Source organism: Xanthomonas sp. LMG 12461, from assembly GCF_009192935.1.
GTDB lineage: Bacteria > Pseudomonadota > Gammaproteobacteria > Xanthomonadales > Xanthomonadaceae > Xanthomonas_A > Xanthomonas_A sontii.
Window position 1 is genome coordinate 1 of sequence record NZ_NQYT01000029.1, and the last position, 56,769, is coordinate 56,769.

Consider the following 56,769-nt stretch of genomic DNA (forward strand, 5'->3'; position numbering starts at 1 on the left):
TGCTCCGGCGACCCCTTACGTGTGGAAACACCACCAGCCTCTCCAATGACACCGCCTCCCCCCAGCCCGACGCCGTGCCGATGCGTGCATACATGAGCAGGAAGCACAGTGCCCTCGCGTCGCTCGGAGCGTCTTTCGCTTGCGCTGTTGGGCCCTCCCCTCGCCAGGTCTGCTCGCTCCGTACCCTCACCCCAACCCCTCTCCCGGCGGGAGAGGGGCTTTGGCCTCTCCCTTCTCCCCTCGGGACCATGGCCCCCTTCTTGGGGGGAAGGTGCCCCGCAGGGGCGGATGAGGGTACGACCGCCGCCGAAGCGAGAAGTCCGAGCTTCGGCTCTTGCGAATCCCCAATCCCAACTCGCCAATCTCGGTCGTCAAGCGAATCCCCACTCCCAACGCGCCAATGCCAGCCGTCAAGCCAATCCCCAATCCCGACTCCCCAATCCCAGCCTTCAAGCTACTATCGCCCCCCTCTCCGTTACCCCCATTTCCGCTGCGCATGACCGCAATTCCCGATCCCCAGCAGCGTGTCGCCGACTTGCGCCAGCGCATCGACGACGCCAATCACCGCTACTACGTGCTCGACGACAACGCCATTCCCGATGCCGAGTACGACGCGCTGATGCGCGAGTTGGAGGCCCTGGAAGCCGCGCACCCGGAGCTGGCCAGCGCGGACTCGCCGACGCGCAAGGTCGGTGCGCGGCCGGACGGCGGCTTTCCCGAAGTGCGCCACGCGATCCCGATGCTGTCGCTGGCCAATGCCTTCGAGACCCCCGGCGTGGCCGAGGACGCCGACGACCGCACACGCTTCGCCGAGGTCGCCGATTTCGAGCGCCGCATCGAGCGCGAACTCGAACTGGCCGCGCCGGTGTTCTCGGTGGAACCGAAGCTCGATGGCCTGGCGATCAGCCTGCGCTACGAGGACGGCGTGTTCGTGCAGGGCGCCACCCGTGGCGACGGCAGCACCGGCGAGGACGTCACCGCCAATCTGCGCCAGGTGCGTTCGGTGCCGCTGAAGCTGCGCGACCTCGGCGTGCCGCCGCCGGCGGTGCTGGAAGTGCGCGGCGAGATCTACATGCCGCGCGCCGCCTTCGCCGCGTGGAACGCGCAGGCGCTGGAGCGCAACGAAAAGCTGCTGGCCAACCCGCGCAATGGCGCCGCCGGCTCGCTGCGCCAGCTCGATCCGGCGGTGACCCGGCGCCGGCCGCTGGCGTTCTTCGCCTACTCGGTGGGCGAGGTCCGTGGCCTGGAACTGCCCGAAACCCATTCGCAGACGCTACAACTGCTGCGCGACTACGGCTTCCCCGTCGCCCCGGAGGCGGATACCGCTACCGGCTTCGATGGCCTGATCGCCTATTTCCGCCGCATCGGCGCCGCCCGCGATACCTTGCCGTACGACATCGACGGCGTGGTCTACAAGCTCGACGACTACGATCAGCAACAGGCGATGGGCTTCGTCTCGCGCGCGCCGCGCTGGGCGCTGGCGCACAAGTTCCCGGCGCAGGAACAGTCCACCGTGCTGCGCGCGATCGAGGTGCAGATCGGCCGCACCGGCGCGGTCACCCCGGTGGCGCGGCTGGAGCCGGTGCAGGTCGCTGGCGTCACCGTCACCAACGCCACCTTGCACAACGCCGACCAGATCGCGCGGCTGGACGTGCGCGAGGGCGATACCGTGATCGTGCGCCGCGCCGGCGACGTGATCCCGGAAGTGGTGCGGGTGATCGAGGAACGGCGTCCGCCCGGCACCGCGCCGTGGACGATGCCGGCGGCCTGCCCGGTGTGCGGTTCGGAACTGGTCAAGGAAGAGGACGCGGTGGCCTGGCGCTGCAGCGGCGGCCTGGCCTGCGCCGCGCAGCGCAAGGAAGCCGTGCGTCACTTCGCCTCGCGACGCGCCATGGACATCGAAGGTCTGGGCGAGCGCCAGGCCGATGCCCTGGTCGAATTCGGCTTCGTGCAGTCGCTGGCCGACCTGTACGCCTTGAGCGTGGAGGACCTGGTACGGATGAAGGCCGCGCTGGACGCGGCCACCGCCGTCGACCTGCTGCAGGCGGTGGAGGACAGCAAGGGCGCGCTGGCGCTGGACGCGGGCGGCCGCGCCGCGTTGGAGGACGAGGCCGCCCAGTGGCGGCGCGCCGACTTCCTGCGCGCACACCTGGCAGTGGACCTGGGGGGCAAGCTCGCGACCAAGTGGGCCGAGAATCTGGTCGCCGGCATCGACGCCAGCCGCGCCACCACGCTGCCACGTTTCCTGTTCGCGCTGGGCATTCCACACCTGGGCGAGACCACGGCCAAGGCGCTGGCCTACTGGCTGGGCTCGCTGGCGTTCGTGCGCAGCACCCCGGCGGTGCTGCTGCAGGCCTTGCCGGACATCGGCGGCGAGGTGGCGCGCTCGATCGCGACCTTCTTCGAGCAGCGCGGCAACGTTGCGGTGGTCGATGGCCTGATCAATGCCGGTATCGGCTTCTCCGACGAGGGCACGCCGCCGGCGGACTTGCGCGAGCGTTTGGACCTGGCGCATCTGCTTGGCACGCTGCCCGTGGACAAGCTCGGCGGCAAGAGTGCGCAGCGTCTGGCTGCTACCTACGGCAGCCTGGACGCGTTGCTGGGCGCCAACGAAAGCGGCTGGACCGGGGCCGGCCTGTCCACGGCCGGCGCCGCCAACCTGGCCGCTTACCTGGCCGATCCGGCACAGAAGCAGGCGCTGTTGGACGCCGAGGCGGCGATGCAACGCCTGCTCGATGCCGCGCCGGCGCAGACGCAGCGTCGCGCCGGCCCGCTGGATGGGCAGACCGTGGTGCTGACCGGCACCCTGACCGCGCTGACCCGCGACGAGGCCAAGGCGCAACTGGAGGCGCTGGGCGCCAAGGTCGCCGGCAGCGTGTCGAAGAAGACCGCGTTCGTGGTCGCCGGCGAGGCCGCCGGTTCCAAGCTCGACAAGGCGCAGGAGCTGGGCGTGGCGGTGTGGGACGAGGCGCAGTTGCTGGCGTTCCTGCAGTCGCAGGGGCAGGACGCATGAGCGGGCTCGGCATGAAGCAGGAAGAGTTGCGCTGGCGCACCGCCGGCGTGGCCGACCAGCCGGCCCTGCTGGCGATGCTACAGGCGTTCTACGCCGAGGACGGCATCGCCTTCGACGCCGAGCGGGTGACGCGCGGCCTGCAGGCGCTGCTGGCGCAGCCGGCGCTGGGCGAGGCGCTGCTGTGGCTGGCGCCGGACGACGCGGTCGTCGGGTATGCGCTGATCACCGCCTGCTTCAGCGTCGAACTGGGCGGGCGCTATCTGCTGCTCGACGAGTTGTATCTGGGCCCGGCTGCGCGCGGTCGCGGCTGGGGCCGGCAAGCGGTGGCGCTGGTCGAGGTGCGCGCCCGCGCGCTGGGCGTGGACGTGCTGCGGATGGAGGTCAATCACCACAACGCCGCCGCCAAGCGCCTGTACCTGGGCCTGGGCTATCGCGACGACGCGCGCGACCAGCTGAGCCGCCGGCTCGACACGGCGCCGTGATGGACCTGCTGTCCACCCTGCAATTGCGCGCCCGGCTCAATGCCGCCATCCGCGGCTTCTTCGCCGCGCGCGGCGTGCTGGAAGTGGAGACGCCGATGCTGTCGGCGGCCGGCAACACCGAGCCGAACATCGACAGCTTCCAGACCCGCTTCAGCGGCCACGTCGACGCAGGTCCGGCGCTGCGCTGGCTGCGCACCTCGCCCGAGTACCCGCTGAAGCGGCTGCTCGCCGCCGGCATCGGCGACTGCTACGAACTGGGGCGGGTGTTCCGCAACGGCGAGGCCGGCGGCCGCCACAATCCCGAGTTCACCATGCTCGAGTGGTACCGGGTCGGCTGGGATCACCGGCAACTGATCGAGGAAACCGTGGAGCTGGTCCGCACGGCGCTGGCGCTGGTCGGGCGCAGCGCCACGCTGCAGGTGCTCAGCTACCGCGAGCTGTTCCAGCAGGGGCTGGGCCTGGATCCATTCGCTGCGCCGTTGGAGGCGCTGCAGCAGCCGCTACGCGAGATCCGTATCGATGCCGACGGCCTGGGCCGCGACGACTGGCTGGACCTGCTGATGACCCATTGCCTGCAGCCGGCGTTCCCGGTCGACCGCCTCACCGTGGTCCACGACTGGCCGGCCAGCCAGTGCGCGCTGGCGCGCGTGCGCGAGGACGACCCGCCGGTGGCCGAGCGCTTCGAGCTGTACCTGGGCGGCTACGAAATGGCCAACGGCTACCACGAGCTCAACGATGCCGCCGAGCAGCGCCGGCGCTTCCTGCGCGACCATGCGCTGCGTCAGGCGCGCGGCGCGGTGCTGCCGCCGCTGGACGAGCGGCTGCTGCAGGCGCTGCCGGCCTTGCCCGACTGCGCCGGCGTCGCGGTCGGCGTGGACCGGCTGCTGATGGCGATGCGCGGCACCGCGCAGATCGGCGAGGTGCTCGCCTACGATTTCGCGCATGCCTGAACAGGCCGTCACGTGTTTTCGCGGCGCGTTGTTGCGTTGTCCACACCGATGATGGTTTGATCGGGCACGGCAAGCGCACGCTGCGCGCCAGCAGGTCTTCGTTGTTCAGGTTCTAGGCATAGGGGCAGAGCCAAGCATGAAGTGGGCGTACGGGCTCGGTGGCTGGTGTTGGCTGGGGTTGGCGGCAAGCGTGTGGCCGATGCCGTCGCCGGCGCAGGACACCGATGCGTACGATGCCGCGGTGGTCCGCTGCGAGTCGCGCGACATGACCTGGGTGCACTGTCCGATGTCCACCGACCAGGGGGTGCAACTGGTGCGGCAACTCTCCGACAACGACTGCATCCGTGGCAGCGAGTGGGGTTCCGACGCCACCGGCGTGTGGGTCACCCTCGGTTGTCGCGCCGAATTCCGTCCCAATCCGGTGGAAGCGCCGCGCAGCGCGATGCGCCGCGTGTTGCGCTGCGAGTCCGATGGTCGCCTTGAGAGTTGCCCGGTGATGCTGCGCGGGGCGCCGGTGCGGCTGATGCGGCAGTTGTCGTCGGTGCCATGCCGCGAGGAGCGCAACTGGGGCGTGCGCCGCAACGAGATCTGGGTCGCGCGCGGCTGCCGCGGCGAGTTCGAGATCGGCGCCGCCGACGGCTCCGGCTTCCCCGCCGGCCCGCGGCCGGTGCTGTGCGAATCCAAGGGCAAGGCGCGGCGCCGCTGCGGCGTCAGCGTGCAGGATCGTGTCGAACTGCGCCGGCAACTGTCCGGCGCGCCCTGCGTGCAGGACGACAGCTGGGGCTGGGATCGCGATGGTATCTGGGTGGACAAGGGCTGCCGCGCCGAGTTCAGCGTCAACTGAGCGCGCCGGTGCGGTGGCGCGGCGTCCTCAATCCGCAATCGCCGGCGTTTACAATGGCGCGATGAACGCCGCCCTCGATATCGATTACGCCCGCTACGACCATATCCGCCCGATCCTGTGGACCGGCGACGCGCTGGAGCTGCTGGACCAGCGCAAGCTGCCGTTCGCGGTCGAACACGTGCGCTGCACCGACAGCGACCAGGTCGCCGCGGCGATCCACGCCCTGGCCGTGCGCGGCGCGCCGGCGATAGGCATCGCTGCAGGCTGGGGCACGGTGCTGGCCGCGCGCGAGGTGCAGGCCGAGAACGGCGCCGAGGCGTTGCTGAAGCTGGAGCCGGCCCTGCAGCGGCTCAATGCCGCGCGCCCGACCGCGGTCAACCTGGCCTGGGCGCTGGCGCGCATGCGCGGCGCGCTGGGCGCGGCAGGCAGCGACTGGCCGTCCGTTCTGGAGCGCGAGGCGCAGGCGATCGCCGAAGAGGATCTGGCCGCCAACCGGCACATGGGCGCGCTCGGTGCCGGCCTGATCGTGCCGGGCAGCGGCGTGCTGACCCATTGCAACACCGGCTCGCTGGCCACCGCCGGCTTCGGTACCGCGCTGGGCGTGATCCGCGCCGGCGTCGCCCAGCAGCGCATCGCCAAGGTGTTCGCCGGCGAGACCCGGCCGTGGCTGCAGGGCGCGCGGCTGACCGTGTGGGAGCTGCAGCAGGACGGCATCGACGCGACCCTGATCGCCGATTCGGCGGCCTCGCACCTGATGAAGACCGGCGCGGTGCAGTGGGTGATCGTCGGCGCCGACCGCATCTGCGCCAATGGCGACACCGCCAACAAGATCGGCACCTACCAGCTGGCGATCGCCGCGCGCCACCATGGCGTCAAATTCATGGTGGTGGCGCCGTCTTCCACCGTGGACATGGACACCGCCGACGGCGCGCAGATCGAGATCGAGCAGCGCGATCCGGGCGAGCTGTTCGGCGTCGGCGGCACGCGCACCGTGGCCGACGGCATCGCCGCCTGGAACCCGGTGTTCGACGTGACTCCGGCGGACCTGATCGATGCCATCGTCACCGAGCGCGGGGTCATCGAGCAGCCGGACCCGGCGCGCATGCGCGCCGCGTTCGGCGGCTGAGTTCCAGGGAGCGCCGCCGCGCCCGGCAGAGGCGGCCGATGGCGCGCAAGTGCTTGTTCGCGCCGGCAAAAACCGGGCAATCGGGCGCCCGTCATGATAGAATCCGGCGGTTCGATCGACCGCCGTGCGCCCTAGGCGTGCGGCCGCGGCGGGCCCGCCTGTCGCGGGCCGGCGTGGTGGTCGATCCGCCACCAGACTTACGGAACCCGAATGGCAGAATCCGCCAAGGAAATCATCCAGGTCAACCTGGAAGACGAGATGCGCAAGAGCTACCTCGATTACGCCATGAGCGTGATCGTGGGGCGTGCCCTCCCGGATGCGCGCGACGGCCTCAAGCCGGTGCATCGCCGCGTGTTGTTCGCGATGAACGAGTTGGGCGCGCACAGCAACAAGCCCTACTACAAGTCGGCGCGTATCGTCGGCGACGTCATCGGTAAGTACCACCCGCACGGCGACCAGTCGGTGTACGACACCCTGGTGCGCATGGCGCAGCCGTTCTCGCTGCGCTACCTGATGGTGGACGGGCAGGGCAACTTCGGCTCGGTCGACGGCGATTCCGCGGCGGCGATGCGTTACACCGAGGCGCGCATGTCGCGGCTCGCGCACGAGATGATGGCCGACATCGACAAGGAAACCGTCGATTTCCAGCCCAACTACGACGAGAAGGAACAGGAACCGTCGGTGATGCCGACGCGCTTCCCGAGCCTGCTGGTCAACGGCTCGGCCGGCATCGCGGTGGGCATGGCCACCAACATCCCGCCGCACAACCTGACCGAGTCGATCAACGCTTGCCTCGCGCTGATCGACAATCCGCAGATCGACGTCGACGGGTTGATGGAGCACATCCCCGGCCCGGATTTCCCGACTGCCGGCATCATCAACGGCACCACCGGCATCGTCGCCGGCTATCGCACCGGCCGCGGCCGCGTGCGCATGCGCGCCAAGGCCGAGATCGAGATCCAGGACAACGGCCGCGAAGCGATCGTGGTCACCGAGATCCCGTACCAGGTCAACAAGGCGCGGCTGATCGAGAAGATCGCCGAACTGGTCAAGGAAAAGAAGCTCGAAGGCATCAGCGAGCTGCGCGACGAGTCCGACAAGGACGGCATGCGCATCTACATCGAGGTCAAGCGCGGCGAAGCCGCCGACGTGGTGCTGAACAACCTGTACCAGCAGACCCAGATGGAGTCGGTGTTCGGCATCAACATGGTGGCGCTGGTCGATGGCCGCCCGCAGCTGATGAACCTCAAGCAGATGCTGGAGGCCTTCGTCCGCCACCGCCGCGAAGTGGTCACCCGCCGCACCATCTTCGAACTGCGCAAGGCGCGCGCCCGCGCGCATATCCTCGAAGGTCTGACCGTCGCGCTCGCCAACATCGACGAGATGATCGAACTGATCAAGACCTCGGCGAACCCGAACGAAGCGCGCGAGCGCATGCTGGCAAAGACCTGGCAACCGGGCCTGGTCGGCGCGCTGCTCAACGCGGCCGGCGCCGAGGCCTCGCGCCCGGAAGACCTGCCCAGCGGCGTCGGCCTGGTCGGCGGCGGCTACCAGCTGACCGAAGTGCAGGCTACGCAGATCCTGGAAATGCGCCTGCACCGCCTGACCGGCCTGGAGCAGGAGCGCCTGACCGAGGAATACAAGCAGCTGCTGGACGCCATCGCCGGGCTGATCCGCATCCTGGAAAATCCGGACGTGCTGCTGCAGGTGATCCGCGAGGAACTGGTCAACATCCGCGAGGAATACGGCGACGCGCGCCGCACCGAGATCCGTCACAGCGAAGAGGACCTGGACATCCTCGACCTGATCGCGCCGGAAGACGTGGTCGTGACCCTGTCGCATGCCGGCTACGCCAAGCGCCAGCCGGTCAGCGCCTACCGCGCGCAGCGCCGCGGCGGTCGCGGCCGCAGCGCGGCGGCGACCAAGGAAGAGGATTTCATCGATCAGCTGTGGCTGGTCAACACCCACGACACGCTGCTGACCTTCACCAGCAGCGGCAAGGTGTTCTGGCTGCCCGTGCACCAGTTGCCCGAGGCCGGGCCGAACGCGCGCGGCCGCCCGATCGTCAACTGGATTCCGCTGGAGAACGGCGAGCGCGTGCAGGCGGTGCTGCCGGTACGCGAGTACGCCGAGGGCCGCTACGTGTTCTTCGCCACCCGCAACGGCATGGTCAAGAAGACCCCGCTGAGCGAGTTCGCGTTCCAGCGCAAGATCGGCAAGATCGCGATCAACCTGGACGAGGGCGATGCGCTGGTCGGCGTGGCGCTCACCGATGGCGATCGCGACGTGCTGCTGTTCGCCTCCAACGGCAAGACCGTGCGCTTCTCCGAACGGCCCAAGGACGACGAGGCCGATGATGCGGCCGTCGACGAGGCCGCTGCCGACGACGGCGCCGTGGCCGACGACGAGGCCGCGGGCGAGGAGGGCGACGACGTCCGTGGCGCGCGGCGCAAGAGCCGCGGCGGGGTCAAGCCGACTGGGCGCAGCAGCCGCGGCGTGCGCGGCATCCGCCTGGCCAAGAGCGAGTACGTGGTCAGCCTGATCGTGGCCGAGCCGGCCGTGGGCCAGGACGAGGACGCCGACGACGTCGACGCCGCAGCGGACACCGAGGTCGATGCCGAGGCGCGTAACGGCGACGAGGCCGATGCCTACATCCTCACCGCGACCGAGAACGGCTACGGCAAGCGCACCCCGCTGGGCGAGTATCCGCGCAAGGGCCGCGGCACCCAGGGCGTGATCGGCATCCAGACCAGCGAGCGCAACGGCAAGTTGGTCGGTGCGGTGCTGCTGAGCACCCGCGACGAAGTGCTGCTGATCTCCGACGGCGGCACCCTGGTGCGGACCCGTGCCTCGGAAATCTCCCGCGTCGGCCGCAACACCCAGGGCGTGACCTTGATCCGTCTGTCCAAGGGCGAGAAGCTGCAGGCGGTGGAACGCCTGGACGGCTCGCTGGTCGAGGAAGACGTGCTGCCGGGCGAGGACGGCGTCGCCGAAGGTACTGGCGAGGCTGCACCGCCGCAGGCGTGATCCGCTCCTGAGCGAACGACGACGCCGGCCTCGTGCCGGCGTCGTCGTTTTCGGGGCTTGCCACCGCGGCGAGGCGGATGATCTGCTGCGAGCGTATGCACGCGGCGCCAAGGCAGCCATTTGTACGGCCGCTGCGCCACACCGACTGCACATATCGTCGGGTCGTCGTCGCTCTCGACGACCCAGGCCGCGTGATGCCCAGGTCGATGCTGGATCACGAGGACGACAAGGTTGCGTGTCAGCGTGTGTCAGCAGGAAACGCGCGGCATTCACCGGCTGCCTGGGATAAGGATGCGCGGCGCGCATGCGCCGCTGCCACGGCGGATGTTCCGCGTGGCCGTGTCCTGCAAGGAGTGGCAATGAACGAATTCGAACGAACGCAGCGTCGCGGCGGCTGGCCGCTTCGGTTGCTCGGCGGCGTCTGCGTGCTGATCGGCGTGGTGCTGGCGATCGGTGGCGGCTGGCTGCTGGCGCTGGGCGGCTCCTGGTACTACCTGTTCGCCGGCCTCGGCCTGACGATCTCCGGCGTGCAACTGTGGCGCGCGCGGCGCAATGGTGCGCTGTGGTTTGCGGCGACCTTCCTGCTGTCGCTGCTGTGGGCGGCATGGGAGTCGGGCACCGATTACTGGCGCTGGGTGCCGCGCATGGGCCTGATGGTGTTCCTGGCGCTGCTGTTGGCGCTACTCCTGCCGCGGCTGGACCGGCCGTTCTCGCGCACGCTGTCGCGCACGCTCGCCGCGGTGCTGGCGCTGGTGTTCGTCGGCGCGTTCGCGCTGGCGTTCCTGCCGTACGGCGTGACCGAGGCCGACGGCACGCTGGCGCATGCGGCCGGCATGGCCGCGGCGCTGGCGACCCCGCGCACCGGCGCGCAGCCGGCCGACACGCCTGCCGATGCCGACTGGGCCGCCTACGGCCGCGACAACGCCGGCAGCCGCTACACGCCGCTGCGGCAGATCGCTCCGGACAACGTGGCGCAGTTGCGTACCGCCTGGACCTTCCGCACCGGCGACCTGCCGGACAAGCGCTGGGGCGCGGAGACCACGCCGCTGAAGATCGGCGACAGCCTGTACCTGTGCAGCGCACGCAATCAGCTGATCGCGCTGGATGCGCGCAGCGGCCGCGAGCGCTGGCGCTACGATCCCAAGGTGGCGGACAAGGCGATCCCGTATACCGCCGCCTGCCGCGGCGTCAGCTATTACGCGGTGCCCGACGCTCAGGCTACGGCGTCGACGGCCTGCCGCCAGCGCATCATCGAAGGCACCCTGGACGGACGCCTGATCGCGGTCGATGCGGCCGACGGCAAGCCCTGCGAGGACTTCGGCCAGCACGGCCAGGTCGACATCACCGTCGGCATGGGCTCCACGCCGCCGGGCTACGTCTCGATCAATTCGCCGCCGACCATCGTGCGCGGGGTCGTCGTCACCGGCCACCAGGTGCTGGACGGACAGAAGCGCTATGAACCGTCGGGCGTGATCCAGGGCTTCGATGCGGTGACCGGCGCGCTGCGCTGGGCCTGGGACATGACCCATCCGGACTGGACCGGCGCGCCGCCGCCGGGGCAGACCTGGACCCGTGGTACGCCCAACATGTGGACCAGCGCGGCCGGCGACGAGCAACTCGGCTACGTGTACCTGCCGATGGGCAATTCCTCGGCCGACTACTGGAGCAGTTCGCGCACCCCGCAGGAAGACCGCTATGCGACCTCGCTGGTCGCGCTGGACGTCACCACCGGCAAGCCGGTGTGGAATTTCCAGACCACCCACATCGACGTGTGGGACTACGACCTGGGTTCGCAGCCGACGTTGCTGGATTTCCCGCACGACGGCACCACCGTGCCGGCGGTGCTGCTGCCGAGCAAGCAGGGCGAGCTGTACGTGCTCGACCGGCGCACCGGCAAGCCGCTGGTCGGGGTCGAGGAACGCGCGGTGCCGGGCGGCGGTGTGGAGCCGCAGCGCCGCGCCAGGACCCAGCCGTTCTCGCTGTACCACTCGCTGCGCAAGCGCGACCTGACCGAGCGCGACATGTGGGGCATGACCCCGATCGACCAACTGGTGTGCCGCATCCAGTTCCGCAGCGCCAGCTACAAGGGCATCTACACGCCGCCGGAAGCCGATCGCCATTCGATCGAGTACCCCGGCTACAACGGCGGCTCGGACTGGGGCAGCGTGGCGGTGGATCCGCAGCGTGGGTTGATCGTCGCCAACTACAACGACATGCCCAACTACAACCTGCTGGTGCCGCGGGCCAAGGCCGACAAGCTGGGCTGGGCGCCGCGCGACCAGGTGCGCGGCGACAGCGGCGGCGCCGAGGGCGCCGGCGATCCGCAGGCCGGCACGCCGTACGCGGTCAACGTCAACGCCGGCTGGCGCCTGCCGTTCACCGGGCTGCTGTGCAAGCAGCCGCCGTACGGCGGCATCCGTGCGATCGACCTGGCCAGCGGCAAGACTCTGTGGGACCGTCCGTTCGGCAGCGCGCGCGGCAATGGCCCGTTCGGCATCCACTCCGGCTTGCCGATCGAGATCGGCACGCCCAACAACGGCGGCGCCGTGGTCAGCGCCAGCGGGCTGATCTTCATCGCTGCGGCGACCGACGGCCTGATCCGCGCGATCGACCTGGCCAGCGGCAAGACCCTGTGGCAGGCCAAGCTGCCGGCCGGTGGCCAGGCCACGCCGGTGGTGTATGCGGTCGACGGGCGCGAGTACCTGGTCATCGTCGCCGCCGGCCATCACTTCATGGAGACCAAGCGCGGCGACTACGTGATCGCCTATGCGCTACCGCCGGCAGGCTGATGCGGGCCGTCGCTGCGAGGTCGCGATGCGGCGTCGCGGCGGCGGGACGGGGGGATGCGGGAAGGGCGTGATTGGCCTCCTGCCGCCGACCACGCCGGTCGCCTCGCGGTGTGTCCAATCACGGGTATGCGATGCGTCGTAGCAGCGGCTGAAGCCGCCCCTACGAAAAAACATCGCGATACGCTCAGCTTACGCCGGCGTCTACTCCAACTGGTCGCGCGCAAACCCCGCGTCCAGCGCTTCCATCGCATCGCGCGGCTTGAGCTTGGCGGCCTTCTCGAACGCCGCGGCGGCGTCCTCTTCGCGCTTGTCGCCGTACAGCAACAGCAGCACGTTGGCGTGTTCGACGTGGGCGATCGGCGCATCCGGCACCAGTTTCAGCGCCTGCTGGATATGCTGTTCGGCGGTGGCCGCCTTCGCCCCGTAGGTCAGGCCGCCGATCATCGCGCCGACCTTGCCGATGATCTCGGCGTGGTACAGGGCCAGCGCCATGTGCGCCTCGGCATGCTTGGGCTCCAGCTCCAGGGCCGCTTCCAGCGAGGCGCGCACCTTGCTGGCGATGCCCTGCTTGAGCGCCTTGACGATGCTCAATCCCTGGCTGTAGCGGCCCAGCGCGAAGGCGTGGCGGTAGTGGCTGTTGGCCTCGTCCGGCAGCGCGGCGATCGCCGCCTCGGCCAGCGTCGCCGCCTGCTGCAGCCGCTGCAACTGCTCTTTTTCGTCCTCGACCAGATAGCCGGCGTGGATGCCGATCGCCTTGACCGCGACCGAGGCGCCGAACACGCCCAGCGCCTTGCCGGCCTCGTAGGCCTGCTGGAACTGCCCCTGGTGGAACGTCCGCCAGGCCTCGATCAGCGCGGCCGACAGGGTCTGCGCGTCGTGGCCCTTGCCGGCCTTGCCGGCTGCGTCGAGCAGGGCCTGCGCGCGTGCCGGGTCCGGATAGGGTTCGCGGTCGCCAGCGTGCAGCTTGGGCCACGCTTTCTTCAGCGCCTCGCCGGCGTAGGCGTAGGCCTTGGCGTCGTACGGAAACGGCGCCCACGCGCCCGATTTTGCTGCCATGTGGATCTCCCTGTGCGGCGCCGGGCCACGGCGTCCGCGCCGAGCATGGCGCCGCTGCCGGCGCGTGGCAAGGGTAGGGCGCCGATAGTGTGTTTGCTCAAGCGGCCGGCGCCAGCATGGTGCGCATCGGGGCCACTGCCGGCCTCTCTGGAGATCCTGCGATGGCGACCAAGAAGCGTTCCACTTCCGCGCTGCGGCCGGACCGGCTGAACCCGCGGCACCTGTGGCTGGCCGGGCTGGGCGTGGTCGCGCTGACCCGCAAGCGCGCGCTGGCCGCCGCCGCCGATGCCGCGCAGGGCGCGGCGACGCTCAAGGCGCTGGCCACGCAACTGGCCGACGAGGCCGAGAGTAGCGTGCGCGAGGGCGCGGCGGCGCTGCGTGGTCAGGTGCAGCCGTTGAGCGCCGAGGTCGAGGCGCGCCTGCAGCCGGTGCTGGTCAAGCTGGGGTTGCAGGCGCGTCCGCAGTCGCGCAAGCGCGCCGCGACGGGCAAGCGCGGCGCCAAGCCGGCGGCGGCCAAGCGCAGCCCGGCCAAGCGTGTGACTGGCCGTCGTCGCGCTGGCGCCTGACCCGGCGCCTCCGCACGCATGGCGGCCGGCCACGCTCGGGCATACTCGCCGGCCACGACCTGACGAGAGACGGCACCATGCAGATCCGGCCCGCCACGCTTGACGATGCCGAGGCGATGGTCGCGGTGCAGGACGCGATCTTCGCGGCCGGCCTGCGCAAGGCGCCGACCGATCTGGCAACGGTGCGCGCGACCTACCTGCAGCATCCCGATCGTCTCCAGTGCGTGCTGGCCGAGGACGCCGACGGGCGTGTCCTCGGCTTCCAGTCGCTGCGCATCGCGCGTCCCGGCAATGCCTACGACGTGGCCGAGGGCTGGGGCATCATCGGCACCCACGTCGACCCGCGCGCGGCGCGCCGTGGGGTCGGCAGCGCGCTGTTCCGGGCCACCTGTACGGCCGCGCGCAGCGCCGGGCTGGCGCAGATCGACGCCAGCATCGCCGCCGACAATGCGCTCGGGCAGGCGTACTACGAGGCCATCGGCTTTCGCACCTACCGCACCCCGCCGGGCCTGGTCTGCAAGGTCTACCGGCTCGACGGGCCAGCCGCGCAGGCCGCCGCCGACTGAGCGGCACCGCCCCGCCTGTGCTTGCGCGCAGGGCAGGGCGCTTCAATCCAGATAGGCGTCCATCAACGCGGCCAGGTGCGCGCGTTCGGCGTCGCGCAGGAACGGCGCGATCAGTTGCATCACCTGCACGATGCCGTGGCGGATCGCCACTCGCTCGTCCTTTTCGCCGCGCGCGGCCGCATAGTTGAGCCAGAACGTGGCCACCACCAGCACGTTGGTGGCCACGCCGCTTCTTTCCTGGGCGCTGGCGCGCATCGCGCCGGTCTGCGCCAGTCCCTCGAACACCGCCTGCACGCTGGCGTCGGCACGGCGCAGGATGCGCGCGAAGCGCAGGCGCAGGCGCCGGCTGCGGCTGAGGATCTCGACCAGGTCGCGGTACAGGAAGCGGTAGTCCCAGATGCACTCGAACACCAGGTGCAACTGCAGCCAGATATCCTCCAGCCCCGGCAGGCGCGCGCTCGGCAGCGCCAGCGCCGTGTCCATGCGCTCCTCGTAGCGCGCGAACAGGTGCTCGATGATGTCGTCCTTGTTGCGGAAGTGGTAGTACAGGTTGCCGGGGCTGATCTCCAGCTCGTCGGCGATGTGGTTGGTGGTGACGTGCGGCTCGCCCTGCGCGTTGAACATCGCCAGGGCGGTCTCGAGGATGCGCCGCCGGGTGTCGCGGGCCATCAGGCCAGCAGCTTCTTCACCAGGTCCACGTATTTCTTCTGCGCGTCCGCCTGCGGCACGCCCTTGAGCTTGGCCCAGGCCTCGTACTTGGCGGTGCCGACGAAGTCGAAGAAGCCCGGCTTGGCGCCGCTGACGTCGCCCTCCGAGCCTTGCTTGTACAGCGCGTACAGCCGCAACAGGGTGTCGTTGTCGGGGCGCTCGGCCCGCTGCTTGATGTCCTGGACCGCTTTCTCGAAGGCCGCCTTGCTGTCTGCCATGATCCCGCTCCGCCCTGACCGGCAGGCATCACAGCACGGGCGGGAGGCCGGGTCAACGCGGGCCGCGGCCGGTGGCCGGCGCGGACGTCGCGGTTACAGCATCGACAGTGCGTCGGCCTGGCGGCTGTCGGCGACGCGTTCGTGCGCATGCGCGGCCTCTTCGTGGGCGGCCTGCGCCTGCCGCGCCAGCGAGGCCTTGGCCGCGATGGAACGGATCGCATCGGTGACTTCGGCCAGCGGCACCTGCGTGCTGAGCCGCTGGAAGGTGTCGCGGCTGTTGTAGCCGGAACCGTCGCGCAGGTACTGCTCGTACATGGTCAGCAGTTCGGTGCAGGCGGCGGTGAGGGTTTCCATGTTGTTGCGTGCCAGCGCATGGCCGACCTGGTCCAGGTTGTGCAGGCAGTCGGAGAGCCAGTGCAGGTCGTAGCGCGCGCTGGCCGGCTCCGGGCCGTTGTGGCCGCGGCTGTAGGCGCTGTAGCGGCGAATGCTGCGCGCCACGCGGGCGACGTGGGCGAGCAGGGTGCCGACTTCGTCGGCGATGTCGATCTGCGCCAGGGCGATGGTCGATGGCGGCGCGGCCGGGGGAACCGCCGGTGCCGGCCCCGGCTTCGGGGGGGCGGGCGAAGGCGCCGCGGCCGGTGCGGCGTTGGCGGACGCCGCCGCTGCGGGCGCTGCCTCGTATTCGTAGGTCGCGCGCAGGCGCTCGTGGTCCTGGCGCAGCGTTTCCAGTTCCTGCGCGCTGGCGGCGGCCTGCGCCTTCAGTTGGCTCAGCGCCGCCTGATACCGCGCGATCGTCTCCTTCGCAGTCGCGTCGCGCCGATAGGCATGCCCCAGACGCTGGAACAAGCCATGCGCGAACGCTGTGGCAACGGCAGCCCACAGCGCCACGGCAGGAGTGAGGTAGATCAGGATGCCCATGCAGGCTCCTTGAAACGATGCATCCCTTGTCGGCGCGGCTCGGCCGAACTTGAGGCTGTATCGTGCGAGGGGTGACGCAGTTCCGCTTTGCCGCGTCGTGCGCCCGCCCGCCGCGCGCAGGCGGCGGACGGGCGCCGGCCTCAGCGCAGGATGCCGGGCAGGTCCAGGTGCTTGTCGCGGGCGCAGTCGAGGGCGATGGCATACCCCGCATCGGCATGACGCATGACGCCGGTCGCGGGGTCGTTCCACAGCACCCGGGCGATGCGCTTGGCCGCCGCCTCGGTGCCGTCGCAGACGATGACCATGCCGGCGTGTTGCGAGAAACCCATGCCGACGCCGCCGCCGTGATGCAGCGAGACCCAGGTGGCGCCGCTGGCAGTGTTGAGCAGGGCGTTGAGCAGCGGCCAGTCGGAGACGGCGTCGGAGCCGTCGGCCATGGCCTCGGTCTCGCGGTTCGGCGAGGCGACGCTGCCGCTGTCCAGGTGGTCGCGGCCGATCACCACCGGCGCCTTCAGTTCGCCGTTTGCGACCATCTCGTTGAACGCCAGCCCCAGGCGGTCGCGGTCGCCCAGGCCGACCCAGCAGATCCGCGCCGGCAGGCCCTGGAACCGGATCTTCTCGGCGGCCATGTCCAGCCAGCGGTGCAGGTGCGGGTTGTCGGGAATCAGTTCCTTGACCTTGGCGTCGGTCCTGGCGATGTCCTCCGGGTCGCCGCTCAGCGCGGCCCAGCGGAACGGGCCGACGCCGCGGCAGAACAGCGGGCGGATGTAGGCGGGGACGAAGCCCGGGAAGTCGAAGGCATTGGCCACGCCTTCCTCCAGCGCCATCTGCCGCAGGTTGTTGCCGTAGTCCACGGTCGGCACGCCCAGGGCGTGGAAACCGAGCATGGCGCGGATGTGGTTGGCCATCGAGGCACGCGCGGCCTGTTCCACCTCCTTCGGTGCGGAGACGCGCTTGGCGTCCCACTGCTCGACCGTCCAGCCCTGCGGCAGGTAGCCGTTGACCGGGTCGTGCGCGGAGGTCTGGTCGGTCAGCAGGTCCGGCTTGATCCCGCGCGCCAGCAGTTCGGACAGCACGTCGGCGACGTTGCCGAGCAGGCCGACCGAGCGCGGCGTCTTCGTCGCGCAGGCTTCGGCGATCAGGCGCAGCGCCTCGTCCAGCGAGTCGGTCCAGGTATCCAGGTAGCCGGTGCGCAGGCGCATGTCGATGCTGCTCTTGCGGCACTCCACCGCCAGGCACGAGGCGCCGGCCATCACCGCGGCCAGCGGCTGCGCGCCGCCCATGCCGCCGAGGCCGCCGGTGAACAGCCACTTGCCGGACAGGTCGCCGCCGTAGTGTTGCCGGCCCATTTCGACGAAGGTCTCGTAGGTGCCCTGGACGATGCCCTGCGCGCCGATGTAGATCCAGCTGCCGGCGGTCATCTGGCCGTACATGGCCAGGCCCTTCTTATCGAGTTCGTTGAAGTGGTCCCAGTTGGCCCAGCGCGGCACCAGGTTGGAGTTGGCGATCAGCACCCGCGGCGCGTCGGCATGGGTGCGGAACACGCCGACCGGCTTGCCCGACTGCACCAGCAGGGTCTGGTCGTCGTCCAGGCGCTTGAGCGTCTCGACGATGGCGTCGAAGCTCTCCCAGTCGCGCGCGGCGCGGCCGATGCCGCCGTACACCACCAGTTCCTGCGGGCGCTCGGCCACGTCCGGGTGCAGGTTGTTCATCAGCATCCGCAGCGGCGCTTCGGTCAGCCAGCTCTTGGCGGTGAGGGTGCTGCCGGTGGGCGCTTGGATGGTGCGGGTGGCGTCGAGGCGGGTCATGCGGGAATCCTCAGGTGGATGCGCGGAAGGCGGAACGCGGTGCGCGCGCGTCAGTTGGCGGCGCGGGCGGATGCGGCGGGGCTGCGGACGAAGTCGAGGCAGGCCTGCAGCACCTGCTGCAGCACCGCGCGCAGCGGCGCGGCGTATTCGGGTTGCCACGGCGAGGGCCAGTTGCCGGGGTCGACCGTGTCGGGCTCGTGCATGTAGCCGCGGCAGGCCAGTTCCATCTGGATCGCGTGCACGCCGTCGGCCGGCGCACCGTGGTGGCGGGTGCTCCAGCCGCCCTTGAAGCGACCGTTGCGCACGTGGCTGAAGCCGCTGCCGGCGCAGACGCGTTCGACCGCATCGGTCAGCGCTGCCGCGCAACTGCTGTCCACCGCGCCGGAGGCACCGGCGCTGCCAATGTTGAACTGCGGCAGTTCGCCGTCGAACAGGTGCGGAATGCGCGAGCGGATCGAATGCGCGTCGTACACCACGATGGCCGGGTGCAGGGCGCGCAGGCGCGCGATCTCCGCGTCCAGTGCGGCGTGGTAGGGCGTGAACCAGCGCGTGCGGCGCGCGTCGATCTCGTCCGCGTCGGGTTCGGCCCCGGGCCGGTACAGCGGCTGCGCATCGAAGGTGGTCAGCGGGCACAGCCCGGTGGTGTTCTGCCCGGGATACAGCGACACCCCGGCCGGGTCGCGGTTGACGTCGATCACCGAGCGCGAGATCGCGGTGCGCACGGTGGTCGCGCCCAGCGCGTTGGCGACGTCGTACAGCAGGTGCACCCACCAGTCGGCATCGCGCTGCGCCAGCCATGGCGAGACGAAACGGTCGGTCAGCGCCTCCGGCAGGTCGGTGCCGGTGTGCGGGAAGCTGAGGATCAGCGGCGCATCGCCGCGGTGCACAGTGAGCCAGTCGGGCAGGGATGTCATACGGCCTCGCGTTGTGCTGTTCTGTGGAAGCGGCTTCAGCCGCGAACGGGGCATTACCTGGTAAAGCCCGGTCGCGGCTGATCCCAAAAAGGGGCAGGGCTGCTCTACGACGGGTGCTTCAGATCAGACGCTAACCTCGGGCAGCCGCATCCCCACCGCCGCGGCCAGCGCGCCGTCGCGCACCAGCGCGGTGGCGGCCAGCATGTCCGGATGGAAATAGCGATCGTCCTGCAGCGCCGGGACGCGGACGCGCAGCAGCGCGCGCGCCGCTTCCAGGGCGGCGCTGGAGCGCAGCGGCGCGTGGAAGTCGCAGCCCTGCGCAGCCGCCAGCAGTTCGATGCCGACCACGTTGGCCGCGTTCTCGGCCATCGCCAGCAGGCGGCGCGCGCCGTGCGCGGCCATCGACACATGGTCTTCCTGGTTGGCCGAGGTCGGGATCGAATCGACGCTGGCCGGATACGCGCGCTGCTTGTTCTCCGACACCAGCGCCGCGGCGGTCACCTGCGGGATCATGAAGCCGGAGTTGAGGCCGGGCTTGGGCGTCAGGAACGCCGGCAATCCGGACAGCGCCGGATCCACCAGCATGGCGACGCGGCGCTCGCTGATCGAGCCGATCTCGCACACCGCCAGCGCCAGCATGTCGGCGGCGAAGGCCACCGGCTCGGCGTGGAAGTTGCCGCCGGACAGCGCTTCGCCGGTGTCGCTGAACACCAGCGGGTTGTCCGACACGCCGTTGGCTTCGGTGGCCAGGGTGGTGGCGGCCTGGCGCATCACGTCCAGCGCCGCGCCCATCACCTGCGGCTGGCAGCGCAGGCAGTACGGGTCCTGCACGCGCACGTCGTTGTCGCGGTGCGAATCGCGGATCGCCGAGGCGTGCATCAAATCGCGCAGCGCCGCGGCGGTGGCGATCTGCCCGGGCTGGCCGCGCAGCGCGTGGATGCGCGGATCGAACGGGGTGTCCGAGCCTTTCGCGGCCTCGGTGGACAGCGCGCCGGCGACCAGCGCGGCATGGAACACGCGCTCGATCTCGAACAGCCCGGCCAGCGCGTAGGCGGTGGAGAACTGGGTGCCGTTGAGCAGGGCCAGGCCCTCCTTGGCGCCCAGCGTCAGCGGCTGCAGCCCGGCCTGGGCCAGCGCCTGCGCCGCCGGCAGGCGTGCGTCGCCGACGAAGGCCTCGCCGACGCCGAGCATCACCGTGGCCAGGTGCGCCAGCGGCGCCAGGTCGCCGGAGGCGCCGACCGAGCCCTGGCACGGCACCACCGGGATCACCTCGTGGCGCAGCAGCGCTTCCAGCAGCGCCAGCGTCTGCGGCTGCACGCCGGAGGCGCCCTGGGCCAGGCTGGCCAGCTTCAACGCCATCATCAGCCGCACCACCGGCACCGGCATCGGCGCGCCGACCCCGGCCGCGTGCGACAGCACGATGTTGCGCTGCAGGGCCTCCAGGTCTTCGCGCTCGATGCGCACGCTGGCCAGCTTGCCGAAGCCGGTGTTGATGCCGTACACCGGCGCGCCGGTGGCGACGATCGCCTCCACGGTGCGCGCGCTGCGCAGCACCGCGTCGGCGCAGGCCGGGTCCAGGCGCACGCTGGCGCCGCGGTACACGGCGCGCCACTGCGCCAGGCTGACCGCGCCGGGGCGCAGCAGGATCTCGTCGTCGCTCATTGTCCTCTCCAGATACGCGCATGCAGCGGGTTGAAGCCCATGCGATAGACCAATTCGGCCGGTTCGGCGATGTCCCAGATCGCCAGGTCGCAGGCCAGCCCGGCGCGCAGCCGGCCGACCTGATCCTGGCGCCTGAGCGCGCGCGCCGCCTCGCGGGTGAAGCCGGCGATGCATTCGGCCACGGTCAGCCGGAACAGCGTCGCCGCCAGATTCATCGCCAGCAGCGGGCTGGTCAGCGGCGAGGTGCCGGGGTTGCAGTCGGTGGCCAGCGCACGCGGCACGCCGGCGGCGCGCAGTGCGGCGATCGGCGGCAGCTGGGTGTCGCGGGTGAAATAGAACGCGCCCGGCAGCAGCACCGCGACGGTGCCGGCCGCGGCCATGGCGGCGACACCGGCGTCGTCCAGGTATTCGACATGGTCGGCCGAGCGCGCGCCGTAACGCGCGGCCAGCGCCGCGCCGCCCTGGTTGGACAGCTGTTCGGCGTGGATCTTCAGCGCCAGGCCATGGCGTTGCGCGGCCTGGAACACCTGCTCGGTCTGCGCCGGGGTGAACGCCAGGTGCTCGCAGAACACGTCCACCGCCTCGGCCAGGCCCTGCGCGGCGACCGCCGGGATCATGCGCTCGCAGACCTCGTCGATATAGGCCTGGGCCTCGGCGCCGGGCGGCACCGCGTGCGCGCCGAGGAAGGTCGGCGACACGTCCACCGGGCGCAGCTCGCCCAGGCGCCGCGCCACGCGCAGCAGGCGCAGTTCGTCGTCCAGGGTCAGGCCGTAGCCGGACTTGATCTCCACCGTGGTCACGCCCTCGGCCAGCAGCGCGTCCAGTCGCGGCAGGCTGGCGGCGAGCAGGGCGTCCTCGTCGGCGGCGCGGGTGGCGCGCACCGTGGAGACGATACCGCCGCCGGCGCGGGCGATGTCGGCGTAGCTGGCGCCGAGCAGGCGCTGCTCGAACTCGCCGGCGCGGTTGCCGGCATAGACCAGGTGGGTGTGGCAATCGATCAGGCCGGGGCCGATCCAGCGCCCGCCGCAGTCGATGCTGCGCTGCGCCGACAGCGGGCCGGGCAACTGCGCGGCGGCGCCGGCGTAGACGATGCGGCCGTCGCGGCAGGCCACCACGCCGTCGTGGACCAGCCCCAGGCCGCCGTCCTCGGCGTCCAGCGTCATCAGGTGCGCGTTGTGCCAGAGCGTGTCGCAGGGCATGGTCACGGGCAGGCTCGTCGGTTATTTTGTATATACAATATTGTGGTCGATGGAGGGTGTCCAGTGCAGACCCAGGCGCAGCAGCAGGCTGACGGCAACGCGGGATCGGGCGAATTCTGGTGCGCGCACGCGCTGCTGCCGCAGGGCTGGGCGCGCGACGTGCGCATCGGCGTGCGCGGCGGCCGCATCGCCTCGGTGGAGCGCGACGTGGCCGCAGCCCTGGGCGATCAGCGCCTGGACATCGTGGTGCCCGGGCTGGGCAATCTGCACAGCCACGCCTTCCAGCGCGGCATGGCCGGGCTCACCGAGATCGGCGGGCGCAGCGGCGACAGCTTCTGGAGCTGGCGCGAGCTGATGTACCGCTTCCTGCAGCGGCTGAGCCCCGACGATCTGGAGGCCATCGCCGAGCAGGCCTACGTGGAAATGCTCGAGGCCGGCTTCACCCGGGTCGGCGAGTTCCATTACGTGCATCACGCCGCCGACGGCCGGCCCTACGCCGACCGCGCCGAGATGGCGCAGCGCCTGGCTGCCGCGGCACAGACCAGCGGTATCGGCATGACCCTGCTGCCGGTGTTCTACGCGCATGCCGACTTCGGCGGCGCCGCGCCGAACCCGGCGCAGCAGCGCCTGCTGCACGACGTCGACGGGTTCGCCGCACTGCTGGACGGCAGCCGCCGCGCCCTGCAGGGGCTGGACGACGCGGTGCTGGGCCTGGCCCCGCACAGCCTGCGCGCGGTCACCCCGGACGAACTGGCGGCGCTGCTGCCGCTGTGCGACGGCCCAGTGCACATCCATATCGCCGAGCAGACCCTCGAAGTCGACGCCTGCCTGGCCTGGAGCGGGCAGCGCCCGGTGCAATGGCTGCTGGCGCACGCGCCGGTGGATGCGCGCTGGTGCCTGGTGCACGCCACCCACGTCGACGCCGCGGAAGTGCAGGGCATCGCCGCCAGTGGCGCGGTGGTCGGGCTGTGCCCGATCACCGAGGCCAACCTCGGCGACGGCCTGTTCCCGATGCAGGACTTCCTGCGCGCCGGCGGCCGTTTCGGCGTGGGCTCCGACTCCAATGTGCTGATCGATGCGGCCGAGGAACTGCGCCTGCTCGAGTACGGCCAGCGCCTGAGCCTGCGCGGGCGCAACGTGCTCACCGGCGACACCGCGCTGTCCAGCGGCCGCCTGCTGTTTCAGTCCGCCGCACAGGGCGCGGCGCAGGCGCTCGGCGTCGCCCAGGGCCTGTGCGTGGGCGCCCCGGCCGATCTGGTCGAACTGGACGCCACGCATCCGGCCTTGCAGGCGCGCGACGGCGACGCCTGGCTCGACAGCTGGCTGTTCGCCGCGCGCGGCGGCGCGGTGCGTTCGGTCTGGCGCCATGGCCGCGAATTGGTGCGCGAGGGCCGCCACCTGCAGCGCGAGGGCGTCGCCGCCCGCTACGCGCGTGCGCTGACCCGGTTGCTGGACGCATGAGCCGCGACCCGCGCGCGCTGTGCGCTGCCTGCCGCTGCACGAACTGCCGATGACGCCGGCCGCGCCGACGCTGCCGCTCAGCCAGCGCATCCGCCGCGACATCGAGGCGCACATCCGCAGCGGCGCGTGGCCGCCCGGCCATCGCATTCCGTTCGAGCACGAACTGATGGCGCAGTACGGCTGCTCGCGGATGACCGTCAACAAGGTGCTGGCGCTGCTCGCCGACGCCGGCATGATCGAGCGCCGACGCCGCGCAGGTTCGTTCGTGGCGCGGCCGCATCCGCACATGGAGCAGGTGGCGCTGGAGATCCCGGACATCCCGGTCGAGGTCGCCGCGCGTGGCCATGCCTACCGTTTCGAATTGCTGGAGCGGCAGCAGCGCGCGCCGCGCGCGGCGTTGCCGCAGGAGGCCGAGGTCGCCGCGGGCGGCAGCCTGCTGGCGTTGCAATGCCTGCACTACGCCGACGGCCGTCCGTTCGCGCTGGAAGAGCGGGTGATCAATCCGGTGGCGGTGCCGGAGGCCTTGCAGATGGACTTCGCGGTCACCGTGCCCGGCAGTTGGCTGCTGCAGCACGTGCCGTGGACCCGCGCCGAGCACCGCATCAGTGCGGTCGGCGCCAGCGCCGCGCAGGCGGCGCGCCTGCAGGTGCCGGCCGGCACCGCGTGTCTACTGATCGACCGCCGCACCTGGCGCGGCGAGCAGGCGGTGACCTTCGTGCGCCAGGTGTTCCTCGGCGACACCTACGACCTGGTCGCGCGGTTCTCGCCCGGCGCGCGCTGAGCCTGGCGCGCGGCGACTGCAGGCAACTCACGTACGCCGGCGCGACGAAGGTGTCCTTGGAAGGCCGTCGCGGCTGACGCCGCTTTTCCAGAACGCGACACGACGCGCGACGAGCGCAGGTGATGAGGCACACAGTCGCCTCGCCGGTGCGCGATGCTGCGATGCCGCACGTTCGCCATACGCCGGCGTGCGTTTGTCCTGCCCGCCGCACTCTGGCAAGTTAGCGCCGGGGCCGGGCGAGGGGCCGTGGCCGCGGAACGAGGGATGGTTCGGCATGACGTATTTCGTGACAGGCGCCACCGGTTTCATCGGCCGCTACCTGATGGCCAAGCTGATGCGGCGCAAGGGCGTCGTGCATGTGCTGCTGCGCAAGGAGTCGCAGCGCAAGTTCGATGCGCTGGTGCGCGAGCAGGGCTGGGATCCCAAGCGCCTGGTGGTGCTGCACGGCGACGTCGGCGCCGAGTACTGCGGGCTGTCCGCGGCGCAACGCAAGGCGCTGCACGGCAAGGTCAAGCATTTCTTCCACCTGGCTGCGCTGTACGACCTCACCGCCAAGGCCGAGGACCAGCGCATCGCCAACCTCGACGGCACCCGCAATGCGCTGGAACTGGCCGCGCAGATCGGCGCCGGCATCTTCCACCACACCAGTTCGATCGCGGTGGCCGGGCTGTACCCGGGCATCTTCCGCGAAGACATGTTCGAGGAAGCCGAGGGCCTGGACGATCCCTACCTGCGCACCAAGCACGATGCCGAGGCGCTGGTGCGCGCCGAGACCCGGATCAAGTGGCGCATCTACCGCCCGGCGATGGTGGTCGGCGATTCGCGCACCGGCGCCATCGACAAGATCGACGGCCCGTACTACTTCTTCCCGCTGATCAAGAAGCTACGCCAGCTGCTGCCGCCATGGGCGCCGATGCTCGGCATCGAGGGCGGACGGATCAACCTGGTGCCGGTGGACTTCGTCGCCGACGCGATGGACCACATCGCGCACAAGCCCAAGCTCGACGGCCACACCTTCCACCTCACCGACCCCGAGCCGCTGCGCGTGGGCGAGGTGCTCAACGTGTTCTGCCGTGCCGGCCACGCCCCGGAGATGACCCTGCGGGTGGACGCGCGCATGTTCGCGTTCGTGCCCTCCAGCATCCGCGCCGCGGTCGGCAGCCTGCCGCCGATCCGCCGCTTCACCGGCATGCTGTTGCGCGACTTCCGCATCCCGCGCGAAGTGCTGAAGTTCATCACCTATCCCACGCGCTTCGACAGCCGCGAGACCGAGCGCGCGCTCAAGGGCAGCGGCATCGCCGTGCCGCGGCTGGAAGACTACGCCTGGCGCCTGTGGGACCACTGGGAACGGCACCTGGACCCGGACCTGTTCGTCGACCGTTCGCTCAAGGGCAAGGTCCGCGGCAAGGTGGTGCTGATCACCGGCGGTTCCTCGGGCATCGGCCTGGCCACCGCGCAGCGCGTTGCCGAGGCCGGCGCCATCACCGTTATCGTGGCCCGCGGCGAACAGGAACTGCATGCCGCACGCGATGCGATGAACGCAAACGGCGGCAAGGTCTTCGCCTACACCGCCGACCTGTCGGACCTGGCCGACTGCGACCGCCTGCTCAAGACCGTGCTGGACGCGCATGGCCATGTCGATGTGCTGATCAACAATGCCGGCCGCTCGATCCGCCGCTCGATCGAACTCAGCTACGACCGCTTCCACGATTTCGAGCGGACCATGCAGCTGAACTACTTCGGCAGCCTGCGCCTGATCATGGGCGTGCTGCCGGGCATGACCGCGCGGCGCAAGGGCCACATCATCAACGTCAGCTCGATCGGCGTGCTGGCCAACTCGCCGCGCTTCTCCGCCTACGTCGCCTCCAAGGCGGCGCTGGATGCCTGGAGTCGCTGCGCGCAGGGCGAGTTGTCGGGCAAGGGCATCAGCTTCACCACGGTCAACATGCCGCTGGTGAAGACCCCGATGATCGCCCCGACCAAGATGTACGACAGCGTGCCGACGCTGAGCGTGGACGAGGCCGCCGACCTGATGGTCAAGGCGATCATCGAACGCCCCAGCCGCGTGGCCACGCGTCTGGGCATCTTCGCCGCCCTGGTCAACGCCGTGGCGCCGAAGGCCTACGAGGTGGTGATGAACACCGCCTTCGAACTGTTCCCCGACTCGGCCGCGGCCAAGGGCGACCGCAAGGCGCTACGCGAGACCAAGCCCAGCCAGGAGCAGATCGCGTTTGCGGCGCTGATGCGGGGGGTGCATTGGTAGGAGCTGGGAATCGGGAATTGAGAATCGGGAATTGCAAAAGCGCTGGCTGCACGCAGGGCCGCTACTGTGCTATTCGGGCAGGAAAGTCGCTCGTGCATGCTCGTCGCGTGCCGATAGCCCGCTCTACCGATTCCCGATTCCCGATTCCCCAATCCCGGCTTATCAAAACGTCCTGCATTGCCGCCACCGCACCGGTTCCTCGTGGCCCGGGCGCGGGTTGAGCTGGATGCGGACGGTGCGCAGGGACGGGTAGCGCTCCACTTCGCGGCAGATGCGCGGCCACACCTGGGCGTCGTCGCCGCTGCGGTCGACCACCAGGGTCATCTGCGTCTGCCAGATGCCGCGGATCACGCCTGGGGTGCCGGCCAGGGCCTTGGAGAGTTCCTGGCGGTTGCGTTGTTCGGTGGCGGGATCGGGGTCGGCCAGGTCGCCGGCATCGTCCAGCGCCGGTTGGGGCGCGGCAGCGGTGGTGCTCGTTGGTGTGGTTGCGGCCGGCGTAGGCGCGGCTGCGGCAGCGGGCGTAGGCGATGACGCCGTTGCGGTCACGGCTGCCGGAGGCTCTGCGGGCTGCTGCAATGCCAACGCACCGACGCCGGTCACCACGCCCAGGGCGAGCGAGGCCAGGCCGGCGATGGCAATGTGGCGCTGCGCGCGGCGGCGGCTGGCGCCGATCACCCCGTCTTCCAGTTCGCTGGGCAGGTAGGGCTTGAGCATCGGCCAGATGCGCGGGCCGTCGAGGATTTCCACCGCCTGCTTCTCGGCCGCGGCGATGCCGTCGCGCTGCACCTTGCCCTCGGTGATCAGGATGCCGCCCTGCGCGCCCATCAGCCGTGCCGCCGCGCCCAGTTCGTTGACCGCGGCCGAGCCGATCCGGTAGGCCCGGCCGTGCTTGCACGACAGCAGCCAGCGCGCGTCGCCGCGGGTCATCACGAAGTCGCTTTGCGGTTCCTGGCTCGTGTGCTCGTCGACGGTGGCGTCCTGCAGGTCACGCTGTTCGCGCATCGCGCGCCGCACCATGTAGGAGAAATCGCGCCAGTGCAGGCCGGCCAGCGCGTGCAGTCCGGCGCTAGCCTCATTCTCGCGGCGCCGTACCAGCCACAGGTAGAGGCTGGCCGCCAGCCATGCCGCGACTGCCAAGATCGCTGCCGCTATCCAGGAAAACATGCTCGCACCCGCACACGCGCCGTAAGGAAGTCAGTGTATCGCCAGCGTGTCACGGCGCCGGCAAGGCGACAGCGGTGGACGGCGGACAAAAAAGACCCGCCAGTCCGAAGCCGAGAGGGGAGGGGAGCAAACGGTCTTCTGATGGACTGGCGGGTCCGTTTCGATTGTCTGGAAAAACGTGCTGCTTTGCAACAATCCGGTTACTCGGCCGTGGTCGGCGTCTCGCTGCGCTTGCGGCTGGCGCGCTTGGGCGCGGCCGCGCGCTTGGCTGGCGCGACCTTGGCGACCACCGGGCCGGCAGGTCGGCGCGCCGGTGCCGCGCGCTTGGCGGCGCCGGCGGGCGACGCCGTGGTCTTCCTGGCGGCCTTCTTCGCCGCCGGCGCCTTGCCCGCCGCCTGCGTGGCACGGCCACCGCGCAGATGGCGCAGTTCGCCATTGAGCGCGTCCACGCGCTCGATCAGCGCACCCAGGTCCTCGCGGCTGGGGACTTCCAGGCGGCGCAGCGCGCGCTGCACGCGGTCCTCGAACACCTTTTCCAGGCGGTCCCAGGTGTCGGCGGCGCGCTCGCGGGCCTGGCCGACCCGGTTCTCCACCGCATCGCGCACCGCATCGACCCCGCCGCCGGCCAGCTTGCGGGTGCTCTGCTCCAGGCTCAGGCCTTCCTTTACGAGGGTCTCGAACAGCTTGCCGCCCTCGGCCTGCGCACGGCCGAACGCGCCAACCCCGGCCAGCCAGACCTGCTGCGCCGATTCGCCCAGGCGCTTGGACAGCTTTTCCGCCTGCGCCTGCAGGGTGTCGTCGGCAGCGGCGGTGCTGCGCTTCTTGCGGGCGGACTTCTTCAGAGTGGCCATGACGGTGCGGTTCCTTCGGCGGGTGAGTGGCGGGGTTCGAGACTCGGGACTGTGACTAGAGTAATCACACCAGCGCGCGCAGGACGTGCGCGGGGAGCGATGGCGACGTCGGCCGGCGCTGCACGCTACGCCTCCGGCGAACGGCGGGTGCGGCGCTTGGCGCGGCGGTTGGCGATGACCTGGTCGACGTCGTCCAGCGCACGCCGCAGGCGCGCGGTGGTCTCGGTCATGCGCCGCGGCTGCACGTCCACGCCGTCGAGGAAGGTGCGCTTGCGGTCGTTGAGGATATCGTGGCGCAGCGCGATGCCGTGTGCGGCCAGCATCGGCTCCAGCGTCTGCGCGTTGCGGCGCAGGTCCGACAGGGTATTGCGGTAGGCGAGCTGGCACACGCGATGGGGCGCGGCGTAGCTGAAGAGATTGGTGAAGAACAGCTCGCCGTTGTCGGCGTTGGGCTCGAAGACCAACTGATCCACCTGCGGGTACTGTCGCGCGTACTTCTCCAGCCCCACCTGCATGCGCGATTGCAGCAGGGTGCGGAAGGTCTGCGACAGCACCGCCGGCAGGCCGCCGGCGAGCAGCCGCGCGCGGTCGATGTGGCCATTGCGGCGCGGCGCGTGGGTGGCGTCGTAGGGCACCAGCGGGTTGATCCCGATCATCAGGTCGATGCCGCGCTCCAGCAAGGTGGAGGCATGCATGGTGCGGCGCAGCGCGCCGTCCACGTAATGGTGGCCGTCGATCTGCACCGGCGGGTACAGCCCCGGCAGCGCCGCGCTGGCCTGGATCGCCAGCGAGATCGGCACGTGGTCCATGCCCGGCTCGCCGAAGCGCACCGCACGGCCGCTGTCCAGGTCCACCGCGACCACGAACAGATTGGCGTCGAGGTCGCGGAAATCGTTGCTGCGGCCGCGGCGGCTGAACACGTCCTGCAGGAAACGCTCGACCCCGGCGTTGTCGAACAGGCCGCTGGGCACCAGTCCGCCGAAGCGGGTGATCAGGTCCGACCAGCGGGTCTTGCGCGGTTCGGTGAGCAGGTCGTGCCACCAGCCGTAGGCCAGCCCCGGCAGGGTCGCGGCACGGCGCAGATACTCGTAGACGTTGGGCCGCAGGAAGTCTTCCGGGCGGAACCGCGCATCGTCGCTGTTGCCGGTGACGAAGATCCGGCAGATCTCGGCGCTGCTGATGCGGTTGGCCAGACCGGCGGTCAGGAAGGCGCCGGAGCTTACCCCGACGTAGCAATCCAGGCGGGTCAGGTCCAGTCCGTCCAGCGCCTCGTCCAGGGCACGCAGCGCACCGAGGCCGTACATGCCGCCGATCGGGCCGCCGCCGGCGATGGCCAGGCCGATGCGGCCGTTGGAATGGGGACGGGGCGAGGCGCTGTGGAGGGAAAGCATGCGCGGTCCGCAGGAGGCAGTGGCGCGAGTGTAGCCGAGCGCCGTGACGCTTGCGGTCGTGCCGGGCTGCGACCATCATCGGCGCCCATGGCGCGCAGCACTCCCGTCCTGGAACGACTCGGCCGCCGCCTGGCGTGGCACCAGGCGCTGCACGACCCCGCGCGCGAACCGCGCAATGCGCTGCGCTGGCTGCAGGAACTGCGGCGCTGGCAATCGGAGCGGCTGGAGCACAGCTTCGAGCATTTCCTGGAGGATCCGCAGCGGCGTCCGGCGGCGATGTTCTTTCTCACCGACGTCTATGGCGACCGCGACTTCAGCCGTCGCGACGCCGACATCGTCAAGGTGTTGCCGATGATGCAGCGGCTGATGCCGGCGTCGTTGCTGGACACGGTCGCCGACGGCATCGAGCTGGGTGCGCTGACCCACGCTCTGGACCTGCGCATGGCCGAGGCGCTGCAGGCCCTGGCGCCGCGGCGCAAGCGCCTGGACGAAGCGTTGTATGCCGAAGCCTATCGGCAGACCGGGCTACCCCGGCTGCGCCAGCGCCAGATCGACCTGATCGCCCGCGTCGGCCTGGGCCTGGCCAAGGCGGTGCACACACCCGGCGTGCGCATGCTGCTGCGCTTCGCCCGCGGCCCGGCCAAGGCAGCGGGGTTGTCGGAACTGCAGGGATTCCTGGAGCGGGGTTTCGACGCGTTCTCCAAGCTGGGCGATGCCGAGGGGTTCATCGGCGATATCGAGACCACCGAGCGCGCCGTGTCGGAACGATTGTTCGCGGGCGATCCGGATCCGTTTGCGTTGGAGTGAGTGAGCGGCCGGACCCTCACCCCAACCCCTCTCCCGACGGGAGAGGGGCTTTGGCTGCTCCCTTCTCCCGCCGGGACCATGGCCCCCTTTTGCGGGGGAAGGTGCCCCGAAGGGGCGGATGAGGGTACGTGCGAAGCCTCGTGCAGCTTGATTGCGTCGGCGCTTGATGCCGCACCCTCACCCCAACCCCTCTCCCGAGGGGAGAGGGGCTCAATTCCTGATCAGCCCAGCTTTTCCGCCAGCACGCGACGAATCTCGCTTTCCACCGTGCCCTTCATCGCCGACAGCAGGAAGCCCAGTTCGGCAGTCACGTGCACCTGCTTGGGCAGCAGTTCGATGCGTCCGTCCACGCCCGAGCGCGAGAACAGCAGGGAATCGCCATCCCAGTGCGATTCCAGGTCGAAGCGCTCGGACAGTTTCTTGGCGGCGGTTTCGATGGCCTTGCGCGCCTGCGCGGGGGTCTTGTCGTGGTCGTGGCGGATGTCGATGCTGGACATGCTGGCTCCTGTGCGGGCGGGTGCCCGCGTGAACGATCAGGCATTGTGCGTATGCGCGGTGCATTGTCCAGCACGCGCGCTTCTGCGCGCGCAGGCAACCTGCTAGGCTGCCCGCCGTGCACGATCTGCTAGTCCATTTCAGCAACCGCCAACATCCCGACCGGCCCCTGCGCGCGGGCGTGCATCGCATCGTGCGGCTGGCCACCGGCCAGGTCAGCGTGGTCGACGACACTCAGGGCGCGTTGCTGCTGGCGCAGTTCTGCCTGGACCGGCGCGGCCTGTGGCTGCAGGTCGCCAACGGCAGCCGCGGCATCCACGTCAACGGCCGCCCGGTGCGGCGCATGGCCTTGCTGCGCGCCGGCGACGCGGTCTACGCCGATGGCGTCGAAATGGTGGTGCAGGGCAAGTGCGAGCCGCTGCAGCGCCTGCCTGAGGTCAGCGAGGCCGAGCACGACGATCCGCGCCTGGTGCTGCGCGGCGTCGGCGGTCCGCACCATGGCCGCAGTTTCACCGTGGACCGGGTGCGCAGCATCGGCCGTCTGCGCGAGTGCGACATCCGCATCGACGATCCGGCCTGCGCCGAGCAGCACGCGCGCCTGGAACGGCATGGCGAGCGGGTGCTGCTGCGCGGCTTCGGTGAGGCGCAGACCCAGGTCAATGGCGTCGCCGTGCGCAGCTGCTGGCTGCAGCCCGGCGACCAGGTGGTATTCGATGCCCAGCACCGCTTCGTGCTGGAAGTCCCGCAGGTCGTCGGTGCCGAGCCGCTGCGCGACGACCCGGCCTTGGCTGCGTTGGCGCTGACCCCGGCGGTGGCGCCACGTCCGGCCACCGCGCGGCGCTGGCCGTGGCTGTTGCTCAGTGCCTTGCTGCTGGCCGCCGCGCTCAGCGGGCTGCTGTGGTTCGGCGCGCGCTGAGCGCCCGCCAGCCGCGCCAGCCCAGCAGCACCGCCAGGATCGCCGCGTACAGCAGCGGTTCGCGGATGTCCGATTTCACCAGCCACCAGAAGTGCAGCACGGCGAGTACGCCGATCGCATAGATCGCCTTGTGCAACTTGCCCCAGTTGCGCTTGAGCCGGCGCATCCAGCCCTGGGTGGAGGTGATCGCCAACGGCACCAGCAGCAACCAGGCCAGGAAGCCGACGGTGATGTACGGGCGTTTGACGATCTCCTCGAAGATCTGCGTCCAATAGCCGCGCAGGTCCAACCCCAGATAGGCCGCCAGATGTACGGTCGCGTAGAAGAACGCGTACAGCCCGAGCATGCGCCGGAAGCGCAACAGCACCGATTGCCCGGTCAGTTGCCGCAGCGGGGTGATCGCCAGGGTCAACAGCAGCAGCCGCAGCGCCCACAACCCGGTGCGGTGCTCGACCTCGGCCACCGGATCGGCACCGAGCGCATCGCTGCCGGTCTGCCACACCTGCCAGAACTGCCAGCCCAGGTACGCCATCGGCGCCAGCGCCAGCGCGTGCACCACCGCCTTGGCGGCGATCAACGAAGCGGAGGTCTTAGCCATGCGCCGTCATCGCGCCGTGTCGGCACAGGTGCCACGCGGCACGCCGACTGCGACTCCAGCCGTCGCGCGAGGCAACCACCAGGCGCCGCGCTTTTCCCATTCCCGATTCCCAGTTCCCCATTCCCATCCTCTCCTCAATACCATTTCTTCAGATCCATCCCCGCATACAGCGACGCCACCTGATCGGCATAGCCGTTGAACGGGCGGGTGGGAATGCGCTCGGCGAACAGCTTGCTGGCGTTGCCGGCGATACGGCGCTCGGTCTTCTGGCTCCAGCGCGGATGGTCCACCGCCGGATTGACGTTGGAGAAGAACCCGTACTCGGAGGGTTGCAGCTCGTGCCAGGCGGTTTCCGGCATGCGCTCGACGAAGCGGATCTCGACGATCGACTTGATGCTCTTGAAGCCGTACTTCCACGGCACCACCAGCCGCAGCGGCGCGCCGTTCTGCTGCGGCAGCGGCTTGCCGTACAGGCCGGTGGCCAGCAGGGTCAGCGGGTGCATGGCCTCGTCGATGCGCAGGCCTTCCTTGTATGGCCAGTCGATCGAGCTGTAGCGGATGCCGGGCATCTGCTTGGGATCGGCCAGGGTGGTGAAGGCGACATACTTGGCCTTGGAGGTCGGCGCGAAGCGCTTGAGCACGTCGCCCAGCGGCACGCCCAGCCACGGGATCACCATCGACCAGCCTTCCACGCAGCGCAGCCGGTAGACGCGCTCCTCGGGCGTATGGCCCTTGAGCAGGTCGTCCAGGGACAGCGTGCCGGGCTTCTCGCATTCGCCGGACACCTTCACCGACCATGGCGAGGTGCGCAAGGTCTTGGCCGCCTTCGACGGATCGGTCTTGTCGGTGCCGAATTCGTAGAAGTTGTTGTAGCTGGTCACGTCCTCGTAGCGGGTCAGCTCCTCGTTGGTGCGGAACCCGCTGCGCGCCTGCTCCGGCGTCACCACGGTCTTGGGTGGGGCCGGCGGCTCGGCGTCGGCGCAGCCGACCAGGCCAGCCACCGGGGTCAGCGCCAGGGCCTGCAGCAGGCGCCGCCGGTCGCGGTAGACCGCCTCGTCGGTGATCTCGCGGCTGGGAACGGTGAGGGCATCGCGCAACGACATGGCGGACTCCTGGAGCGAAGGGGGCGAGCAGTGGCGGGGACTTCACCACAGACTACGCATGCGCAGGGCGAATGGATGCAAATGCAACCTAAATTGCCCGGGCCGCAAGCTGTTGCGCTGCGGCATACTAGGGGTTCTGTCCGATAGGTGCCCCATGACGCGCGCGTTCAATTTCAGTGCCGGCCCCGCTGCCTTGCCGGAATCGGTCCTGCGCCAGGCGCAGGCGGAGATGTTGGAGTGGAATGGCGTGGGCGCCTCGATCGTGGAGCTGAGCCACCGCGGCGCCGAGTTCATGGAGGTGGCGGCACAGGCCGACGCCGACCTGCGCCGGCTGATCGGCATTCCCGACGACTATGCCGTGCTGTTCCTGGCCGGTGGCGCCACCACCCAGCAGGCGCTGCTGGCGCTGAACTTCGCCGCGCCCGGGCAGACCGTGGACTACGTGGTGACTGGGCATTGGGGCAAGACCGCGATCAAGCAGGTCGGGCCGTACGTCGACGTGCACGTGGCCGCCAGCAGCGAGGCCGAGGGCTTTCGCGACATCCCGCCTCGCGCCGCCTGGCAGTTGCGCGACGATGCCGCCTACGTGCACATCACCGCCAACGAGACCATCCACGGCGTGGAGTTCCGCGACACGCCCGACGTCGGCGACGTGCCGCTGTTCGCCGACTTCAGCTCCAGCATCGCCTCCGAGCCGATCGACGTGTCCAGGTACGCGCTGATCTACGCCGGTGCGCAGAAGAACCTCGGCCCGGTCGGCGTCACCGTGGTGATCATCCGCCGCGACCTGCTCGAACGCACCGGCCAGCCACGCGCGGACATCTTCGACTACCGCTCGCACGTGGCGCGCGACTCCATGCTCAACACCCCGCCGACCTGGAACTGGTATCTGGCCGGGCTGGTGTTCAAGTGGATGCTGGCCGAGGGCGGCGTGGAGGCGTTCGCCGCGCGCAACCAAGCCAAGTCGGCGCTGGTGTACGCGGCGATCGATGCCTCCGGTGGCTTCTATCGCAACGAGGTCGCGGCGGCGGTGCGCTCGCGGATGAACATCCCGTTCTTCCTGCCGGACGAAACCCTCACCGCGCGCTTCGTCGCCGAGTCCAAGGCGGCCGGCCTGCTGGCGCTGAAGGGCCACAAGGCGGTCGGCGGCATCCGCGCGTCGCTGTACAACGCCATGCCCCTGGCTGGCGCGCAGGCGCTGGTCGCGTTCATGCACGACTTCCAGCAGCGCCACGGCTGAGTCGCCGATTTTTGTAGGAGCGGCTTCAGCCGCGACCGGATCGCGCCGGCGATCCGGACCACCGAGGAACCCCCGATCCATGGCCGCAAAGCCGAAGAAATCTCCCGCCGCCGACGCCAAGCCGGCCAAGCCTGCGAAACCCGCCGCCACGCCGGCCCTGGCCGACGTGCGCGCCAAGATCGACGAGATCGACCGCACCATCCAGGCGCTGATCGCCGAGCGCGCGCAGTTCGCGCACCAGGTCGGCAAGGCCAAGGGCAAGCTTGCCGCGGCGGTGGACTACTACCGGCCCGAGCGCGAGGCGCAGGTGCTGCGCATGGTGGTGGACCGCAACCAGGGCCCGCTCAGCGACGAAGTGCTGGTGCACGTGTTCCGCGAGATCATGTCCGCGTGCCTGGCGCAGCAGGAGCCGCTGAAGATCGGCTACCTGGGGCCGGAGGGCACCTTCAGCCAGCAGGCGGTGCTCAAGCACTTCGGTCGCTCGGCGGTGGGCCTGCCGATGGCCACCATCGAGGAAGTGTTCCAGGAAGTGGAAAGCGGCAACGCCGACTTCGGCGTGGTGCCGGTGGAGAACTCGGGGCAGGGCACGATCCAGGTCACCCTGGACATGTTCCTCACGTCCAACCTGAAGATCTGCGGCGAAACCGAGCTGCGCGTGCACCAGTTCCTGCTCTCGCGCAGCGGGCGGCTGGACGCGATCGAGCGGATCTACGCGCATCCGCAGTCGTTCGCGCAGACCGCCGGCTGGTTGCGCGCGAACCTGCCCAAGGTGGAGAAGATTCCGGTCTCCAGCAACGCCGAGGGCGCGCGTCGGGCGCGCAATGCCGACGATGCGGCGGCGATCGGCGGGGAGAGCGCGGCGCATGTGTATGCGCTGAAGAAGGTGATCATGAAGTCGATCGAGGACGACGCGGACAACACCACGCGCTTCCTGGTGATCGGGCGGCAGATCTTCCCGCCGTCGGGGCACGATCGCACGTCGGTGCTGGTGTTCATCCACGACAAGCCGGGTGCGTTGTTCGATGTGCTCAGTCCGTTCGCGCGGCATGGGATCAGCATGAATCGGATCGAGTCGCGGCCGTCGCATCAGGCGAAGTGGGAGTACGGGTTCTTCATCGATCTGGCGGGGCATGTGGAGGATGAGGCGATGAAGTTGGCGTTGGCGGAGTTGAAGGCGCATTCGGCGCAGATCAAGGTGTTGGGGTCGTATCCGGTGGCGGTGCCTTGATCGAGCCGTCCTTTCGTCGCGGCGCGACGGCCAAAACCAAAGGCCATTTGATTAACAGTCAAGTGCTCTAACGTTGTTGGCTGGAGAAAAGCGGGAAGGCAACAGCAGAAGCAACAGCAACAGCTTTCGCGCTGAAGCGCGAGTCACTTTTCTTTGCTTGTGCAAAGAAAAGTAACCAAAAGAAACACACCCCCGGGCGGGCTGCCCCGTGCTGCGCGCGGGGTCCGCGGACACGACGGGAATTTTCGGAAGGCACATCCATGTGCCTGCCGAAAACGACGCGCATCCTGCGCGTCGCCCCTCACGGGGTTTTACCCGCCGTGTCCGCCAGCCCTCACGGGGGATTGAGAGCAACAGCGAAAGCAAGAACAACGGCAACAGCAAGAACAACGGCAACAGCAGGAACAACAGCAACGGCACCGGCAACGGCGGTGGCTGACTTGGTGTAGGCGTCGTGGCAGCAGCGCAAGCGCGCTGTAGCGGCGCCGATGTCGCCGGGTGATGGTGGATCTTCGGGTGGTTGGACTTTCAGGAACGATGATGAGCAACGAGCAAGGCTGGATCGCAACGCGCGGCACTGCGCTGCAGGGTACGCTGACGGTGCCGGGGGACAAGTCGGTGTCGCACCGGGCGGTGATGTTCGCGGCGTTGGCCGATGGCACGTCGCGGATCGAGGGGTTTCTCGAGGGCGAGGACACGCGTTCGACGGCGGCGATCTTCGCGCGGCTCGGGGTACGGATCGAGACGCCGTCACCGTCACAGCGCATCGTGCATGGGGTGGGCGTGGATGGGTTGCAGGCGCCGCAGGGCGAGCTGGATTGCGGGAACGCCGGCACCGGCATGCGTCTGCTCGCCGGGCTGCTCGCGGCGCAGCCGTTCGACAGCGTGCTGGTCGGCGATGCGTCGCTGTCCAAGCGGCCGATGCGCCGGGTCACCGAGCCGCTGGCGCTGATGGGCGCGCGCATCGACACCGAGGCCAATGGCGTGCCGCCGCTGCGCATCCATGGCGGCCAGCCGCTGCGCGGCATCGACTTCGTCTCGCCGGTGGCCAGCGCCCAGGTCAAGTCAGCGGTGCTGCTGGCCGGTCTGTATGCCGATGGTGTCACCACGGTGCAGGAGCCGCATCCCACCCGCGACTACACCGAGCGCATGCTGTCCGCGTTCGGCGTGGACATCGAGTTCGCGCCCGGCCAGGCGCGGCTGCGCGGCGGCCAGCGTCTGCGCGCCACCGATATCGCGGTGCCGGCGGACTTCTCCTCGGCGGCGTTCTTCATCGTCGCCGCCAGCATCATTCCCGGCTCGGACATCACCCTGAAGGCGGTCGGGCTCAATCCGCGCCGAACGGGTCTGCTGGCCGCGCTGCGCTTGATGGGCGCGGACATCGTCGAGCACAACCACAGCGAGCACGGCGGCGAGCCGGTGGCCGATCTGCGCGTGCGCTATGCGGCGCTGCGCGGTGCGCGGATTCCGGAGGACGTGGTGCCGGACATGATCGACGAATTCCCGGCATTGTTCGTCGCCGCGGCCGCCGCCGACGGCCAGACCGTGGTCAGCGGCGCGGCGGAGCTGCGGGTCAAGGAGTCGGACCGCCTGGCGGCGATGGCCACCGGGCTGCGCAGCCTCGGCATCGTCGTCGATGAGACCCCGGACGGCGCCACCATCCACGGCGGCACGCTGGGTGCCGGGACCATCGAGAGCCACGGCGACCATCGCATCGCCATGGCCTTCGCCATCGCCGGGCAACTGGCGCAAGGCGAGGTGCGGATCCAGGATGTGGCGAACGTGGCGACGTCGTTCCCGGGTTTCGACACGCTGGCGCGCGGCGCCGGCTTCGCGTTGCGCGCCGCCTGATCGCCTGCGCAACACCGGCCGCGTGCAAGCGCGGCCGGGGGAAGAGGCAAGTCTGGTTTCGGAACGTCAGTGCGTCGGCTGCGGACGCGGCGGATCGTTGGCGGGTGTCGATGGTGTCGACTGGGTAGCGCGGTAGCCGCTGCCGTCGTCGTCGCGGTCCACCGCCAGCCACCAGCCGGCCACCGCCAGAGCCAGTGCAATCACGATCATCCAGGCCCAGGGCGACCCGCGATCGGCCCGCGCATGCGTTTCCCCGCGCGCAGACGACGGGCGGGCGGGGCGCTTCCACGCGTCCAGCGGCTGTGTCGACTTGTACGGGGTGGGCATGGCGGCAACTCCGGTGCCGTGGGACGGATCCAGTGTCACCCAGGTCCCGCCTCAGGGGTGTCACCCCCATGTGAACGCCGCCCGCGCGTCCGGGCGGCGGTTCAGTTACGGACCCGGCTTGAAGTCGAACGGAATCTCGATGCTGGCCGGCACTGCACGGCCGTTCTGCTGCGCCGGGCGGAATTTCCAGCGGCGCACGGTTTCCATCGCCGCGCGGTCCAGATCGCGCGAGCCGCTGCGCCGGAGCAGGGCCACGCCGGCGGGCGCACCGCTGGCATCGACCTCGACCCGCACCACCACCGTGCCGGCATCGCCACGGCGCAGCGCCGCCGGGGGATAGCGCGGCGGCGGGGTCTGCCCTTCCAGCGGTACCGGGCGGTTGCCCGGTGCCAGCGCGGTGGCCGTATTGCCGGCGGCATCGGGACCGGCGGCCGGTGCCGGCGCTTCCGTGGTCGGCGGCGGCGCCGGTGCGGTCTCCACCAGCTTCGGCGCGTCGCCGGCGGGCGTGGGCTTGGCCTGCGGCATGCTGCTGGCGGCGCTGCCGGCGGGCAGCGGCTCGGGCAGCGGCTTCACCTGTTCGGTGTCCTGCTGCACCTGCTGCGCCGGCTGCGGCTTGTAGAAATCGTTGTCCTTGCGTCCGACCAGCCACACCACCAGGAACAGCAGCAGGCCGGCGGCGAAGGCGATGCCGACGATCGCGAGCAGGCGCCGCGGCAGATGCAGCACGATGCCGGACTTGGAGGACGAGGGCGACGTGGACATGGGACTCACCGTAGGGAACCGTTCGATTCTGGCATAGCCGCAGTGAATCGCGCGCCGCGGCGGACGCGAGTCGGCAAAACCGCGACGGACAGGCGATAATCCCGGGTTCGTTCCCCTGGCACCCCGCGCCCATGCTCGATCCCGCTCTGCTTCGCCAACAGCCCGCCGACCTCGCCGAGCGCCTGCGCACCAGTCGCGGCTATGCGCTGGACGTGGCCGCCCTGGAGGCCCTGGAGGCCGACCGCAAGCGCATCCAGGTGCGGACCCAGGAACTGCAGAGCCTGCGCAACAGCCGTTCCAAGGCGATCGGCCAGGCCAAAGCCAAGGGCGAGGACGCGAGTGCGCTGATGGCCGAAGTGGCCGGCTTCGGCGACGAACTGAAGGCCTCCGAGCAGCGTCTGGACGAGATCCGCGCGCAGCTGGAGACGCTGGCGCTGGAGATTCCCAACCTGCCGCAGGCCGACGTGCCGGTGGGCAAGGACGAAGCCGACAACGTCGAACTGCAGCGCTGGGGCAGCCCGCGCAGCTTCGATTTCGAGGTCAAGGACCACGTCGAACTCGGCGCGCGCCACGGTTGGCTGGACGGCGAGGCGGCGGCCAAGCTGTCGGGCGCGCGCTTCACCGTGCTGCGTGGGCCGATCGCGCGTCTGCACCGCGCCCTGGCGCAGTTCATGCTGGACCTGCACACCGGCCCGCACGCCTACCAGGAAACCAACGTGCCGGTGATCGTCAACGCCGACAGCCTGTACGGCACCGGCCAGTTGCCGAAGTTCGAGGAAGACATGTTCGCCACCGCGCTGGGCGAACAGAAGCGCTACCTGATCTCCACCTCGGAAATCTCGCTGACCAACCTGGTGCGCGACGAGATCGTCGAGGCCGAGCGCCTGCCGTTGCGCATGACCGCGCACTCGCTGTGCTTCCGCTCCGAGGCCGGCAGCGGCGGCCGCGACACCCGCGGCATGATCCGCCAGCACCAGTTCGAGAAGGTGGAACTGGTCAGCGTGTGCCGCCCGGAAGACAGCGCCGCCGAACACGAGCGCATGACCCGTTGCGCCGAAGTGGTGCTGGAGACGCTGGGCCTGCCGTACCGCAAGATGCTGCTGTGCACCGGCGACATGGGCTTCTCGGCCAGCAAGACCTACGACCTGGAAGTCTGGCTGCCGTCGCAGCAGACCTATCGCGAGATCTCCTCCTGCTCCAACTGCGGCGACTTCCAGGCGCGGCGCATGCAGGCGCGCTGGCGCAACCCCGCTACCGGCAAGCCCGAGCTGCTGCACACGCTCAACGGCTCCGGTACCGCGGTCGGCCGCGCCATGATCGCGGTGATGGAGAACTACCAGAACGCCGACGGCTCGATCACCGTGCCCGACGCGCTGCGCCCGTACATGGGCGGGGCCGAGCGGATCGGCTGATCGCTCGGGCCCGGGGCGCCGGCCCCGGGCGCGCCTCGCGTCGCCGTTGCTGCGGCGCCGCCCTCCTGTCCGTCCCTGCGCTCAGGCAGCGTGTCCTGATGCGGGCAGCGCCCCGCCTTGAGCCACGGTGGGGCTTCGACCCGGACGGGGCAGGGCGTTCGCATGCAGTGCCCACTGCAGCACTCGCCGCAGCGGCGTTCCGCATGCGCCGAGCTCCCGTCCCCGTCACTTCGCGCTAGCCCGGCCGGGGTTACCCTGCGACCGCCTCCATCCGTGCCTGAGCCACCGCGCGAGCGCGACCGGCGTCCCCTGCAGCGCAAATCGTTGTAGGAGTAGAATGAACCGGATCCGATTGTCCCCATCGTTCTAAATATCGAAAGAACATGCACGACCTCAACGATCTGTACTACTTCGCCATGGTGGTCGACCACGGCGGGTTCGCCGCCGCCGAGCGCGCCCTGGGCATCCCCAAGTCGCGCCTGAGCCGCCGCATCAGCCAGTTGGAGAGCGACCTGGGCGTGCGCCTGCTGCAGCGCTCCACGCGCCGTTTCGCCGTCACCGACCTGGGCATGAGCGTGCACCGCCACGCCCAGACCATGCTGGCCGAGGCGCAGGCCGCACGGGAAGTGGTCGACCGGCTCAGCGCCGAACCGCGCGGGCTGGTGCGGGTCAGCGTGCCGGTGTCGCTGGCGCAGATGCAGCTGCCCAAGCTGCTGCCGATGTTCCTGGACCAGTACCCCAAGGTGCGGCTGCAACTGAACATCAGCAACCGCCGCGTCGACATCATCAACGAAGGCTACGACGTCGCCCTGCGCGTGCGTTCGCGCCTGGACGACGACGGCAGCCTGGTGATGCGCAGCTTCGGCCAGGTGCAGGAACTGCTGGTCGCCAGCCCCAAGTACCTGGACCGCGCCGGCCGCCCCAAGGATCCCGAGGAGCTGACCTCGCACGTCACCCTCAGCATCAGCGAGGACGAAGCCCGGCAGCGCTGGGAACTGCACGGCCCGGCCGGCGAAGTGCGCCGCGTCGACCTGCAGCCGCGCGTGGCCGGCTTCGACTTCCCGCTGCTGCAGTCCATGGTCAAGGACGGCTTCGGCATCACCCTGCTGCCCGAGACCGTCTGCGCCGAAGCCGTGCGCAACGGCGAACTGGAAGTGGTGCTGCCGGAATGGTCGCTGCCGCAGGGCATCTGCCACGCCGTGTTCGCCTCGCGCCGCGGCCTGCTGCCGGCGGTGCGCGTGTTCATCGACTTCCTCGCCGAACACCTGCCTCGTCAGATCGAAGCCTCGCGCCTGGACTGCGGCGGCAACTGCCCCGAACGCACCAAGGCCCGTCACTCGACCCTGGGCGCGATGGCGGTCGAGGCGGGTTGATCGCGACGCCGGCCGAACACGTCGGTCGAGCAAAACCGCCGCGGGCGTGCGAAAATGCGCGCCCGTACCGGTGGTTCTTGGTTACCGCCGTGTTCGTAAACGGAGAGATGGCCGAGCGGTTTAAGGCACCGGTCTTGAAAACCGGCGAAGGGTCAAACCTTCCGTGGGTTCGAATCCCACTCTCTCCGCCACACTGGCGGTCAAGGCGTGATGGCGTTTGCGGAGTCCAAGGGTGGGACGCCTGCGTTGATCTAGGGCGGTGGGACCTAAGCAGTGTTTGCGTCCTTAAGACACCCACAGCGTCAGAACTTGGCCGCTATTGATTGCGCGCGGTATTGGCTGGGCGATGCATCGAAGTTGCGTTTGAATGCAACCGCGAACGCACTTTCAGACGAGTAACCGACAGACATGCCGATCGCACCGACCGACAGCGTCGACGTCAGCAGACGATGAGACGCCAGGGCCATGCGCCACCGGGTCAGATAATCCATCGGCGTCTCGCCGGTGACGCGCTCGAAATGGGCGGCGAAGCTGGAGCGCGACATCCGTGCGGCGGCGGCCAATTCTGCGACCGTCCACCGATGGCTGACGTTCGCGTGCATGGCCGTCAGGGCACGATGCAGTGCGGGCACGCCGAGCGCGGCCAGCCATCCCATCTGCTGCTGGCCTGTCTCCAGATGGGCGCGCAAGGCCTCGATCAAGAGCGCCTGCGCAAGGTGTCCAGCGAGCAGATCGCTGCCTGGCCGAGGTTCGCGCAGTTCGACGATGAGGCGCCGTACGCTGGCTTGAAGCGCCGCCTTGTGATCTTGAGACCGGATGTGGACCACCGGCGGTACCGCTGAAAGGATGGCCGCAGCATGTTGGCCGCGCAACGAAAAGAATCCCCCGATGCCTCGACACACCCCGCCGCCATTGAGTTCAGCGACGTGGCCAGGCGGCACCTGTGTCAGGAACGAGATGGCGTCCTGCCACGTTACGGGGGCGCCTGCATACAGCTGCATGGCGGCTCCTCCTTGCACAAGAATCACATCACCCGGTTCCAAGGCGATATGAGTGCGGGCGTTCTGCAGCACGATCCTGCATTCCCCCGAATCGATGGCAAAGCATCGGATGCCGTCGGCTGGTGGGAAACGCAGTCCCCAGTCGCTTCCAGCGTCCAACCCGCGAAATCCATATGAGTCGAGCTGAACGAGGGTGAGGATGTCGGAAAGCGGGTCGGTCATGTCTGGACGATAGCGACAGATGTTTCGACGATCGAACATGGGCTCGGCTGCCCGGCACCGATAGTGTTGCACTTGAAGGACGTGGCGGACATGCCGCGGCTTGAAGTCCGGCCCATGGCCGCATTTGTCACTCCAGGGGGCAGCATGATGCATTCGGCGTATCGGTCGCAGGCAAGCACGACAGCGAAATCCAGACGGTCGGGCTATGCATGGGGCGTGCTCGCTGTATTGAGCGGCACGGTCGCCCTGCTGTCCTATCGCTATCTGTTTGATCGAGGTCCGGTGCCACCTGGGGTCGCAGCCAACCGGCACGTGCATCCCTGGTTGATCGTGCACGCGACCAGCGCCGCGACGGCGCTGCTCTGTGGGCCCCTCCAGTTCGTTCGCCGGCTTCGTCTGCGTCACCCAGGGTGGCATCGGGCGACCGGACGCGTGTATGTCGCGGGTTGCATGGTCGGAGGCCTTTCCGCCGTGTTTCTTGCTGCCGGGATATCCACCGGGCCTGTCGCTGGCGCGGGATTCGGTGCGCTTGGAATCGCGTGGATGGCGACAACGGCCATCGCGCTGCGCAAGGTTCTGACAGGTCGGCTGGCTGAGCATCGGCGCTGGATGATGCGCTCGTTCGCCTTGACCCTGTCTGCGGTAACGCTGCGTCTTTACCTGCCTTTCTCGACGTTTGTCTTGGGCATCGAATTTGTCGTGGCCTATCGGGCGATTGCCTGGTTATGCTGGCTACCGAATCTTCTGGTGGCCGAGTGGCTGATGAAAGCGCACCCATCGGCCCTCGGGCGAGATGACGTTAGCCCCGATTTCAAGCGCTCAGAACAGGCACCCGCGTCGCGGGATCCGCGATAAGCGCCTTGTCTCTCGCTTGGAGCATTTGCTAGGTGGTCTGGAAGTAGGATCCACAGTGCGGACGGATACTGTTTCTCTTCATTCAGTTGCGGGTTGCACGTCTTCGCAACCCGGTGCTACCGTCCGGCCGAGCTTCCAAAAGGGTCACCCGGTTTGGTGAGCAAAGCGTCTCTAGGACAGTGGCGGACACGGATGCTGGCCGGGGTCGGTGGCATTGCCGCGATCGTGGTGGGGTGGGGCATCGGCTTGTTTGAGGCCAAGGAGGTGCCGGTGCCGCCCGCACTGCAGGCCGGGAAGGACGTTGCCGCAGGTGAGTGGTCGCTGCGCTTCGACCACGTAGAGACCAGCGACCGGTTACCGGATGGCGAGGTGGTGTCGCGCGACGGTCGCAAGGCGATCGTGCTGTATCTGCAGGCCACCAATCGCACCGCGCAGACCAGTGGCTCTCTGGTGCAGGCGGTTGCGTTGAAGACGCCGCCGCGCGGGGCCGATGCGCGGCCGACGGCCTATCTGTTGCGCGATCGCGCGGCGACTACCGAGTTGCAACCTGGCCTGCCGGAACAGGTCGCCCTGGTCTGGACCTATCCGGCGACGGAACAGGTGGCTGGGCGCGTGCGCTTCGACATCACCGCCAGAACCTTCAAGGCCTTCGACAATCTCTACGCGCAGCCGCTTTGGACCGATCCGCATCCGGTCGGGGTCGTGGAGCTGCCGCTTGGCGCAGCGCGTGCCGGCGCACAGGCGGGTGAACCGTGAAGCGGCTCTCCGCCATCGCGATCCTGCTGCTCGGCTTCGTGCTGCTTGCCGGGATGCGCTGGACGATGCCGCGCTACGAGCGCATTACTGGCCCGATCGCGGTGTCCGGAGCGCCGGACGGTTGGGTGCAGACCGACAATCTGGCCGTCGACGCCGGCACCCCGCAGCTCGCACGCACCATCCGCTTCAAGGCAGCGGGCGCGGTGCAGCAGCGCGACAGTGGCGGCGTGTGGCTGGTGGTGCCGGTGCGGTCGAAGGTCGCGCGCGCGACCGCGCGCGTGTATGGCCGGATCTGGGCAACGCCCGACGGCCGTCGTTATCGCGCCAGCGGCCGCGCGGAGATGGGCGATGCAGTGCTGTCGTCGATCAAGACGCTGCAGCCCGGGTTGGAGCGCAAGGACGTGCTGGTGTTCGAACTGCCGACCGCGCTCGCCAGGGCCGGCGGCACGCTGCTGCTGTCGGAGGACCGCGACCCGCAGCTGACGGCCGAGGCGCAGGTGCGCTATCCGCCGCTCCCGCCCGCAGCGGCGGTCACCGATGTGCTCGATCTGGATGCGCTGCATGCACGCCTCTGACCGCGACGTGACCCCGGCCGTTTCCGAGCGGCGCATGCGCTGGCTCGCACTGGCGGCATTGGTGGTGCTGGTGCCGTGCACGATGGCCGCGACTGGCTGGCGCGACGTGCGTGAACTGCTGCATGCGCGCGAATGGCGGCCGGTGGATGTGGCAATGGCGCAGACCGTGGACTACGACGGTGCCGCCGTTCGCCTCGCGTCGGTCGACGTGCTGCCCTTCGCGGCAGGACTGCCCGCCGATCGTACGTTTGTGCGCACACGCCTGTCGCTGGTGCCGGGCGCCGCCGGCGCGCAGTGGAGCGATTGCACGCTCAAGCTGGTCGACAGCACTGGCCGATCCTGGTCCGCGATCGATACCGTGCCGGACCTGTTGCAGCGTGCCCTGGCCAAGCCTGGCGAGTCGCCCGGCGTGGCCTGCGATGGACTGGCCGTGTCCGCGGCCAAGCCGGGCGTGCCGTTGGCGATCGACGGCTACTACCTGGTGCCGCGTGCGGTGGCTGCGCAGCTGCAACTCACCGTGAGCACGCGCGGCGGTCGCCCGCATTACCTCCGTTTCGCGCGGGGGCAAGCCCATGACTGAGTTGGCGCTGCGCGGCGGGCCGCTGGGACTGATCGGCGACACGCTGCGGCTGTGGTGCCGCTACCTGTCGCAACTGCTGGCCGTGGCGCTGGCCGGCGTGTTGCTCAACGAACTGTTGCTGCAGGCTGCGGTGTGGATCGGCTACCAGAATCGGCTCGCCGGTCTGTTGTCGCTGACGCTGGTGGTACTGGTCAAGCTGGTGATCTTCGTGCTGCTGTTCGAGACGCTGCGCCCGGCCCTGCCGGGGATCGCCAGCGCGGCGTTGGCCGAGCAGGCCGACGCGTCGGCAGCAGACGATGCGGGTAGGGCGCGCTGGCGCCGCCTGTCGGCGATCGTCTCGCAGGCGCTGGTGCCGTTCTTCGCCTACTACGCCGCCTGGGGCTTCCTCGGCGAGACGATCCGTGCCTACGGGCGCGAGGGCTTGGGACAGTTCAATCCGTTCGATCCGACCTATCGCGGGTCGCTGTTCGAGGTGTCCGGCGGCTGGTGGCTGGCGGCGTCGGTGGGGTTGCTGTGGCTGATCCGGCGCGGCGCGAAAAAACAGAAGCAGCGCAGCGCGCATCCGGCGTGGAACGTGCTGATCGTGCTGTGCGAGGCCGGCTGGACCTTCGTCGGCATGTACGTGCTCACCGAATGGAAGGGCGGCGTGTTCCGCTGGCTGGCGCATCTGCGCATCGCCGATCTCGGCCAGCAACTCTGGCAGGGCATCACCCATCCCATCGGCGTCGCGCATGCCGCGTTGCCGGGCGCGGTGGAGCAGGCGTCGCCGGGCGTGGCGGACACGCTGGTGGTGATCTTCTTCTCGGCCTTGTTGCCGGTGGTCTGGCTGGCGTTGGCCGCGCTGATCTACCGCTACGACGTGCACAACGCCGAATGGAGTGCGCCCGGCAAGTGGTCTAGCAAGGTCGACGGCACGCTGGGGCTGTGGCGCAAGCTGCCGACGTGGTTGCGCGACTTCATCGGCCATTTCTGGGCGGGGACCGTTTCGCGCTATCGCGCTGCGGCCAACAGCGTGCAGTTGGCCGGCGCCACCGGGCTGGCGGCCCTGGTCACCTTGATCGTGCTGTATCGCGCCCTGGACTGGTCCTCGGCCTGGGCCTGGATGGGACTGACCCGGTTGATCGGCCCGCACCCGCAGGTGGTGTGGCAGGCGATCGCCAATCAGCTGTCGGTGGTGCTGGGCACGCCCAGCGACCCGGGCGACGGCATCCTGCCGCAGACGCTGAAGATCTGCCTGCTCGCGGCGACCCTCGAGCGCGCCTTCCGTGCCGGTCGGAGCTGGCGGGCGTTGAAGTAGTTCGCGCCGCCCGAGCCGTCCGCATCGGGCGGTGACGCGTCAGCCGGCGGCGGTCGGCACCGATGGACTCAGGGCTGCGACGCCGGCAGGGCGAACTCGTCGAACAGCGCCTGCAGGACCGGCGTCCTGGGCATCCGGTCCAGCGGGATCTCGGCCTGTTCGAACCAGCTCCGGTCTGCCTCGGGATGCGGACCGCTGAGCACGACGGTGCCGCGGCCGAAGCTGTAGCGCGCCGCGGCCACATCGCCATTGGCGTAGGTGGCGAGCGCGCGGAAGCCACCCTGGGTGCTCTTCGGGAAGTAGGGGCCGTCCTGGAAGAACACGCTGTCGGGGCGGCCCTTCCAGCGAACCGCGACGGCCTCCTCATCGATGGTGGTGACGGGGAAGCCGGGTCGGCCGACCTCGCCATCGAGATCGTCGCCGATCAGGCCCATGTTGGTGTCGTCGGCAAGATAGCCGCCCATGCACAGGCCCAGATAGCCGCCGCCCTGCGCGACGAAGTCGCGGATGGCGGCGATTCGGCGCTCGCCCATCGCCTGCAGCGCGGCCGGAATGTCCTGCCCGCCGCCCGGTTGCACATAGATCGCATAGCCGCGCAGGGTGGCTGGCGTGACGTCTTGCGCCTCCTTCGGGCCGATGATGTCGACCTTGTACTGCGGACTCAGTGCCTCGATCGCTTCCTTGGCGGTTTCTGAGCAATCGTCGCAGCCGGCTGCGCCGCGATAGACCGCGACACGGATCGTGGGTTGCGCATTCGCCGCGGACACGCAGGCGAACGCGAGGCAGCACAGCGCCGCCAGTCGCAATGGAAGTTTCATGGTCGGCGCTCCTGGCGAAAGTCGGAGATTCAGTGTTTGTGCGAATGCGGCAATGCGACCAGTCGGTAGTCGCCGTCGCCGATCGACGGCCCGATCTTGCAATCGATGAGGCGAACCGCCTCCTTGCCGGCCACCTTGCGCGGCAGGCAACTGCCGCCATGCGTGCAGAACGCGCCGCCCGACGGCGTGTCGCGCGCGATGTCCACCGGCAAGGTCTGGCCCTTGTTCCAGGTGTTGTGCATGTCGTCCTTCACCGCGGCAAACATCATCGCGTGACAGTCCGGCGCCGGCGTGCGTGCGCTCGCCAGTGCGGGTACTGCGGCCAGCGCGATGATCGTGGCCAGAAGGGTGTTGCGCATGGGTGCTTTCTGTTTGTTGTGTGGCGGCACGGCAAGGACGCAAGGAGCGACGCGGCTGTCGCTGGAGGCGTACATTCGGTCGATCGGCCTGCAACCAGGTATGAACAGGCCAGTGCCTCGCTGCGCAGGCAACTGGTCGGAGGGTGGATCGCGCCGCGGCAAGCGCGGACGCGCGCGCATGAAAAACGCCGCGACGGGTCACCGTCGCGGCGCTTGGAACAGGACTGGGATGCTTCCAAAAGCGACGCTGGGCGTCGGCATCAGGACAGGCGCGCTCAGCCGGCAGCCGGCGCCTTTGTATCGCCGGCCTTGATATCGCCCGGCTGGCACTCGCCCAGGCGCTTGCCGTCCATCTTCATGTGCGTCTTCATCGACATGCCGCCCGGCAGGCCGGTGATCTCGGAATGCGATTCGGAGGCCATCTCGGTGGCGCTGAAGGTGCCTGTGCTGGTGCCGGCGACCTTGATGTCGCCCATCGTGCAATGCATCTTCGCGTCGATCTTTCCGTCCTTCATGCTGAAGGAGTCGTACACGCAGTTCTTCTGCATCGGCGAGGCGCTGCCGAAGAGGCTGGTGGGATCGTTGATCTGCTCGGCGGTGAGGCAGATCTTGGCGGTGCTCGGCGGCACCTTCGGCATCTGCGGCATGTTGCCGGAGCCGCCGCTGGTCTCGCTGCTCACTTGTTCGATCCGCATCTCCCATTGGCCGGGCTGCAGCTTCGCGGCCTGGACCTTGGCCACGTCGGCGACCGAGGCGTTGGACATCGCGACGTTGTCGCCGTTCTTGTCGCCACCCTTGCCGCAGGCAGCGAGCAGCACACATACAGCAACCGTTGCCGGCATGGTCAGACGCATGAACTTCTCCCTAAGTTATGTGAGGTGCGCGGAGCATAGCCGGGGGCGTAATTAAGATGACGTCGACGCCGGGCGCTGCCGTTGGCGCGTGCCTGGTCACGCGGGAGGCGGCGGAGAGGCTGGATCCGACCGCCGCAGGCACGCGCGTCGGCGGCAGAACAAGCAGCAAACCCTGCGTAATCGCACGCCGCCACCGCGCCTGCATGCGGTGCGTGGCCGCGCGATCCCCGCGATCACTGCGTATGTTGCCCAGGTGCCTGCCGTGCACGGACCACTCCGTTCGGCTCTGCTAGCGTCTGCGCCGCCGCGCGTGACCCCCACGCCATCCGCTCCAGGTCCGACCTTCGATGCCCAGCCTCGCCGAACGCCCCGTCATCCTCGAACGCAAACGCACGTTGAAGATGGCCCGCTCCGCCCACGCCTATGTCCGCGGCAACACGCTCAAGTTCTACGAATGGCTGGCAGCGTCGCCGGCGGCGCGGCGCGTGCCGATGGGACCGGCGATCTGGATCTGCGGCGACTGCCATCTCGGCAACCTGGGCCCGGTCGCCGACGGCGAGGGGCGCGTCGAGATCCAGATCCGCGACCTCGACCAGGGCGTGATCGGCAATCCCGCGCACGATCTGATCCGCCTGGGCCTGTCGCTGGCCACCGCGGCACGCGGCTCGGACCTGCCCGGCGTCACCACGGCGCGGATGATGGAGGCGATGATCGACGGCTATGGCGCCGCCATCGAGGATCCGACCCGCGATCACCCCGGTGCCGAACCCGAGACCGTGCGCAGCATTCGCCGCGAGGCCTTCGGCCGGCGCTGGCGGCATCTGGCCAAGGAGCGACTGCAGGCGGTGGAGCCGCGTATCCCGCTTGGCGAGAAGTTCTGGGCATTGGCGCCGGAAGAGCGCGAGGCGCTGGAGCGTCTGTTCGCCGATCCGGCGGTCGCGCAGATGGTGCTGTCGCTGAAGGGAAAGCCCAAGGATCGCGAGGTTCGCCTGGTCGATGCGGCGTACTGGATGAAGGGCTGCAGTTCGCTCGGCCTGCTGCGCTACGCGGCGATCGTCGGCCTGAAGACCGGCAAGGGCCACTGGTCCTATGCATTGGTCGATCTGAAGGAGGCGATCGCACCGATCGCGCCAGCGGCGCCCGGTGCACGGATGCCGGCGGACAACGCCGAACGCGTCACCGCCGCGGCGCGGGCGCTGTCGCCCTACCTGGGCAGCAGGATGATGCCGGTGCACATGCTGGGCCGCTCGTTGTTCATTCGCGAACTCTCGCCGCGCGACCTGAAACTGGAAGTCGACCAATTCAATCACGTCGAGGCGGTGCGCTCGGCGCGCTACCTCGCCTTCGTCGTCGGCAAGGCGCATGCGCGGCAGATGAAGCCCGGGACGCGGGCCGCGTGGCTGCAACAGTTGGACGCCGACCGGCGCAAGGCCATCGACACGCCGTCGTGGTTGTGGGAGAGCGTGGTCGCGCTCGCCGGGCATCACGAAGCCGGTTATCTGGAGCACTGCCGCCGCTACGCGTTGGCCGCCTGACGGCGACTTCTTGAGGCGCGATCCGGTTCAGTCGCGCGTGCGGTCCAGGTCCAGCGCCATGTCCCAACGGTCGAGCCCCGCGCCGTAGCCGTTCGCGACCACGTGCTTGACCGTGAAGCCGAAGCGCGCATAGAACGCCTGGGTGTGCTGGCTGGTGTCCAGTTCGATCCGCGTGACGCCGGCACTGCGGCAGGCGTCGAGCCGGGCCTCGGTCAGTGCGCGGCCCAGGCCCTGGCGGTGCAGGCGGCGGTCGACCATGCCCCAGCCGAAGCTGGCGACGCGGCCGTCGAGGCGCAGCGCGTGGCCGCCGCAAGCCACCACCGCGCCCGCGCGGACGATGACCAGGTAGTGCCAGGCGCCGACGTCATGTTCAAGGAAGCGCTCGAAGGCGGCGCGTTCGCTACGGTCGAAGAACTGCGGGGCGTTGCTGTCGAACAGCGCCAGGCAGGCCGCGCGGTCCTGCATGACGTAGGGACGGATCGTGTTCACTCGGGCAGTGTGCCGCAGGCGGCCAGGCATGTCGTGGCTGCGCCGGGTATGGAGGTCGCATCGGCCATTTCCGACGCGAGTGTCGGAAAATTTCGCCGGGCCTGTCCGGGATCCGCAGCGGGATGGTGTCCGGAAGCGGGAAGGGGGAGGGTCAGATAATTCTGACGTGAGATCAGGATTGTCCTGATAACGCTTTTCCCGCCGCATCAGCATACTGGCCTCGGCCTGACGCAGGGACCGTCGCGCGCCTTACGGGGAGAGCGCTGGCAGGTCACTCGACCCTGCGTGCCGAGCCTTGAGTAAGCTCGGCAGGGTTTTGATGACGACACGATGACGTTTTGCGAAGTGCAGATGAGCACTCCGTGAAGCGTCGTCGTTTGTCTACGAATTCGTATTGCCCTGAATAATTCACGCAGATAGTCTGGATGGTGCGGTATCCGCTGCGTTGGGGTTATACGAGATGGCCATCAGGGTTTTTCTGGTCGATGATCACGCTCTTGTCCGTACGGGCATGAAGCTGATCCTGTCGAATCAAACGGATATCGAGATCGTCGGCGAGGCCGACAGTGGCGAAAATGCACTTCCGCAGATCCGGCAGCTGAAGCCGGACATCGTCCTGTGCGATCTGCACATGCCCGGCGTCAGCGGGCTGGAAGTCACCGAGCGCATCGTCAAGGGCGACCACGGCACCAAGGTCATCATCGTCTCGGTGCTGGAAGACGGCCCGCTGCCCAAGCGCCTGCTGGAAGCCGGCGCGTCCGGCTACGTTGGCAAGGCCGGCGACGCGCAGGAGCTGCTGCGCGCGGTCCGCGACGTGGCGATGGGCAAGCGCTACCTCGGCGCCAACATCGCGCAGAACCTGGCGCTGGCCAATCTGGAAGGTGGCGGTTCCCCATTCGATGCACTGTCGCCGCGCGAGCTGGAAGTGGCCCTGCTGCTGACCCGCGGCCTGCGCCAGGAAGACATCGCCAAGCGCCTGAGCCTCAGCGCCAAGACCGTCAACACGCACAAGGCGCGGCTGTTCGAAAAGGTCGGCATCCAGGACAACATCGCCCTGGCGCGCCTGGCCACGCAGTACGGCTTGCTGGATCCGACGCATCCGCTGTAGTCGGCGGTGCCTGCCGAGCTGACACGAGAGCGGCCTTCGGGCCGCTTTTGCGTTGTGCTTGCGCCAACGTGCGGACCTGTTCGCAGTGGATCGATTGCGAACCAGCGTCCGCGGCTATCGCCGACGCCCCCGGCACTGGCGCGTGCCGCGGTCGGAATGGCTGGGTTTGGCGAAAGCGGTGGAGTAGGGAGTGCGTGCTCTGCGCGAATGCATCGCTCGCGACTGCAGCGAGCGCGCAACGACGCGGACGTGCATGTGGTGGTGGATCTTCAAGACACTTCGGTAGCCTTCCGCGCAGCACGTACTCCACGCATCGCGTGTTTTCGCAGGCGCGGCTTCAGCCGCGACCGGCGCATCGGGAAAGCCCCGTCGCGGCTGAAGCCGCTTCTGCGGAGGTGATGGTGTGTCTCGTCGAGTCACGGCAAAGCGAGTTTCGCCGTGGCTTTGAAGCCGCTGCTGCCGCGCCGAACAGGACGCGCGAAAGGCAGTACGCGTGCAGACGATCGTCTTGAGCCGTAGCGATGGAAACGCTTCACGGGCGTCCACAAAAAAAAGCGGCCCGAAGGCCGCTTCTTTCATGCTGCACCGGCAGGAGCGGGGATCAGCCGCGATCCTTGTGCTCGTCGCCGTCCGCCTTGTCCGCGGCATGCGGCGCAGGCGCTGCGGACTGCGCCGCGGCAGCAGCACGTTCCTTCCGCGCCGCCTCGTCCACAGCCGCGATCTCCGCCTGCGCCAGCGTCGCCGGAGCAGCGACGGACGTTGCGCTGTCGTCGCGTGCCGGCGTGACCGATGCGGCCTCGGTCGACGCTGCGGCCGCTGCCTCACCACTGTGCGGAACCGCCGCCGGTGCCTCGGCGAAGGCGTCGAGCAGGGTGGTCTGCACTGGCGCGTAGGCCGGCTTGGCCGCGGCAGCGTCTTCCGCACGCGGTTCCGCGGGAGCGGTGGGCGTGGCGGCCGGCGCTGCGCTCGGCGCGACGGTGGTTGCCGCCGGCGTGGTCACGCCCGCCGGATCCTCGACGGTGGCCGTGGCATCCACCGCGTCCGGCTCGGCGACCGGCGCCTTGGCCGCGGTGGCAGTCGGCTGCTCGACGGCGGTGGTGACCGCCTGCGGCTGCGGCGCGACGGCCGGTGTTGCGGGTTCGGCCGGTGCCGCGGCGCGCTCGGTGGCGACGGTTTCCTGCGCGACCGGCTTGGTCTCGGCGACTGCGGCTGCTACCGGAGCGGCAGCGACCACGGTGTCGGCGTGGGCCACGGCGGCATCGCTGACGCCCTGGGCTGCAGCGGCCGGCGCGGTCGGCGCAGGCGATGCGGTCACGGCCTCGGCAGGGGCGGCCGGCTGCATCGGTGCGGTGGCCGGCGCAGGTACGGCGTCGGCGGTGATCGGCGCGGGGGCCTGGGCAGCGGCGTAGGCCGGTGCCGGCGCACCGACAGCAGCCGGACGCTCGCGACGCGGCTCACGCTTCTCCTGCGGCTCGCGCTTTTCCTGCACGGGCGGCTGCGACTTGGCCGGAGCGGCATCGGTGGTGCCGTCGTCGTCGAAGTCGAACTCCGGCTGGCTGCGGCTCGGCGCGGGCGCGCTTTCGCCATCGCTGTCGCCGGCATCCAGGTCGGCATCGTCCAGGCCTGCGGCATCGCCGGCAGCACCGGCTTCGCCATTGCCACGGCGACGGCGGCGGCCACCGCGACGGCCACGACGGCGGCGGCCGCCGGCGTCGCCGGTACCGTCCTCGCCCTCGGCGCCTTCGCCGGCGGGCACGGCCTGCGCGGTTTCGGCGGCGCTTTCGCGTTCATCGATGCTCGCTGCTGCCGCGGTCTGCGCCGGCTGCACCGGTGCGGCGGCTGCAGCGTCGACGGCTGCTGCCGGTTCCTGCGACGCGGCGATCGCGCCACCGGCGACCGCGGCGGCGGCCAGCGTGGTGGCGTCCTGCACCGGGGTCGCCGGTGCGGTGGCGACCGGTGCGGCCTGCTGCTTGGCGACGGCCTCCTCCGCACGCGGCTGACGCGGCGGCTTGTCGCCCTGCGCGGCGGCCTGTGCCGGCTCCTGCTGCGGCTTCGGCTGGCGCGGCGGGTTCTGCGGCTGCTGCTGCTTCGGCGGCTTCGGCGTTTGTGGCTGCTGCTGCGGCTTGGCCTGCTGCGCGGCCTGCTCGTTGCGCGGCGCCTTGGGCTGCTGGTTCTGCTGCCCGGCCGGCGCGGCGGCGCCGTTGCCGGCGCGGCGCTCGTCGCGGCGCGCGTTGCCGCCGCCGTTGTTGCCGTTGCCGCGCGCGGCATTGCCGCCCTGGCCGCCGTTGCGGTTGCCGTCGCGGCGCGCATTGCGGTCGTTGCGATCGCCACGGTCGTTGCGGTTGCGATTGCCGTCCTGCGGGCGCTGGCGCTGTGCCGGCTCGGCGGCGGCCGGAGCCGGGGCCGGGCTCTCGCCGGCGCCGAAGATGCGCTTCAGCCAGCCGACCACGCCGGTGGCCGGCGGCGCGACCGGTGCCGGCGCAACCACGGGCGCCGGTGCCGGTACGGCCACCGGTTCTTCGACCACTTCGCGCACCGGGGCCGGCTGCGAGTGCTTCACATTGGTCACCGCGGGCGCCGGGATGTTCAGCTGCGCCTTGGTCAGCGCGTGCACCGGCAGCTTGCGCGGGGTGCCGCGCTGGTAGCTGGGCTTGGTGCTTTCCTCGCCCAGCTCGTTCTCGCGCAGGCGGGTCACTTCGTAGTGCGGGGTGTGCAGCTGCTCGTCGGCGACGATCACGATCGGCGCGTCGTGGCGCTTCTCGATCTCGCTGAGCGCGCGGCGCTTCTCGTTGAGCAGGTAGTTGGCGATCTCCACCGGGGCCTGCACCAGCACCTGCCCGGTGTTCTCCTTCATCGCGTGCTCTTCGGCGACGCGGATGATCGACAGCGACAGCGACTCGACGCTGCGCATGCGGCCATGGCCGTCGCAGCGCGGGCAGACGATCTGGCTGGATTCGCCCAGCGACGGACGCAGGCGCTGGCGGCTCATCTCCAGCAGGCCGAAGCGCGAGATGCGGCCGATCTGCACCCGCGCGCGGTCGTACTTGAGCGCGTTCTGCAGGCGGTTCTCGACCTCGCGCTGGTGCTTGTTGGAGGCCATGTCGATGAAGTCGATCACCACCAGGCCGCCGAGGTCGCGCAGGCGCAGCTGGCGCGCGACCTCTTCGGCCGCCTCCAGGTTGGTCTGGAACGCGGTGTCCTCGATGTCGCTGCCCTTGGTGGCGCGCGAGGAGTTGACGTCCACCGCGGTCAGCGCCTCGGTCTGGTCGACCACGATCGAGCCGCCGGACGGCAGGCGCACGCTGCGCTCGTAGGCGGCCTCGATCTGCGATTCGATCTGGAAGCGGTTGAACAGCGGGATGTCGTCGGTGTAGTGCTTGAGCTTGCGCAGGCTCTGCGGCATCACCTGCTGCATGAACTCCTGGGCGTCGCCGTACATCTCGGCGGTGTCGACCAGGATCTCGCCGATGTCGGCGCGCAGGTAGTCGCGCAGGGCGCGGATGATCAGCCGCGACTCCTGGTAGATCAGGAACGGCGCCGGCTTGGCCAGGGCGGCCTCGGCGATCGACTTCCACACCTGCAGCAGGTAGTCCAGGTCCCACTGCAGCTCTTCGGCATCGCGGCCGACGCCGGCCGTGCGGATGATCACACCCATGTCGTCGGGGATGTTCAGCTTGTCCAGCGCTTCCTTCAGCGCGGCGCGGTCCTCGCCCTCGATCCGGCGCGAGACGCCGCCGGCGCTGGGCGAGTTCGGCATCAGCACCATGTAGCGGCCGGCCAGGGAGATGAACGTGGTCAGGGCCGCGCCCTTGTTGCCGCGCTCTTCCTTGTCCACCTGGACCACGACTTCCTGGCCCTCGCGCAGCAGTTCGCGGATCGTCGCCTTGTTGTGGTCGACGCCGGCCTGGAAGTAATCGCGGGAAATTTCCTTCAGCGGCAGGAAGCCGTGGCGCTCGCCGCCGTATTCGACGAAGGCCGCTTCCAGCGAGGGTTCGAGCCGGGTGATGCGGCCCTTGTAGATGTTGGACTTCTTCTGTTCCTTGGACGGCTGCTCGATGTCGATGTCGTACAGGGTCTGGCCGTCCACGATGGCCACACGCAGTTCTTCTGCCTGCGTGGCGTTGATCAGCATTCGCTTCATTGTTGCGTTCCTCGCGCTGCTACCGCGCGGAACGCCATGGGGTTTCGCTTCTGGTCACGCTTCGTCGCCCATCGCGCAGGCGCGGGGTGGGCGTCTTGGGTTTCCAGCGCTACGACACCACGGCGAGCCGCGGGAGCGCTTCTTGCTTTTAGGTGGTTCAGGACCGGCGGCGACTCCAGCCAGGCTGGGCGCCGCACGGGGCATGTTCAGCGCGGACGCTTGCGGCATCCGGCGATGGCCGGGTAGGCCGGTGAGCCGCTAACATGGCCGCCCCGGGGGCGGTGGTCGCGCACTGTGCCGGAATCGTCGT

48 protein-coding genes and 1 tRNA gene are annotated in these 56,769 nt (G+C 69.6%); 27 read left to right on the plus strand and 22 right to left on the minus strand.

Translation table 11 applies throughout. From position 1 onward, the window contains the following. Positions 1-496: 496 nt before the first annotated feature. The 7 genes from ligA (at position 497) to CEK68_RS07985 (ending at position 12,231) form a co-directional block, all read left to right on the plus strand. On the plus strand, positions 497-3,013 hold the full coding sequence (gene ligA, locus CEK68_RS07955; RefSeq protein ID WP_152239073.1) for an NAD-dependent DNA ligase LigA: 2,517 nt from the start codon (positions 497-499) through the stop codon (positions 3,011-3,013). Between the two features lie 11 nt (positions 3,014-3,024). Then, positions 3,025-3,495 (plus strand): GNAT family N-acetyltransferase, encoded by a 471-nt coding sequence (locus tag CEK68_RS07960; protein ID WP_152239122.1) that lies wholly within the window; start codon positions 3,025-3,027, stop codon positions 3,493-3,495. Continuing rightward, the gene (gene epmA / locus CEK68_RS07965) at positions 3,495-4,445 is read left to right on the plus strand and encodes an EF-P lysine aminoacylase EpmA (protein WP_152239074.1); all 951 of its coding nucleotides are present in this window, start codon (positions 3,495-3,497) and stop codon (positions 4,443-4,445) included. The genes CEK68_RS07960 and epmA overlap by 1 nt, the downstream gene beginning before the upstream one ends. Positions 4,446-4,644: 199 nt before the next feature. After that, positions 4,645-5,289, plus strand: coding sequence for a DUF3011 domain-containing protein (locus CEK68_RS07970; RefSeq protein WP_152239123.1), 645 nt, complete (start codon positions 4,645-4,647; stop codon positions 5,287-5,289). 61 nt (positions 5,290-5,350) lie between these two features. Further along, positions 5,351-6,415: an S-methyl-5-thioribose-1-phosphate isomerase gene (mtnA, locus tag CEK68_RS07975; protein ID WP_152239075.1), complete on the plus strand. Its 1,065-nt coding sequence runs from the start codon at positions 5,351-5,353 to the stop codon at positions 6,413-6,415. A 210-nt stretch (positions 6,416-6,625) separates the two neighbouring features. Then, positions 6,626-9,442, plus strand: a complete 2,817-nt coding sequence (gene gyrA / locus CEK68_RS07980) for a DNA gyrase subunit A (RefSeq protein ID WP_152239076.1) — start codon at positions 6,626-6,628, stop codon at positions 9,440-9,442. A gap of 359 nt (positions 9,443-9,801) precedes the next feature. Beyond that, positions 9,802-12,231, plus strand: coding sequence for a membrane-bound PQQ-dependent dehydrogenase, glucose/quinate/shikimate family (locus CEK68_RS07985; protein ID WP_152239077.1), 2,430 nt, complete (start codon positions 9,802-9,804; stop codon positions 12,229-12,231). 201 nt (positions 12,232-12,432) lie between these two features. Here CEK68_RS07985 and CEK68_RS07990 read toward each other — a convergent pair whose 3' ends face one another. Further along, positions 12,433-13,287 carry a hypothetical protein gene (locus CEK68_RS07990; protein WP_152239078.1) on the minus strand — a complete coding sequence of 285 codons (855 nt, stop codon included), beginning with the start codon at positions 13,285-13,287 and terminating at the stop codon, positions 12,433-12,435. Between the two features lie 161 nt (positions 13,288-13,448). Here CEK68_RS07990 and CEK68_RS07995 point away from each other — a divergent pair, with 161 nt between their 5' ends. Beyond that, positions 13,449-13,853, plus strand: coding sequence for a hypothetical protein (locus tag CEK68_RS07995; protein ID WP_148828293.1), 405 nt, complete (start codon positions 13,449-13,451; stop codon positions 13,851-13,853). Between the two features lie 77 nt (positions 13,854-13,930). Then, positions 13,931-14,419: a GNAT family N-acetyltransferase gene (locus tag CEK68_RS08000; protein WP_152239079.1), complete on the plus strand. Its 489-nt coding sequence runs from the start codon at positions 13,931-13,933 to the stop codon at positions 14,417-14,419. 42 nt (positions 14,420-14,461) lie between these two features. On the opposite strand, the gene CEK68_RS08005 is transcribed toward CEK68_RS08000, so the two are convergent. The 7 genes from CEK68_RS08005 to hutI form a co-directional block, all read right to left on the minus strand. Next, on the minus strand, positions 14,462-15,088 hold the full coding sequence (locus CEK68_RS08005; protein WP_152239080.1) for a TetR/AcrR family transcriptional regulator: 627 nt from the start codon (positions 15,086-15,088) through the stop codon (positions 14,462-14,464). Beyond that, a complete protein-coding gene (locus tag CEK68_RS08010; protein WP_152239081.1) occupies positions 15,088-15,345 on the minus strand; it encodes an acyl-CoA-binding protein in 258 nt (85 codons plus the stop codon). The genes CEK68_RS08005 and CEK68_RS08010 overlap by 1 nt, the downstream gene beginning before the upstream one ends. A 93-nt stretch (positions 15,346-15,438) precedes the next feature. Beyond that, the gene (locus tag CEK68_RS08015; protein WP_152239082.1) at positions 15,439-16,263 is read right to left on the minus strand and encodes a hypothetical protein; all 825 of its coding nucleotides are present in this window, start codon (positions 16,261-16,263) and stop codon (positions 15,439-15,441) included. Between the two features lie 140 nt (positions 16,264-16,403). Continuing rightward, on the minus strand, positions 16,404-18,071 hold the full coding sequence (gene hutU, locus CEK68_RS08020) for a urocanate hydratase (protein WP_152239083.1): 1,668 nt from the start codon (positions 18,069-18,071) through the stop codon (positions 16,404-16,406). Between the two features lie 50 nt (positions 18,072-18,121). Beyond that, the gene (gene hutG, locus CEK68_RS08025; RefSeq protein ID WP_152239084.1) at positions 18,122-18,985 is read right to left on the minus strand and encodes an N-formylglutamate deformylase; all 864 of its coding nucleotides are present in this window, start codon (positions 18,983-18,985) and stop codon (positions 18,122-18,124) included. A gap of 123 nt (positions 18,986-19,108) precedes the next feature. Further along, on the minus strand, positions 19,109-20,647 hold the full coding sequence (gene hutH / locus CEK68_RS08030) for a histidine ammonia-lyase (RefSeq protein ID WP_152239085.1): 1,539 nt from the start codon (positions 20,645-20,647) through the stop codon (positions 19,109-19,111). Next, positions 20,644-21,846 carry an imidazolonepropionase gene (gene hutI, locus CEK68_RS08035; protein ID WP_152239124.1) on the minus strand — a complete coding sequence of 401 codons (1,203 nt, stop codon included), beginning with the start codon at positions 21,844-21,846 and terminating at the stop codon, positions 20,644-20,646. The genes hutH and hutI overlap by 4 nt, the downstream gene beginning before the upstream one ends. Positions 21,847-21,909: 63 nt before the next feature. Between hutI and CEK68_RS08040 the strand changes: the two genes are divergently transcribed. From CEK68_RS08040 to CEK68_RS08050, 3 genes are all read left to right on the plus strand, one after another. Continuing rightward, a complete protein-coding gene (locus CEK68_RS08040) occupies positions 21,910-23,307 on the plus strand; it encodes a formimidoylglutamate deiminase (RefSeq protein ID WP_152239086.1) in 1,398 nt (465 codons plus the stop codon). Positions 23,308-23,356: 49 nt separating this feature from the next. Next, positions 23,357-24,088: a histidine utilization repressor gene (gene hutC, locus CEK68_RS08045; protein ID WP_026144128.1), complete on the plus strand. Its 732-nt coding sequence runs from the start codon at positions 23,357-23,359 to the stop codon at positions 24,086-24,088. Between the two features lie 274 nt (positions 24,089-24,362). Continuing rightward, a complete protein-coding gene (locus tag CEK68_RS08050; RefSeq protein WP_152239087.1) occupies positions 24,363-26,351 on the plus strand; it encodes an SDR family oxidoreductase in 1,989 nt (662 codons plus the stop codon). 162 nt (positions 26,352-26,513) lie between these two features. On the opposite strand, the gene CEK68_RS08055 is transcribed toward CEK68_RS08050, so the two are convergent. From CEK68_RS08055 to CEK68_RS08065, 3 genes are all read right to left on the minus strand, one after another. Continuing rightward, complete coding sequence (locus CEK68_RS08055; protein WP_193314138.1) at positions 26,514-27,515, minus strand: restriction endonuclease; 1,002 nt, start codon at positions 27,513-27,515, stop codon at positions 26,514-26,516. Positions 27,516-27,715: 200 nt separating this feature from the next. Continuing rightward, positions 27,716-28,366 (minus strand): phasin family protein, encoded by a 651-nt coding sequence (locus CEK68_RS08060; RefSeq protein WP_152239089.1) that lies wholly within the window; start codon positions 28,364-28,366, stop codon positions 27,716-27,718. Positions 28,367-28,491: 125 nt separating this feature from the next. Beyond that, positions 28,492-29,757: a patatin-like phospholipase family protein gene (locus tag CEK68_RS08065; protein ID WP_152239090.1), complete on the minus strand. Its 1,266-nt coding sequence runs from the start codon at positions 29,755-29,757 to the stop codon at positions 28,492-28,494. An 87-nt stretch (positions 29,758-29,844) separates the two neighbouring features. Between CEK68_RS08065 and CEK68_RS08070 the strand changes: the two genes are divergently transcribed. After that, positions 29,845-30,564, plus strand: coding sequence for a hypothetical protein (locus CEK68_RS08070; RefSeq protein WP_152239091.1), 720 nt, complete (start codon positions 29,845-29,847; stop codon positions 30,562-30,564). A 221-nt stretch (positions 30,565-30,785) separates the two neighbouring features. Here the strand turns inward: CEK68_RS08070 and CEK68_RS08075 are convergent, their stop codons facing one another. Then, the gene (locus CEK68_RS08075) at positions 30,786-31,061 is read right to left on the minus strand and encodes a polyhydroxyalkanoic acid system family protein (protein WP_017907797.1); all 276 of its coding nucleotides are present in this window, start codon (positions 31,059-31,061) and stop codon (positions 30,786-30,788) included. A gap of 116 nt (positions 31,062-31,177) precedes the next feature. Here CEK68_RS08075 and CEK68_RS08080 point away from each other — a divergent pair, with 116 nt between their 5' ends. Continuing rightward, positions 31,178-31,975: an FHA domain-containing protein gene (locus tag CEK68_RS08080; protein WP_152239092.1), complete on the plus strand. Its 798-nt coding sequence runs from the start codon at positions 31,178-31,180 to the stop codon at positions 31,973-31,975. On the opposite strand, the gene msrQ is transcribed toward CEK68_RS08080, so the two are convergent. Next, positions 31,944-32,573, minus strand: coding sequence for a protein-methionine-sulfoxide reductase heme-binding subunit MsrQ (gene msrQ, locus CEK68_RS08085; protein WP_150409404.1), 630 nt, complete (start codon positions 32,571-32,573; stop codon positions 31,944-31,946). The two genes, CEK68_RS08080 and msrQ, sit on opposite strands and share 32 nt — an antisense overlap. Before the next feature lie 134 nt (positions 32,574-32,707). Further along, entirely contained in the window at positions 32,708-33,676 is a 969-nt protein-coding gene (msrP, locus tag CEK68_RS08090) for a protein-methionine-sulfoxide reductase catalytic subunit MsrP (protein WP_152239093.1), read from the minus strand. A 154-nt stretch (positions 33,677-33,830) separates the two neighbouring features. Between msrP and serC the strand changes: the two genes are divergently transcribed. The 3 genes from serC (at position 33,831) to aroA (ending at position 37,995) form a co-directional block, all read left to right on the plus strand. Next, positions 33,831-34,916 (plus strand): 3-phosphoserine/phosphohydroxythreonine transaminase, encoded by a 1,086-nt coding sequence (gene serC / locus CEK68_RS08095; protein ID WP_152239094.1) that lies wholly within the window; start codon positions 33,831-33,833, stop codon positions 34,914-34,916. Between the two features lie 79 nt (positions 34,917-34,995). Further along, positions 34,996-36,144, plus strand: a complete 1,149-nt coding sequence (pheA, locus tag CEK68_RS08100; RefSeq protein ID WP_017910781.1) for a prephenate dehydratase — start codon at positions 34,996-34,998, stop codon at positions 36,142-36,144. A gap of 537 nt (positions 36,145-36,681) precedes the next feature. Then, positions 36,682-37,995 carry a 3-phosphoshikimate 1-carboxyvinyltransferase gene (aroA, locus tag CEK68_RS08105; RefSeq protein WP_152239095.1) on the plus strand — a complete coding sequence of 438 codons (1,314 nt, stop codon included), beginning with the start codon at positions 36,682-36,684 and terminating at the stop codon, positions 37,993-37,995. A 66-nt stretch (positions 37,996-38,061) separates the two neighbouring features. On the opposite strand, the gene CEK68_RS20960 is transcribed toward aroA, so the two are convergent. Both CEK68_RS20960 and CEK68_RS08115 read right to left on the minus strand, forming a co-directional pair. Further along, positions 38,062-38,199 (minus strand): hypothetical protein, encoded by a 138-nt coding sequence (locus CEK68_RS20960; protein WP_167521972.1) that lies wholly within the window; start codon positions 38,197-38,199, stop codon positions 38,062-38,064. 228 nt (positions 38,200-38,427) lie between these two features. Further along, on the minus strand, positions 38,428-39,084 hold the full coding sequence (locus tag CEK68_RS08115) for an energy transducer TonB (RefSeq protein WP_152239097.1): 657 nt from the start codon (positions 39,082-39,084) through the stop codon (positions 38,428-38,430). A gap of 131 nt (positions 39,085-39,215) precedes the next feature. On the opposite strand from CEK68_RS08115, the gene serS reads away from it, so the two are divergent. The 3 genes from serS (at position 39,216) to CEK68_RS08130 (ending at position 42,060) form a co-directional block, all read left to right on the plus strand. Next, positions 39,216-40,496, plus strand: a complete 1,281-nt coding sequence (gene serS / locus CEK68_RS08120; RefSeq protein WP_017914468.1) for a serine--tRNA ligase — start codon at positions 39,216-39,218, stop codon at positions 40,494-40,496. 383 nt (positions 40,497-40,879) lie between these two features. Then, complete coding sequence (locus CEK68_RS08125; protein WP_010342573.1) at positions 40,880-41,869, plus strand: LysR family transcriptional regulator; 990 nt, start codon at positions 40,880-40,882, stop codon at positions 41,867-41,869. Between the two features lie 101 nt (positions 41,870-41,970). Next, a tRNA-Ser gene (locus CEK68_RS08130) sits at positions 41,971-42,060 on the plus strand. 111 nt (positions 42,061-42,171) lie between these two features. Here CEK68_RS08130 and CEK68_RS08135 read toward each other — a convergent pair. Further along, entirely contained in the window at positions 42,172-43,092 is a 921-nt protein-coding gene (locus tag CEK68_RS08135) for an AraC family transcriptional regulator (RefSeq protein WP_152239098.1), read from the minus strand. An 81-nt stretch (positions 43,093-43,173) separates the two neighbouring features. On the opposite strand from CEK68_RS08135, the gene CEK68_RS08140 reads away from it, so the two are divergent. From CEK68_RS08140 to CEK68_RS08160, 5 genes are all read left to right on the plus strand, one after another. Further along, complete coding sequence (locus tag CEK68_RS08140; protein WP_226977813.1) at positions 43,174-43,947, plus strand: DUF2306 domain-containing protein; 774 nt, start codon at positions 43,174-43,176, stop codon at positions 43,945-43,947. 192 nt (positions 43,948-44,139) lie between these two features. Beyond that, a complete protein-coding gene (locus CEK68_RS08145; protein ID WP_152239099.1) occupies positions 44,140-44,703 on the plus strand; it encodes a hypothetical protein in 564 nt (187 codons plus the stop codon). Next, complete coding sequence (locus tag CEK68_RS08150; protein WP_152239100.1) at positions 44,700-45,278, plus strand: hypothetical protein; 579 nt, start codon at positions 44,700-44,702, stop codon at positions 45,276-45,278. The genes CEK68_RS08145 and CEK68_RS08150 overlap by 4 nt, the downstream gene beginning before the upstream one ends. A 7-nt stretch (positions 45,279-45,285) precedes the next feature. Then, positions 45,286-45,858 (plus strand): hypothetical protein, encoded by a 573-nt coding sequence (locus CEK68_RS08155; protein ID WP_226977809.1) that lies wholly within the window; start codon positions 45,286-45,288, stop codon positions 45,856-45,858. Next, positions 45,851-47,155, plus strand: coding sequence for a hypothetical protein (locus CEK68_RS08160; RefSeq protein ID WP_152239101.1), 1,305 nt, complete (start codon positions 45,851-45,853; stop codon positions 47,153-47,155). The genes CEK68_RS08155 and CEK68_RS08160 overlap by 8 nt, the downstream gene beginning before the upstream one ends. 68 nt (positions 47,156-47,223) lie before the next feature. Here CEK68_RS08160 and CEK68_RS08165 read toward each other — a convergent pair whose 3' ends face one another. From CEK68_RS08165 to CEK68_RS08175, 3 genes are all read right to left on the minus strand, one after another. After that, entirely contained in the window at positions 47,224-47,961 is a 738-nt protein-coding gene (locus CEK68_RS08165; protein ID WP_226977810.1) for a BPL-N domain-containing protein, read from the minus strand. Between the two features lie 41 nt (positions 47,962-48,002). Beyond that, complete coding sequence (locus CEK68_RS08170; RefSeq protein ID WP_226977811.1) at positions 48,003-48,407, minus strand: hypothetical protein; 405 nt, start codon at positions 48,405-48,407, stop codon at positions 48,003-48,005. A 200-nt stretch (positions 48,408-48,607) separates the two neighbouring features. After that, on the minus strand, positions 48,608-49,186 hold the full coding sequence (locus CEK68_RS08175) for a DUF3617 domain-containing protein (RefSeq protein WP_226977812.1): 579 nt from the start codon (positions 49,184-49,186) through the stop codon (positions 48,608-48,610). 347 nt (positions 49,187-49,533) lie between these two features. Here CEK68_RS08175 and CEK68_RS08180 point away from each other — a divergent pair, with 347 nt between their 5' ends. Further along, complete coding sequence (locus CEK68_RS08180; RefSeq protein ID WP_152239102.1) at positions 49,534-50,721, plus strand: DUF2252 family protein; 1,188 nt, start codon at positions 49,534-49,536, stop codon at positions 50,719-50,721. Positions 50,722-50,748: 27 nt separating this feature from the next. Here CEK68_RS08180 and CEK68_RS08185 read toward each other — a convergent pair whose 3' ends face one another. After that, a complete protein-coding gene (locus CEK68_RS08185) occupies positions 50,749-51,210 on the minus strand; it encodes a GNAT family N-acetyltransferase (protein ID WP_152239103.1) in 462 nt (153 codons plus the stop codon). Positions 51,211-51,670: 460 nt separating this feature from the next. On the opposite strand from CEK68_RS08185, the gene CEK68_RS08190 reads away from it, so the two are divergent. Next, positions 51,671-52,318 carry a response regulator gene (locus CEK68_RS08190; RefSeq protein ID WP_026143418.1) on the plus strand — a complete coding sequence of 216 codons (648 nt, stop codon included), beginning with the start codon at positions 51,671-51,673 and terminating at the stop codon, positions 52,316-52,318. Between the two features lie 601 nt (positions 52,319-52,919). On the opposite strand, the gene CEK68_RS08195 is transcribed toward CEK68_RS08190, so the two are convergent. Continuing rightward, on the minus strand, positions 52,920-56,459 hold the full coding sequence (locus tag CEK68_RS08195; protein ID WP_152239104.1) for an Rne/Rng family ribonuclease: 3,540 nt from the start codon (positions 56,457-56,459) through the stop codon (positions 52,920-52,922). Between the last annotated feature and the right edge of the window lie 310 nt (positions 56,460-56,769).

Bases quoted from the DNA above. Each gene is read 5' to 3' on its own strand.
- CEK68_RS07990 (WP_152239078.1), bottom strand. From the start codon at position 13,287: ATGGCAGCAAAATCGGGCGCGTGGGCGCCGTTTCCGTACGACGCCAAG.
- CEK68_RS07960 (WP_152239122.1), top strand. From the start codon at position 3,025: ATGAAGCAGGAAGAGTTGCGCTGGCGCACCGCCGGCGTGGCCGACCAG.
- CEK68_RS08055 (WP_193314138.1), bottom strand. From the start codon at position 27,515: ATGTTTTCCTGGATAGCGGCAGCGATCTTGGCAGTCGCGGCATGGCTG.
- hutC (WP_026144128.1), top strand. From the start codon at position 23,357: ATGACGCCGGCCGCGCCGACGCTGCCGCTCAGCCAGCGCATCCGCCGC.
- ligA (WP_152239073.1), top strand. From the start codon at position 497: ATGACCGCAATTCCCGATCCCCAGCAGCGTGTCGCCGACTTGCGCCAG.
- CEK68_RS08060 (WP_152239089.1), bottom strand. From the start codon at position 28,366: ATGGCCACTCTGAAGAAGTCCGCCCGCAAGAAGCGCAGCACCGCCGCT.
- CEK68_RS08160 (WP_152239101.1), top strand. From the start codon at position 45,851: ATGACTGAGTTGGCGCTGCGCGGCGGGCCGCTGGGACTGATCGGCGAC.
- CEK68_RS08065 (WP_152239090.1), bottom strand. From the start codon at position 29,757: ATGCTTTCCCTCCACAGCGCCTCGCCCCGTCCCCATTCCAACGGCCGC.
- CEK68_RS08175 (WP_226977812.1), bottom strand. From the start codon at position 49,186: ATGCGTCTGACCATGCCGGCAACGGTTGCTGTATGTGTGCTGCTCGCT.
- CEK68_RS08015 (WP_152239082.1), bottom strand. From the start codon at position 16,263: ATGGGCATCCTGATCTACCTCACTCCTGCCGTGGCGCTGTGGGCTGCC.
- gyrA (WP_152239076.1), top strand. From the start codon at position 6,626: ATGGCAGAATCCGCCAAGGAAATCATCCAGGTCAACCTGGAAGACGAG.
- CEK68_RS08190 (WP_026143418.1), top strand. From the start codon at position 51,671: ATGGCCATCAGGGTTTTTCTGGTCGATGATCACGCTCTTGTCCGTACG.
- CEK68_RS08125 (WP_010342573.1), top strand. From the start codon at position 40,880: ATGCACGACCTCAACGATCTGTACTACTTCGCCATGGTGGTCGACCAC.
- CEK68_RS08005 (WP_152239080.1), bottom strand. From the start codon at position 15,088: ATGGCCCGCGACACCCGGCGGCGCATCCTCGAGACCGCCCTGGCGATG.
- CEK68_RS08195 (WP_152239104.1), bottom strand. From the start codon at position 56,459: ATGAAGCGAATGCTGATCAACGCCACGCAGGCAGAAGAACTGCGTGTG.
- CEK68_RS07970 (WP_152239123.1), top strand. From the start codon at position 4,645: ATGCCGTCGCCGGCGCAGGACACCGATGCGTACGATGCCGCGGTGGTC.
- msrQ (WP_150409404.1), bottom strand. From the start codon at position 32,573: ATGGCTAAGACCTCCGCTTCGTTGATCGCCGCCAAGGCGGTGGTGCAC.
- CEK68_RS08145 (WP_152239099.1), top strand. From the start codon at position 44,140: ATGCTGGCCGGGGTCGGTGGCATTGCCGCGATCGTGGTGGGGTGGGGC.
- serC (WP_152239094.1), top strand. From the start codon at position 33,831: ATGACGCGCGCGTTCAATTTCAGTGCCGGCCCCGCTGCCTTGCCGGAA.
- CEK68_RS08010 (WP_152239081.1), bottom strand. From the start codon at position 15,345: ATGGCAGACAGCAAGGCGGCCTTCGAGAAAGCGGTCCAGGACATCAAG.
- CEK68_RS08070 (WP_152239091.1), top strand. From the start codon at position 29,845: ATGGCGCGCAGCACTCCCGTCCTGGAACGACTCGGCCGCCGCCTGGCG.
- msrP (WP_152239093.1), bottom strand. From the start codon at position 33,676: ATGTCGTTGCGCGATGCCCTCACCGTTCCCAGCCGCGAGATCACCGAC.
- CEK68_RS08115 (WP_152239097.1), bottom strand. From the start codon at position 39,084: ATGTCCACGTCGCCCTCGTCCTCCAAGTCCGGCATCGTGCTGCATCTG.
- CEK68_RS08135 (WP_152239098.1), bottom strand. From the start codon at position 43,092: ATGACCGACCCGCTTTCCGACATCCTCACCCTCGTTCAGCTCGACTCA.
- CEK68_RS07995 (WP_148828293.1), top strand. From the start codon at position 13,449: ATGGCGACCAAGAAGCGTTCCACTTCCGCGCTGCGGCCGGACCGGCTG.
- hutH (WP_152239085.1), bottom strand. From the start codon at position 20,647: ATGAGCGACGACGAGATCCTGCTGCGCCCCGGCGCGGTCAGCCTGGCG.
- CEK68_RS08050 (WP_152239087.1), top strand. From the start codon at position 24,363: ATGACGTATTTCGTGACAGGCGCCACCGGTTTCATCGGCCGCTACCTG.
- serS (WP_017914468.1), top strand. From the start codon at position 39,216: ATGCTCGATCCCGCTCTGCTTCGCCAACAGCCCGCCGACCTCGCCGAG.
- CEK68_RS08170 (WP_226977811.1), bottom strand. From the start codon at position 48,407: ATGTACGCCTCCAGCGACAGCCGCGTCGCTCCTTGCGTCCTTGCCGTG.
- mtnA (WP_152239075.1), top strand. From the start codon at position 5,351: ATGAACGCCGCCCTCGATATCGATTACGCCCGCTACGACCATATCCGC.
- CEK68_RS08000 (WP_152239079.1), top strand. From the start codon at position 13,931: ATGCAGATCCGGCCCGCCACGCTTGACGATGCCGAGGCGATGGTCGCG.
- hutG (WP_152239084.1), bottom strand. From the start codon at position 18,985: ATGACATCCCTGCCCGACTGGCTCACTGTGCACCGCGGCGATGCGCCG.
- hutI (WP_152239124.1), bottom strand. From the start codon at position 21,846: ATGCCCTGCGACACGCTCTGGCACAACGCGCACCTGATGACGCTGGAC.
- CEK68_RS08180 (WP_152239102.1), top strand. From the start codon at position 49,534: ATGCCCAGCCTCGCCGAACGCCCCGTCATCCTCGAACGCAAACGCACG.
- hutU (WP_152239083.1), bottom strand. From the start codon at position 18,071: ATGACCCGCCTCGACGCCACCCGCACCATCCAAGCGCCCACCGGCAGC.
- CEK68_RS07985 (WP_152239077.1), top strand. From the start codon at position 9,802: ATGAACGAATTCGAACGAACGCAGCGTCGCGGCGGCTGGCCGCTTCGG.
- CEK68_RS08075 (WP_017907797.1), bottom strand. From the start codon at position 31,061: ATGTCCAGCATCGACATCCGCCACGACCACGACAAGACCCCCGCGCAG.
- epmA (WP_152239074.1), top strand. From the start codon at position 3,495: ATGGACCTGCTGTCCACCCTGCAATTGCGCGCCCGGCTCAATGCCGCC.
- pheA (WP_017910781.1), top strand. From the start codon at position 34,996: ATGGCCGCAAAGCCGAAGAAATCTCCCGCCGCCGACGCCAAGCCGGCC.
- aroA (WP_152239095.1), top strand. From the start codon at position 36,682: ATGATGAGCAACGAGCAAGGCTGGATCGCAACGCGCGGCACTGCGCTG.